The 56280-nt window shown below is 58.2% G+C and carries 53 protein-coding genes, 1 tRNA gene and 1 pseudogene (1 of these 55 only partly in view); 26 read left to right on the top strand and 29 right to left on the bottom strand.

Annotated elements, in window-relative coordinates:
• Window positions 1–90: transfer RNA gene (locus HMPREF3155_RS12160), tRNA-Sec, on the bottom strand (it extends 5 nt beyond the left edge of the window).
• Between the two features lie 118 nt (window positions 91–208).
• On the opposite strand from HMPREF3155_RS12160, the gene selD reads away from it, so the two are divergent.
• Window positions 209–1198, top strand: a complete 990-nt coding sequence (gene selD, locus HMPREF3155_RS12155; RefSeq protein WP_061921701.1) for a selenide, water dikinase SelD — start codon at window positions 209–211, stop codon at window positions 1196–1198.
• Here the strand turns inward: selD and nrfD are convergent.
• From nrfD to fdnG, 3 genes and pseudogenes are all read right to left on the bottom strand, one after another.
• A complete protein-coding gene (nrfD, locus tag HMPREF3155_RS12150) occupies window positions 1195–2313 on the bottom strand; it encodes an NrfD/PsrC family molybdoenzyme membrane anchor subunit (protein WP_061921698.1) in 1119 nt (372 codons plus the stop codon). The genes selD and nrfD overlap by 4 nt on opposite strands.
• Window positions 2310–3368: a 4Fe-4S dicluster domain-containing protein gene (locus tag HMPREF3155_RS12145; RefSeq protein ID WP_061921695.1), complete on the bottom strand. Its 1059-nt coding sequence runs from the start codon at window positions 3366–3368 to the stop codon at window positions 2310–2312. Before HMPREF3155_RS12145 ends, nrfD begins: the two co-directional genes overlap by 4 nt.
• A gap of 13 nt (window positions 3369–3381) precedes the next feature.
• Window positions 3382–6668, bottom strand: a pseudogene (gene fdnG / locus HMPREF3155_RS12140) (formate dehydrogenase-N subunit alpha).
• A gap of 104 nt (window positions 6669–6772) precedes the next feature.
• Between fdnG and HMPREF3155_RS12130 the strand changes: the two are divergent.
• Window positions 6773–7846, top strand: a complete 1074-nt coding sequence (locus HMPREF3155_RS12130; RefSeq protein WP_061921685.1) for a lipoate-protein ligase small subunit — start codon at window positions 6773–6775, stop codon at window positions 7844–7846.
• A gap of 73 nt (window positions 7847–7919) precedes the next feature.
• Here HMPREF3155_RS12130 and HMPREF3155_RS12125 read toward each other — a convergent pair whose 3' ends face one another.
• Window positions 7920–8135 (bottom strand): helix-turn-helix domain-containing protein, encoded by a 216-nt coding sequence (locus HMPREF3155_RS12125; RefSeq protein ID WP_070433443.1) that lies wholly within the window; start codon window positions 8133–8135, stop codon window positions 7920–7922.
• Between the two features lie 376 nt (window positions 8136–8511).
• On the opposite strand from HMPREF3155_RS12125, the gene HMPREF3155_RS12120 reads away from it, so the two are divergent.
• Window positions 8512–9879 (top strand): dicarboxylate/amino acid:cation symporter, encoded by a 1368-nt coding sequence (locus HMPREF3155_RS12120; protein ID WP_070433442.1) that lies wholly within the window; start codon window positions 8512–8514, stop codon window positions 9877–9879.
• 119 nt (window positions 9880–9998) lie between these two features.
• Here HMPREF3155_RS12120 and HMPREF3155_RS12115 read toward each other — a convergent pair whose 3' ends face one another.
• The 6 genes from HMPREF3155_RS12115 to HMPREF3155_RS12735 form a co-directional block, all read right to left on the bottom strand.
• Window positions 9999–10640 (bottom strand): pentapeptide repeat-containing protein, encoded by a 642-nt coding sequence (locus HMPREF3155_RS12115; RefSeq protein ID WP_062035495.1) that lies wholly within the window; start codon window positions 10638–10640, stop codon window positions 9999–10001.
• A 174-nt stretch (window positions 10641–10814) separates the two neighbouring features.
• Window positions 10815–11282: a hypothetical protein gene (locus HMPREF3155_RS12110; RefSeq protein ID WP_062035496.1), complete on the bottom strand. Its 468-nt coding sequence runs from the start codon at window positions 11280–11282 to the stop codon at window positions 10815–10817.
• A complete protein-coding gene (locus HMPREF3155_RS12105) occupies window positions 11282–11956 on the bottom strand; it encodes a hypothetical protein (RefSeq protein WP_070433441.1) in 675 nt (224 codons plus the stop codon). The genes HMPREF3155_RS12110 and HMPREF3155_RS12105 overlap by 1 nt, the downstream gene beginning before the upstream one ends.
• 158 nt (window positions 11957–12114) lie before the next feature.
• Window positions 12115–13311 (bottom strand): MFS transporter, encoded by a 1197-nt coding sequence (locus tag HMPREF3155_RS12100; protein ID WP_083281318.1) that lies wholly within the window; start codon window positions 13309–13311, stop codon window positions 12115–12117.
• A 67-nt stretch (window positions 13312–13378) separates the two neighbouring features.
• Window positions 13379–14452 (bottom strand): GTP-binding protein, encoded by a 1074-nt coding sequence (locus tag HMPREF3155_RS12095; protein WP_070433439.1) that lies wholly within the window; start codon window positions 14450–14452, stop codon window positions 13379–13381.
• Entirely contained in the window at window positions 14376–14792 is a 417-nt protein-coding gene (locus HMPREF3155_RS12735; RefSeq protein ID WP_256374635.1) for a D-arabinono-1,4-lactone oxidase, read from the bottom strand. The genes HMPREF3155_RS12095 and HMPREF3155_RS12735 overlap by 77 nt, the downstream gene beginning before the upstream one ends.
• 366 nt (window positions 14793–15158) lie before the next feature.
• Between HMPREF3155_RS12735 and HMPREF3155_RS12085 the strand changes: the two genes are divergently transcribed.
• Both HMPREF3155_RS12085 and HMPREF3155_RS12080 read left to right on the top strand, forming a co-directional pair.
• Complete coding sequence (locus HMPREF3155_RS12085) at window positions 15159–16706, top strand: succinic semialdehyde dehydrogenase (RefSeq protein ID WP_070433437.1); 1548 nt, start codon at window positions 15159–15161, stop codon at window positions 16704–16706.
• Between the two features lie 10 nt (window positions 16707–16716).
• The gene (locus HMPREF3155_RS12080; protein ID WP_070433436.1) at window positions 16717–17673 is read left to right on the top strand and encodes a DNA glycosylase AlkZ-like family protein; all 957 of its coding nucleotides are present in this window, start codon (window positions 16717–16719) and stop codon (window positions 17671–17673) included.
• 9 nt (window positions 17674–17682) lie between these two features.
• Here the strand turns inward: HMPREF3155_RS12080 and HMPREF3155_RS12075 are convergent, their stop codons facing one another.
• Window positions 17683–18591: a cation diffusion facilitator family transporter gene (locus HMPREF3155_RS12075; RefSeq protein ID WP_070433435.1), complete on the bottom strand. Its 909-nt coding sequence runs from the start codon at window positions 18589–18591 to the stop codon at window positions 17683–17685.
• A 129-nt stretch (window positions 18592–18720) separates the two neighbouring features.
• Between HMPREF3155_RS12075 and HMPREF3155_RS12070 the strand changes: the two genes are divergently transcribed.
• Genes HMPREF3155_RS12070 through HMPREF3155_RS12045 form a run of 6 tightly spaced genes read left to right on the top strand, consistent with a single transcriptional unit; the run spans window position 18721 to window position 23708 of the window.
• A complete protein-coding gene (locus tag HMPREF3155_RS12070; RefSeq protein ID WP_070433434.1) occupies window positions 18721–19377 on the top strand; it encodes an HAD family hydrolase in 657 nt (218 codons plus the stop codon).
• Between the two features lie 26 nt (window positions 19378–19403).
• Window positions 19404–20396, top strand: a complete 993-nt coding sequence (locus HMPREF3155_RS12065; RefSeq protein ID WP_070433433.1) for a phosphate/phosphite/phosphonate ABC transporter substrate-binding protein — start codon at window positions 19404–19406, stop codon at window positions 20394–20396.
• Window positions 20397–20441: 45 nt separating this feature from the next.
• Window positions 20442–21242, top strand: coding sequence for a phosphonate ABC transporter ATP-binding protein (gene phnC / locus HMPREF3155_RS12060; protein WP_070433432.1), 801 nt, complete (start codon window positions 20442–20444; stop codon window positions 21240–21242).
• Window positions 21239–22033, top strand: coding sequence for a phosphonate ABC transporter, permease protein PhnE (gene phnE / locus HMPREF3155_RS12055; protein ID WP_070433431.1), 795 nt, complete (start codon window positions 21239–21241; stop codon window positions 22031–22033). The genes phnC and phnE (HMPREF3155_RS12055) overlap by 4 nt, the downstream gene beginning before the upstream one ends.
• The gene (phnE, locus tag HMPREF3155_RS12050; protein WP_070433430.1) at window positions 22030–22848 is read left to right on the top strand and encodes a phosphonate ABC transporter, permease protein PhnE; all 819 of its coding nucleotides are present in this window, start codon (window positions 22030–22032) and stop codon (window positions 22846–22848) included. Before phnE (HMPREF3155_RS12055) ends, phnE (HMPREF3155_RS12050) begins: the two co-directional genes overlap by 4 nt.
• A gap of 17 nt (window positions 22849–22865) precedes the next feature.
• Window positions 22866–23708, top strand: coding sequence for a MurR/RpiR family transcriptional regulator (locus tag HMPREF3155_RS12045; RefSeq protein WP_070433429.1), 843 nt, complete (start codon window positions 22866–22868; stop codon window positions 23706–23708).
• Here HMPREF3155_RS12045 and ychF read toward each other — a convergent pair whose 3' ends face one another.
• Window positions 23709–24794 carry a redox-regulated ATPase YchF gene (gene ychF, locus HMPREF3155_RS12040; RefSeq protein ID WP_070433428.1) on the bottom strand — a complete coding sequence of 362 codons (1086 nt, stop codon included), beginning with the start codon at window positions 24792–24794 and terminating at the stop codon, window positions 23709–23711.
• A gap of 47 nt (window positions 24795–24841) precedes the next feature.
• Here ychF and HMPREF3155_RS12035 point away from each other — a divergent pair, with 47 nt between their 5' ends.
• The 3 genes from HMPREF3155_RS12035 (at window position 24842) to HMPREF3155_RS12025 (ending at window position 28544) form a co-directional block, all read left to right on the top strand.
• Entirely contained in the window at window positions 24842–26371 is a 1530-nt protein-coding gene (locus tag HMPREF3155_RS12035; protein ID WP_070433427.1) for an AI-2E family transporter, read from the top strand.
• A gap of 46 nt (window positions 26372–26417) precedes the next feature.
• Window positions 26418–27491 carry a DNA recombination protein RmuC gene (locus HMPREF3155_RS12030; protein ID WP_070433426.1) on the top strand — a complete coding sequence of 358 codons (1074 nt, stop codon included), beginning with the start codon at window positions 26418–26420 and terminating at the stop codon, window positions 27489–27491.
• Window positions 27492–27581: 90 nt separating this feature from the next.
• On the top strand, window positions 27582–28544 hold the full coding sequence (locus tag HMPREF3155_RS12025) for a DUF6542 domain-containing protein (protein ID WP_070433425.1): 963 nt from the start codon (window positions 27582–27584) through the stop codon (window positions 28542–28544).
• Window positions 28545–28648: 104 nt separating this feature from the next.
• On the opposite strand, the gene HMPREF3155_RS12020 is transcribed toward HMPREF3155_RS12025, so the two are convergent.
• Complete coding sequence (locus HMPREF3155_RS12020) at window positions 28649–29620, bottom strand: 4-hydroxy-3-methylbut-2-enyl diphosphate reductase (protein ID WP_070433424.1); 972 nt, start codon at window positions 29618–29620, stop codon at window positions 28649–28651.
• Window positions 29621–29842: 222 nt separating this feature from the next.
• On the opposite strand from HMPREF3155_RS12020, the gene xseA reads away from it, so the two are divergent.
• The 3 genes from xseA (at window position 29843) to HMPREF3155_RS12005 (ending at window position 31821) form a co-directional block, all read left to right on the top strand.
• Window positions 29843–31084, top strand: coding sequence for an exodeoxyribonuclease VII large subunit (xseA, locus tag HMPREF3155_RS12015; protein ID WP_070433423.1), 1242 nt, complete (start codon window positions 29843–29845; stop codon window positions 31082–31084).
• A 78-nt stretch (window positions 31085–31162) separates the two neighbouring features.
• Window positions 31163–31459 (top strand): exodeoxyribonuclease VII small subunit, encoded by a 297-nt coding sequence (locus tag HMPREF3155_RS12010; RefSeq protein ID WP_061921633.1) that lies wholly within the window; start codon window positions 31163–31165, stop codon window positions 31457–31459.
• Window positions 31459–31821: a hypothetical protein gene (locus HMPREF3155_RS12005; RefSeq protein ID WP_070433422.1), complete on the top strand. Its 363-nt coding sequence runs from the start codon at window positions 31459–31461 to the stop codon at window positions 31819–31821. The genes HMPREF3155_RS12010 and HMPREF3155_RS12005 overlap by 1 nt, the downstream gene beginning before the upstream one ends.
• Here HMPREF3155_RS12005 and HMPREF3155_RS12000 read toward each other — a convergent pair.
• Window positions 31818–32453 carry a DUF4245 domain-containing protein gene (locus HMPREF3155_RS12000; RefSeq protein WP_070433421.1) on the bottom strand — a complete coding sequence of 212 codons (636 nt, stop codon included), beginning with the start codon at window positions 32451–32453 and terminating at the stop codon, window positions 31818–31820. The two genes, HMPREF3155_RS12005 and HMPREF3155_RS12000, sit on opposite strands and share 4 nt — an antisense overlap.
• Before the next feature lie 222 nt (window positions 32454–32675).
• Here HMPREF3155_RS12000 and glpX point away from each other — a divergent pair, with 222 nt between their 5' ends.
• The 4 genes from glpX to HMPREF3155_RS11980 all read left to right on the top strand — a co-directional run bounded on the left by glpX (window position 32676) and on the right by HMPREF3155_RS11980 (window position 37766).
• Window positions 32676–33689 (top strand): class II fructose-bisphosphatase, encoded by a 1014-nt coding sequence (gene glpX / locus HMPREF3155_RS11995; protein ID WP_070433420.1) that lies wholly within the window; start codon window positions 32676–32678, stop codon window positions 33687–33689.
• A 250-nt stretch (window positions 33690–33939) separates the two neighbouring features.
• Window positions 33940–35340, top strand: coding sequence for a class II fumarate hydratase (locus tag HMPREF3155_RS11990; RefSeq protein ID WP_070433419.1), 1401 nt, complete (start codon window positions 33940–33942; stop codon window positions 35338–35340).
• Window positions 35341–35547: 207 nt separating this feature from the next.
• The gene (locus HMPREF3155_RS11985) at window positions 35548–36171 is read left to right on the top strand and encodes a TetR family transcriptional regulator (protein ID WP_070433467.1); all 624 of its coding nucleotides are present in this window, start codon (window positions 35548–35550) and stop codon (window positions 36169–36171) included.
• Window positions 36165–37766, top strand: a complete 1602-nt coding sequence (locus tag HMPREF3155_RS11980; RefSeq protein WP_070433418.1) for an MDR family MFS transporter — start codon at window positions 36165–36167, stop codon at window positions 37764–37766. Before HMPREF3155_RS11985 ends, HMPREF3155_RS11980 begins: the two co-directional genes overlap by 7 nt.
• Window positions 37767–38224: 458 nt before the next feature.
• Here the strand turns inward: HMPREF3155_RS11980 and HMPREF3155_RS11975 are convergent, their stop codons facing one another.
• From HMPREF3155_RS11975 to HMPREF3155_RS11960, 4 genes are all read right to left on the bottom strand, one after another.
• Complete coding sequence (locus HMPREF3155_RS11975) at window positions 38225–38785, bottom strand: GNAT family N-acetyltransferase (protein ID WP_201057400.1); 561 nt, start codon at window positions 38783–38785, stop codon at window positions 38225–38227.
• An 87-nt stretch (window positions 38786–38872) separates the two neighbouring features.
• Window positions 38873–40231 carry a PhoH family protein gene (locus tag HMPREF3155_RS11970; protein ID WP_062041396.1) on the bottom strand — a complete coding sequence of 453 codons (1359 nt, stop codon included), beginning with the start codon at window positions 40229–40231 and terminating at the stop codon, window positions 38873–38875.
• Between the two features lie 215 nt (window positions 40232–40446).
• On the bottom strand, window positions 40447–41109 hold the full coding sequence (locus HMPREF3155_RS11965) for an LGFP repeat-containing protein (protein ID WP_070433417.1): 663 nt from the start codon (window positions 41107–41109) through the stop codon (window positions 40447–40449).
• Between the two features lie 120 nt (window positions 41110–41229).
• Window positions 41230–42024, bottom strand: coding sequence for a LysR family transcriptional regulator substrate-binding protein (locus HMPREF3155_RS11960; protein WP_070433416.1), 795 nt, complete (start codon window positions 42022–42024; stop codon window positions 41230–41232).
• A 101-nt stretch (window positions 42025–42125) separates the two neighbouring features.
• On the opposite strand from HMPREF3155_RS11960, the gene HMPREF3155_RS11955 reads away from it, so the two are divergent.
• The gene (locus HMPREF3155_RS11955; protein WP_210385673.1) at window positions 42126–42512 is read left to right on the top strand and encodes a DUF5997 family protein; all 387 of its coding nucleotides are present in this window, start codon (window positions 42126–42128) and stop codon (window positions 42510–42512) included.
• Between the two features lie 45 nt (window positions 42513–42557).
• Here the strand turns inward: HMPREF3155_RS11955 and HMPREF3155_RS11950 are convergent, their stop codons facing one another.
• The 3 genes from HMPREF3155_RS11950 to glyA are packed head-to-tail and all read right to left on the bottom strand — an operon-like array spanning window position 42558 to window position 46530.
• A complete protein-coding gene (locus HMPREF3155_RS11950; protein WP_070433414.1) occupies window positions 42558–43241 on the bottom strand; it encodes an aminotransferase class IV in 684 nt (227 codons plus the stop codon).
• Window positions 43228–45180 (bottom strand): chorismate-binding protein, encoded by a 1953-nt coding sequence (locus HMPREF3155_RS11945; RefSeq protein ID WP_070433413.1) that lies wholly within the window; start codon window positions 45178–45180, stop codon window positions 43228–43230. The genes HMPREF3155_RS11950 and HMPREF3155_RS11945 overlap by 14 nt, the downstream gene beginning before the upstream one ends.
• 48 nt (window positions 45181–45228) lie before the next feature.
• On the bottom strand, window positions 45229–46530 hold the full coding sequence (glyA, locus tag HMPREF3155_RS11940) for a serine hydroxymethyltransferase (protein WP_061921596.1): 1302 nt from the start codon (window positions 46528–46530) through the stop codon (window positions 45229–45231).
• A gap of 148 nt (window positions 46531–46678) precedes the next feature.
• Between glyA and coaA the strand changes: the two genes are divergently transcribed.
• Window positions 46679–47605 carry a type I pantothenate kinase gene (gene coaA, locus HMPREF3155_RS11935; RefSeq protein ID WP_062035522.1) on the top strand — a complete coding sequence of 309 codons (927 nt, stop codon included), beginning with the start codon at window positions 46679–46681 and terminating at the stop codon, window positions 47603–47605.
• A gap of 31 nt (window positions 47606–47636) precedes the next feature.
• On the opposite strand, the gene HMPREF3155_RS11930 is transcribed toward coaA, so the two are convergent.
• Genes HMPREF3155_RS11930 through mca form a run of 3 tightly spaced genes read right to left on the bottom strand, consistent with a single transcriptional unit; the run spans window position 47637 to window position 49669 of the window.
• The gene (locus HMPREF3155_RS11930; RefSeq protein WP_070433412.1) at window positions 47637–48407 is read right to left on the bottom strand and encodes an isoprenyl transferase; all 771 of its coding nucleotides are present in this window, start codon (window positions 48405–48407) and stop codon (window positions 47637–47639) included.
• A 49-nt stretch (window positions 48408–48456) separates the two neighbouring features.
• Window positions 48457–48771: a hypothetical protein gene (locus HMPREF3155_RS11925; protein WP_061921590.1), complete on the bottom strand. Its 315-nt coding sequence runs from the start codon at window positions 48769–48771 to the stop codon at window positions 48457–48459.
• 4 nt (window positions 48772–48775) lie between these two features.
• Window positions 48776–49669 carry a mycothiol conjugate amidase Mca gene (mca, locus tag HMPREF3155_RS11920; RefSeq protein WP_062041415.1) on the bottom strand — a complete coding sequence of 298 codons (894 nt, stop codon included), beginning with the start codon at window positions 49667–49669 and terminating at the stop codon, window positions 48776–48778.
• A 94-nt stretch (window positions 49670–49763) separates the two neighbouring features.
• Between mca and HMPREF3155_RS11915 the strand changes: the two genes are divergently transcribed.
• From HMPREF3155_RS11915 to HMPREF3155_RS11905, 3 genes are all read left to right on the top strand, one after another.
• Entirely contained in the window at window positions 49764–50249 is a 486-nt protein-coding gene (locus HMPREF3155_RS11915) for a DUF4307 domain-containing protein (protein ID WP_061921584.1), read from the top strand.
• A gap of 267 nt (window positions 50250–50516) precedes the next feature.
• Window positions 50517–51038, top strand: coding sequence for a transcription elongation factor GreA (gene greA / locus HMPREF3155_RS11910; protein WP_061921580.1), 522 nt, complete (start codon window positions 50517–50519; stop codon window positions 51036–51038).
• Between the two features lie 44 nt (window positions 51039–51082).
• Complete coding sequence (locus tag HMPREF3155_RS11905) at window positions 51083–51388, top strand: hypothetical protein (protein ID WP_070433411.1); 306 nt, start codon at window positions 51083–51085, stop codon at window positions 51386–51388.
• 103 nt (window positions 51389–51491) lie between these two features.
• Here HMPREF3155_RS11905 and HMPREF3155_RS11900 read toward each other — a convergent pair whose 3' ends face one another.
• From HMPREF3155_RS11900 to HMPREF3155_RS11885, 4 genes are all read right to left on the bottom strand, one after another.
• Window positions 51492–53087 (bottom strand): hypothetical protein, encoded by a 1596-nt coding sequence (locus HMPREF3155_RS11900; RefSeq protein ID WP_246817737.1) that lies wholly within the window; start codon window positions 53085–53087, stop codon window positions 51492–51494.
• A gap of 291 nt (window positions 53088–53378) precedes the next feature.
• Window positions 53379–54107, bottom strand: a complete 729-nt coding sequence (locus tag HMPREF3155_RS11895) for a DUF3558 family protein (protein WP_070433410.1) — start codon at window positions 54105–54107, stop codon at window positions 53379–53381.
• A 399-nt stretch (window positions 54108–54506) separates the two neighbouring features.
• Window positions 54507–55334: a Bax inhibitor-1/YccA family protein gene (locus HMPREF3155_RS11890; RefSeq protein WP_070433409.1), complete on the bottom strand. Its 828-nt coding sequence runs from the start codon at window positions 55332–55334 to the stop codon at window positions 54507–54509.
• 227 nt (window positions 55335–55561) lie between these two features.
• Window positions 55562–55936, bottom strand: a complete 375-nt coding sequence (locus HMPREF3155_RS11885; RefSeq protein ID WP_061921563.1) for a PH domain-containing protein — start codon at window positions 55934–55936, stop codon at window positions 55562–55564.
• Window positions 55937–56280 lie beyond the last annotated feature (344 nt).

Raw genomic sequence — 56280 nt, 5'->3', positions numbered from 1 at the left:
GAGACGGACAGGAATCGAACCTGCCAGACCGAGCTACTCGGCCTCACCGGTTTTGAAGACCGGGGCGCCCACCAGGACACGTACGCCTCCATCGCAAGAGTTTACACTTAGGCCAATTCAGCCAGCACCCTGCCCAGCACCGCGCCCGCGCTCATCCGCAAAAGCACTATTGTCCCAGCGTGTTGCCAGCGGTTGTACACTCGGGATAATGAACGACATTTTGTTGACATCTTTTGCAGCAGGCGGCGGATGCGCCTGCAAAATCCCGCCGGGCGAGTTGGAATCGGCCGTCGAAGGCCTCGTGGGCAAGGCCGATCCGAACGTCTTGGTGGGCCTCGATGACGGCGACGATGCCGCGGCTGTCAAGATTCAAGATGGCCTAGCGGTAATTTCCACCGCGGACTTTTTCACCCCGATGCTCAACGACCCTTATGACTGGGGCCGAGTGGCGGCAGCGAACGCGCTTTCTGACGTCTACGCCATGGGTGGCACCCCAGTCACCGCCATCAACCTGGTGGGTTGGCCGCGTGAGGTACTCCCCCTCGACGTTCTGCGCGAGGTCTTGCACGGCGGAATGGATGTCGCGACGCAAGCTGGCATCTCCGTGACCGGTGGCCACTCAATTACCTCGCCAGAGCCAATCTACGGCATGGCGGCCACGGGCATCGTGGCGCCGGAGAAGCTGATGCGCAACGACACTGCGGAGGCGGGCCTTCCCATCACACTGACCAAACCCATCGGCGTAGGCATCTTGAACAACAAGCACAAGGCCACTGGTGAGGTTTCCAAAGCAGCCGTGGACTCAATGACCACGCTCAACCGCGAGGCCTCCCGTGCAGCAGTTGAGGCTGGCATTTCTGCAGCTACCGACGTCACCGGCTTCGGCTTGTTGGGCCACCTCTACAAGATGATGCGCGCCTCCGGCATCGCCGCTGAGCTCGACGCCAGCTCGGTTCCGGCCGTAGAAGGCGCCAAAGAAGCTCTTGCTGAGGGCTTTATTCCAGGCGGCTCCCGCCGCAACCTGGATTGGGTACTCCCGCACATCGACAATGCCGCGGAGCTTAGCGAAGAAGAGCTCGTCTTCCTCGCCGACGCCCAGACCTCCGGCGGCCTACTGCTCATCGGCGAGGTACCGGGCTACCCAGTTATCGGCCGCACCGTCGCGCACGACGGCGGGCCTTTTATTCGGCTTACTTAAGCTACTGAAGTAATCACCGAATGACGCAGCCCTTCCTGCGCGCGGGCACGTTCAGCCCGGCGTTTTTGAGGTGCGATGGTCGTGGCTGGGTCCTTGACCGCTTCGATGCCGCCGTTGAGCACACCGAAGCGGGTGCAGGCGGAACCAGCCATGAGCGAGAGGCCGGAGACCACCGAAAGCGCACGTGACTTGGTGGCCGCGGCCAGTGCGGTGCCCATGCCACCCGCGGCGATGAGGTACTCGCTGGCCTTCATCAACTTGCCTGGGGTGCCGTTGTGCAAAGGCGCGACGGTCTCAGGCTCCATGTTTTCCTCCATGACCTTGGTCATGACGAGGTCGCTGGCAGCGGCAGCCATACCCAGAGCGCGGGCCGGGCCGGCGCTTTCGACCGGAGTAAAGACCATGGCGCAGCCGGAGGCAGCGGCAGAGGCCGAGGAAACGAACACATAAGGCAGATGCTGCTTGGCGTCATTCCACGTCGGGTTCGAGGTATTGCCCAAAAGCACCGCGGTATATCCCGCCAGCGGCCCACCCAAGATACCTGCCGCCACGCCGGCCGGACCGGCAGCGGCACCAAGAGCCTTGCGCACGAACTTTGGCACAGGCAGCTTCTGCTTGGTCAGCTTGTCCGCCTCATGCAAAGCCGGCAAGGAGGAGGCCGTGGCAAAGGTGCCCAGAATCCACGAACCCACGCTCATCGGCGAGGTCACCTTGAACACACGAAACATGTTCAGCAGGCGCTCAGGGCGGCCAAGGTCAAGGACCAAGAAGACTGAGCCACCAGCGGCGGCAGTAAATGCAGCAATGCGGGTGCTGCGCGCCAAGGGCTCATTCTTCGTGGCAGATGCGCCGGCGGCCAGCAAAGCGGAGCCGCCGGACAGGCCGCCTAGGAACAGGTAAGCGCCAATCGGCCACTCCCATGGCGGAGCCTTGACCACGGGCTTGCCGTAGTAGGAGGAGAACTCGAAGTCCTCCGCCATGCGCTCTTCCTTGGAACCGTCCTGCGCACCGGCGCCAGGACGCTTACGCTTCTTCTTTGGCTTGATGCCGTCGAACTTGCGGTAGCGGTTAGCGCGCGCTGGTTGCGGCGGGCGGTACTCGTCGAATTCACTCACTTGCGGCCTCCCATCACGAATGCGCCAGCGACGGCCAAGGCCATGCCGCCGATAGCTTTAGCTGCGGTCTTGTACATCTGCGGCAGGTCCGCAGTGGGCACGCGTGGGTCTGGCGGCAGGCCATAGACCTCCGGGGAATCCAGCAACAGGAAGATGGACCCAGTTCCGCCGACGCCGTCCTCGCGGTTGGCGCCGTACAGGCGTGCCTCGGTCAGGCCCTGCTCGTGCAGAGCTTTGACGCGCGCCTCGGCTGCGGCCAGCATCTCCTCATACGGGCCGAACTGAATGGAGTCAGTCGGACATGTCTTGGCGCAGGCTGGCTGCTCGCCGATCTTAAGGCGGTCGTAACACATGGTGCACTTCTGAGCGACGCCGAGATTCTTAATCGGCATTTTCTCACCCGGCGTGTGGTCCTCGCCCTGTGGTTTCAGCTGCGCCAGCTTCTTGAACACATTAATGCCAGCGTGGTCATCGGGCTGAAAATCGACGGTAGCCGTCTTATCAGTCTTCAGCGTCACACCGCCGTCATCGCGGCGCTCAATGACGCCGAACGGACAGCCGGCAACGCAAGTACCGCAACCGTTACACACGTCATCCTGCACAACCACCGTGCCGAACTCGGAGCGGAAGAGCGCGCCCGTTGGGCACACGTCCAAGCAGCCCGCGTTGGTGCAGTGCTTGCACACGTCAGAGGACATGAGCCAACGGAAGTCACCGGTGTCCGGCGGCGTGGTATCGACCTTTTCTAGCTGCGACCCGAAACCGGGCATGCCGAGGGAGACCAACTGACGGCCTTCCTCACGTGCCTGCTCGATGCGCTCTTGACCTTGTTCGATGAAGGCCACGTGGCGCCAGGTATTAGCGCCCAATGAGCCGGTGTTGTCGTAAGAGTCACCGGTTACCGCATATCCCTCAACCGGGTTGCGGTTCCATTCCTTACAGGCCACCTCGCAGGCTTTGCAGCCAATACAGATCGAGGTGTCCGTAAAGAAGGCCATGCGGTTATAGGACTCGTAGCCGTGCTGATCGGCTTTTTCAGTAAGCAAATTAGCCATGAGCTCTACTCACCTACCCTTCTTTGCCTTCGTAGTCGGCTACGTTGCCGGCGGTGTCATCAGCGCCGGTGTTTTCGTCCTTGGAATTAGCACCCTTGTCTTCGGGATTCAGCGTGAAAGCATCGTCGACGTCGACAAGCTGGTTACCGGACTCCAGGTCAAGGTGAGCCTTGTCCTGGTACTCCTTGAGCAACTCGATGCGGGCATGTCCGCGTGGACGACGGCCCGGGCGGATATCGCAGGCACCAATCTTGGAGTTCTGAATCCACACGTTCGGCTCAAGCGTGAGACCGAGCAGGTCATTCGCGCCGTCGCCAGCCACGTCCGTGGTTTCAGACTCGCCGTAGTGATACGGCAAACCGATCTGGTGGAAATCCTCGCCGTTAATCGTCAGCTTCTGCACGCGGCCGGTGACCAAGACCTGCGCCTCGATCACGCCACGCGGTGAAACGATGGTTGCCCATTCGCCATTTTCCAGCCCGCGCAGTTCTGCAAGCTCCTTCGAGACCTCACAGAACAGGCCCGGCTGCAGCTCCGCCAGGTAAGGCAGGCGGCGCGACATCGCACCCGAGGTATACATCTCGGTCAGGCGGTAGGTGGAGAACACGAACGGAAAGACCTCGGCTCCTGGCTCGCCCGGTTCTGGGCGCGACAGGTTATCTGGACGCTTAATGGTAAGACGCGTCGGCGATTGCTGCTGCTTGTAGAGCAGGTTGTGCGCTGGGGACTCATGCGGCTCATAGTGCGTTGGCAGCGGGCCATCCGATAGTCCCTTCGGCGCGAAGAGCCAGCCGCGCCGTCCGCCTGCATGATGAATGGATCGTCACCGTCGAGCGCGGCAGGGCCGACGGCGTCGATAGGCGCACGGTAATCCGGCGCCTTGTTGACTGGGAAGTCTGGGACGTCGTCGCCAACCCATGCCTCCTTGGCAGCATCCCACCAGATGTACTTCTTGCGCTCAGACCATGGTTTTCCGTCTGGGCGTGCGGAAGCACGGTTATAGAGGATGCGGCGGTTTGCAGGCCAGACCCAGCCCCACTCGAGGGCGACCTCGTTTTGTTCAGATCCCGGTACCTTCTTGGCGGCATGGTTGATGCCGTCCTTGAACACGCCTGTGTAAATCCAGCAGCCGCCGGAGGTGGAGCCGTCGTTCTTCATCTCCACGAAGGTCGGCAGTAGCTCGCCCTTCTTAGGACCATCGAGGTAGTAACCGTTGATCTCCTTGAGGATCTCCTCGGAGTCTGGCTCACCTTCCTCGTTTTCGGTGTAATCCCAGGTGATCTTCTGAACCGGAAGATCGCGCGGATCGGTGGAGTCGGCCAAGCGCTCCTTGATCTTCTTACCCAGCTGGTAGAAGAACCACAGGTCACTGGTGGCCTCACCCGGCGGGGTGACCGCCTGGAAACGCCACTGCAGCATGCGCTGGGTCTGGGTGAAGGTGCCGGCCTTTTCCACGTGGGTAGCTGCCGGCATGAGGAAGACCTCGGTACCGATTTCCTCGGTCTTCAATTCACCGTTTTTAATCTCCGGCGAGTCCTTCCAGAAGCTGGCGGTCTCAATTTCTTGGAAGTCACGAACGACCAGCCACTTCAGCGCAGCCAGACCACGGCGCTGCATACCGCCGTTGGACTGTGCCACCGCTGGGTTTTGACCGAAGACGATGTAGCCCTCAACCTCATGCTCGAGCATGGCCATCAAGGTCTCATACGTCGAGTGCGCACCAGAAATGCGCGGCATGAGGTTATAACCCCACTCGTTTTCCGCCGTAGCGGCATCGCCCCAATAAGACTTCATGAGCGATACGGCATAGTTTTCGCCGATCTGCCAGAAGCCCTTCTGATCTTCCTTGCGGAAGGTATTGACGTAATCCTTCCAGCTCTGCAGGTTAACGTGGGGCATCGGCAGGTAGCCCGGCAGCGAGTTAAACAGCGTCGGGATATCCGTGGAGCCCTGGATGGAAGCGTGGCCACGCAGCGCCATGATGCCGGAGCCTGGGCGGCCGACGTTGCCCATCAGCAGCTGCAAGATAGCAGCGGTACGGATGAACTGAGCGCCCAGCGTGTGCTGGGTAAAGCCCAAGGCATAGGCAAAGCAGGTGGTGCGATCCGGCTTGGAGTTATCCGCGATGGAATTAGCCAGATAGAAGAAGTCCTCCTGCGAGATACCGCAGGTCTCCTCCACCATCTCCGGGGTGTAACGGGAGTAGTGACGCTTTAAAATCTGGAACACCGAATTCGGGTGCTGCAGAGTCTCGTCCTTCTCCACGTTCCACGAGGAGCCTTCCGGCTTGCGCACGTACTGCCACGAGTCGGTAACGTACTTGCCCGTTTCTGGGTCATAGCCAGAGAAAAGACCATCCAAGTCCTCGGTGTCCTGGTAATCAGGCGAAATGATCGAGGAAGCGTTGGTGTACGAGACCACGTAGTCGTGAAAATAAAGCTCGTTGTCGAGCATGTACTTGATGATGGCGCCAAGCAGCACCACGTCAGTACCACCGCGAATGCCGATGTGGCGGTTCGCGAAAGCCGAAGTACGGGTATAGCGCGGATCCACGTGGATGATGCGCGCGCCGCGCTTCTTGGCCTCAACTACCCACTGGAAGCCCACTGGGTGGCATTCAGCCATGTTAGAACCCTCAATGACAATGCAGTCCGCATTTGCCATATCCTGCAGCGGTTGGGTTGCGCCGCCGCGGCCAAACGAAGTTCCCAAACTGGGAACGGTGGCAGAGTGTCAAATACGAGCCTGATTTTCGACCTGAATCGCGCCGGTGGCGGTAAACAGCTTCTTAATCAGGTAGTTCTCTTCGTTGTCCAAGGTTGCACCGCCCAGACCGGCGATACCCATGGTGCGGTTGAGAGTGCGGCCTTCATCGTCAACGTCTTGCCAATGGGCCTTGCGGGATGCGATATAGCGATCCGCAATCATGTCCATGGCGGTTTCGGTATCCAGGTACTCCCACTCGGTGGAGTAAGGCGCACGGTACTTGATCTTGGTCAGACGCGAAGCAGAGTTAATAAGCTGCTCAGAGGCAGAGCCCTTCGGGCAAAGGCGACCGCGCGAGATCGGAGAATCTGGATCGCCTTCAACCTGAATGACTCTGTTGTCCTTGACATAAACGCGCTGCGCACAGCCCACCGCACAATAAGGACAGACAGACTGCACGACGCGGTCCGCTTCAACGGTCCGTCCGTGGAGCTCTTTGCTCTTCTTCGACTGGGTGCTGAGATCCCTGCCGAAGGCGTCTTTAGAACGCACCTGGCGCACAACGGGCCAGTTGAGAGGACTAAATTTCGACATACAGTCAAAAGTAGTGTGACCCATTGCCTAAATCTAGAAAGGCGTGCCTAACTTAGGGCCTTCAGTTCTGGAACAATCGGCCGCCCTACAGCGTTGACCAAGGTATGGCTAACCCAACGCATTTCGAACTCAAAGTCCCAGGCGGCAAGCTCCTTGTCGTAGACATCGAGGTCACCGACGGAACTATCTCCTCCGCGCAGGTCTCGGGCGATTTCTTCCTTGAGCCGGAAGAGGCCTTCGAGGCTCTCGGCCCTACGCTGGAGGGCTCCAAGGTTTCTGATTCCACGCAAGAGATCACCGCGCGGCTCGATGCCGCACTCGCCAAGATTGAGGCGGAGCACCCTGTGGCCCTCCACGGCTTTTCCACGCACGACTTGGCCGTAGCTGTTAAGCGTGCGCTCTCAGGCGGCACCGACTTCACGGACCACCAATGGGAGATCCTCCAGCCGGGAGTGCTGCCTACCCCAGTGAACGTGGCGCTCGACGAGGTCATCCTCAACGAGGTGGCTGAGGGCAAACGTGGTCCGACGCTGCGTTTCTGGGAGTGGGACGACAAAGCGGTCGTGTTCGGCTCCTACCAGTCCTATGCCAACGAGTTGGACCAAGCAGGCGTCGACAAGCACGGCATCACTCCGGTGCGTCGCATGTCGGGCGGCGGCGCAATGTTCATGGAAGGCGGCAACTGCATTACCTATTCCATCTATGCGCCTGAGTCCCTGGTTGCCGGGTACTCCTACGAGGCTTCCTATGCCTATTTGGACCAGTGGGTGTTGGCCGCGCTAGCTAAGCACGGCGTCAATGCCTGGTACGTTCCCATCAACGACATCACCTCCGACGGCGGAAAGATCGGCGGTGCCGCACAGAAACGCCGCGCGGGCGCCGTTCTTCACCACACCACGATGAGCTACGACATCGATGCAGACAAGATGATGGAAGTCCTGCGCATCGGCAAGGTGAAGGTCTCCTCGAAGGGACTTTCCTCCGCCAAAAAGCGCGTGGACCCGCTGCGCCGCCAGACTGGCGTAAAGCGCGAAGAGATCATCGAAACGATGGCCCGTGAGTTCGCCACTCGCTACGGCGCCAAGGACGCCGTGCTTTCCGACGCGACCCTTGCCGAGGCCGAGCGCCTCGTTTCCGAGAAGTACTCCACCGAGGAGTGGACGAAGCGAATTCCGTAATTCTTTCGCGGCTCTTCTCAGAGTTCAAAAGCAGCCCGGCGAAATCGCAGTTCCCGCTCAGCGGCATTAGCCGTCATGCGGTCACAACCTCAACACGCAGCCCCACTGCGCTGAGCAGTTCTAACACGGTGGAAAAGCTCGCTTTTCCGGTCCCCAGCTCGACATCTCGGACCGTTCTGTCGCTCACTCCCACCAACTCGCCCAATTCTTCCTGAGTCAATTGATACGACTTTCGGTTTTCCCGCAGTGCGGTCCCGAGCTCAGTCAACCAGCCATCGATGCGATTCATGCCGGAAATATCCTTCCCTTTTACGCTTTTCAAACTCTAGAATAGCCTCGAAATCACAAAACAGGAAGCATTTTTCCGATTTATCCATTTCCCCCGACATTCTCTTCATCCCGGCAAGTTTTCGGAAGGATATTTCCCTTTCAAATAACCCACACCGCCACGCGGCCCGAAGGTCGACGGAATGCCCTTGCGTACCCCGGGCGCCCCAACCATGAGTCCGAGGCCACAACAGTTGCACGGGAATTTATAAACGTCGTACAGTGTTGATGTCATTAGTGAACCGATCAGTCCATAATCGATGGACTAGACAGTTCAAATACATACAAAGTTGTCTACAACGCCAAACTCGCACAAGTTCGTAGTAAAAGGAATTTTCGTGTCTCAACCACAAACGCAATCACGGAAACTGCCCAGCTGGGTAACCGGCTTCGGCGCCCAGGTCATTGCGGGCCTCATCATCGGCCTGATCCTGGGATTTATCGCTTCCAAAATGGACGCTGGTCTGCCGGCCGACGATGAGAAGGGCTCCTGGCTCACCCAGACCCTCACCGGCGTGGGCAGCGCTTATGTCCAGCTGCTCAAGGTGATGGTCCCGCCGCTGATCTTCGCGGCCGTTGTTACCTCCGTGGCTAACCTGCGCAAGGTGGCCAACGCCGCATCGCTCGCGATTTCCACCTTGGTGTGGTTCGCAATTACCGCCTTCTTCTCCGTCATCAGCGGCATCGTCGTTGCCCTCGTGCTGCGCCCTGGCGTTGGCACCACTGTCGATGCAGCGAGCGCAGCGGAGCCGTCCCACGTCGGTTCGTGGACGGCCTTCCTGCAGCAGCTCATCCCCTCGAACTTCATTGGTATGAAGGCTTCCTTCGACGAGGGCGAGGTTTCCCTGGGCTTCGGAGCCCTTCAGCTGCTGGTTATCTCCCTGGCGCTGGGCATTGCCGCCGTGAAGGCCGGCAAAGCAGCCGACCCATTCCTGCGCTTTACCGAGTCCTTCCTCAAGGTCATCCAGGTTGTCCTGTGGTGGATCATCCGCTTGGCGCCGGTTGGCACCGCAGCCCTCATCGGTAAGGCAGTGGCCACCTACGGCTGGGACGCACTGGGTTCCCTGGGCAAGTTCGTGCTCGCGATGTACGTAGGCCTGGCAATCGTCATCGGCGTGGTTTACCCGGCAGTTCTTGCCTTCAACAAGATTCCGGTCATGGGCTTTTACAAGCGCGTCTGGCCAGTGTTCTCCTTGGGTTTTGTCACTCGTTCCTCCATGGGCGTGATGCCGGTGACCGAGCGCTACACTGAGCAGGCAATGGGCGTTCCGCGCGAATACGCTTCCTTCGCCATCCCGCTGGGCGCTACCACCAAGATGGACGGCTGCGCTTCGGTCTACCCTGCTATCGCCGCCATCTTCATCGCTCAGTTCTACAACATTGACTTGACGTTGACGCAGTACCTACTCATCATCTTCGTGTCCGTCATCGGCTCTGCTGCTACCGCGGGCACCACGGGCGCAACCGTCATGTTGACCCTGACCCTATCCACCCTGGGCCTGCCTTTGGCCGGCGTTGGTCTGCTGCTGGCAATCGAGCCAATCATCGATATGGGTCGCACCGCCGTGAACGTTACCGGCCAGGCACTGTGCGCCACCATCGTCGCCAAGCGCGCCGACATCCAGAACCAAGAGGTGTGGGACGCAGCCGAGCACGGCGTATCCGGCTTGATGGAGTCCGAAGAGCGCGAATCCGTCAACGCCTAAGAAACTTAAGTATTAACGCAGGAAGGCACCTCACTGAGTGGGGTGCCTTCTTCGTTTTGCTTCGGTTACTCTCGATGCCGGTCGGACTCGGTCGGTGCCAGTCGGCGGTGGGCTGCGTGCTAGTCGACGATCGCCCCAAGAAAGGCCGCCATGGCAGGTGCCAGGTGGATAGCCTGTTCGTTAGTGAGTACCGCGCCTTTGAGGGACCCCACACCAGAGATAGCGTCGAAGTCGAGGCCGCGGAAGTCCACGTCTTTCATCCGCGCTGCATCCACCCGCAGGGTCCGCGCGCGGCAGCCCCGGAAGGCCACGCGTTGGGCCTGCACCTGGGACAAATCGACTTCGTCGAATACGCAGTCTTCAAAGAGGACATCCCGCAATGTTCCACCAGAATGGTTAGTCCAGGCGAACTTGCACCCGCAGAACTTCACCGAAAAGAGGTCCGCTTCGGCGAAGTCTGCAGCGCCAAAGCGGGAATCAGCCACCTCGACGTCGCGAAGCACGGTGCGCGCCATCCTCCATCCCGGCGCATCGAGGCCGGTCAGCTCGCACTCGGTGAAAGTGGACGAGGAAAGGTCGATTCCGTCGAGTGAGGAATCAGCAACCATGCACCCAGTCAGTGACATCCCTTGAAGGTTGCGCTCAAACTCGCCGGAGAACCACTCGTTTTCAAACACTCCCCTCGCGTCCAGTCCCAGGCCTTCCCGCACTTCCAGGTGCAACGAAGATAGTTGGGGCGCTTGGACGATCCGGCGAGTCACTGCTTACTTCCTTGTTGGTCGTGTTTTATTCATTTACGCGTTGCGTTCTATAGGTGCAAGCTTACGCAGCACCAACTCCGGCATCCACGAACGTGCCCCGATTGTGCGGGCAAGCATCCAGACAAGAACGAGAAGGGCTGCAACTGCCGCGAAGACAGCAGCGACGCTGCAGGCTCACAAAGTCGCGGGATCGACTGGAACGCTGATCGATTGTGCAGGAAGATAAGGGCGCAACAAGGCGAGGAGGCCAAAGTGGCGCTTGTTGAGCAGTGGATTGAACAGGCTTCGTGCGCTGATCTGAAGGTCCGGCTCAGCAGTCAGCAACGCTTGGTACACCGGCCACTGCTCCTCATCCGACGCTAAAGAGTGAACCAAATGCACCCAGACGGTTTCGCCAAAGCGATTGACAGCGTTGGGATCGGCGCCCGCAGCGATGAGCTTTTCGATGACTAGGGCGTCCTGCGCGCAGAGCTCTGGGTTGTCCGCCAGCTCCGGCAGCAGCTTGGTTGGCGGTGCCCAACCGAACTCAAGCATCGCCGTGAGAGCCTCAACTCTTTCGGCAGTATCACGGACACGCGATGCATCGAAAAATACGGCTTCCGGGTCATGGCTCGCCCAGTCGATAGTGTCAACGAAAGTCATTACTGTGCCTCCTGGAGTTGAATCACGAGCCAATCGGGAATCCATTCCGCGGTGCGCGGGAAAGTCTCTATGTCGGCCGCCCACTGCTGCGGGCTAGGTTGTACCGACCATGCCGGGCGGTAAGCAAAGTTAGGTCTGAGGACAAAACCGTTAGGTCCTGGCTTACCGTGCAGCGAGAGCCACGCTCCACGGGGATCGTCTTTGCAATAGCGGGCATCCAAGAATTCGGCACGCTTGCCTGCTGGCAGTTCCCCACTGACCTCGTAGATTTCGCCGCATGCACGAAGTACGAACTCTGGCAGGTCGGCGTCGATGGTGCCGTAGTAAGGCTCCTCTTGGCTGTTAACAGGCGTGGCAGGAGCAACGCCGTATTTTTCTTCGGCCCACTGACGCGCGGATTCGAGTTGAGTGCGGGCCTGGAGACGCAGCTCATCCACCTCTTGCGCGGAAAGGCTCTTGCCATCGATGATGATGCCATGTTCGGCAGGAGCGAAGTCGATGAGCTCTCTCATCGTCATCTGCAACTGTGCTCCCCTGAAAGGCGCGATGTCTAGGGTATGCGCCTCCAGATGCGGTAGCTTTTTGCGGCTGCGAATCTTGAGCTGGAGCGGACGCGGCTTTGCTAGCGCCACTCCGACCAACGGGGCAAAATTGAAAGTATCGGGCTTTTTCATGGCAGTCTCCTGTCGCGTATAACTACAAAGCCGTTGACCATGTGCCGCCTAGTGTAAATAACTACTGTGACGTTTGCCTCAGGAGTTTCCGCACTGAAGTTTCACGCTGCGCAAAGCGCTAAGAAATGGCTGTGCTGCACCAGCCGCAGACCGAGGAGCTAAGCAGTGGCAGCCGTAACGTGCACTGTTTCGCCGTATGCGCGCCGACCATGCACGAAGTAGTACAGCACCGTCGCCACGGCCACGGTTGCGGCAAGCACCCAATACATAGCGGAGTAGCCCAGCGCAGAAATCAGCATGCCCAAGACCACGGGGCCAAAGCCGATTCCGATGTCGAGGAGTAAGAAGAGCGTCGAAATACCCGCGCCCATCTCGTGCGGAGCCACGAGGCGCACGGCCACCGCTTGCGCCGCCGGCATGATGGAGCCATAGCCCAAGCCAACCAAAGCACCCGCGATGACGACCTCCCAGTCAGCTACTGCGATAGCAAGCACCACGAGACCAATCATGAACGAAGCGAGTGCACCGTAGAAGATGACGTTATCGCCGTGGCGATCCTGGACACGGCCCAAGACAAAGCGCATCGCGAGGCTGACAATCGCATAGGCAATGAAGAAGAAGCTGGCGCCCGTCGCCAGGTCGGACGCGTCAGCATAAGCGTTGAGGTACGTGATGATGCCTGCATAAGCAACGCCGATGAGAAGCATGAAGAAGCCAAAGGGCGCGACCGCCGGGTGGACGATGTTGGCCAGGCTAAAGGTCACGCTGGGGCGCTCGTGCGTAGGAATCTTGAGTGCCAGTGTCAAAGCCAAGGCACATACCGTGAGGCTGAGCACCACAACGAAGATGGTGTTGTAGCCACTCGCACCGACGATAGCCAGTCCTGCCGCCGGGCCAAAAGCGGTGGCAAGGGTAGTTCCCAAGGCAAAGTAGCCCGTGCCCTCAGCACGGCGATGGTCAGGAATGACGGACTGTGCCACGGCCATGACAGCAGTCGACGCCACCGCATAACCCAGGCCATGAATGATGCGCACGACGATAAGCAGTGCCAACGAGTGCGCAACAAAATACGCGGCACATGCCACGGTCACGAGAACCAACGAGACCAAGAGGGACTTTTTACGTCCTGCCGCATCAACCAGATATCCCGAGAACAGTCGCGCAATGGTCGCACCGACCACGAAGGAGCTGGAGGCAAAGCCGCCTGCTGTGTCTGATGCACCAAACTGTTGCACCGCATACAAAGCCATGATCGTCACCAACAGGTAAAAGACCATGAATTGGGCAAAATTAACCAGCCATGCAAAGACGAATGTTGGGGTGATGAGTTTCTGCTCAGCGGACGTAGGAAACACCTTCTTGACGCATATGGAGTTAAAATCAACCCTAAAACGGTATCAGACCCTTAATCGGCGCATGGCACTAGCTGGGCAGCAGAGCGGCTACCTCGGCGTCGGAAAGCACTGCGTCCTCGAAGTTGCGCAGCGTCTCCTCCGCGTTGAACTCCACACCGATGAGCACGACCTCAGAGCCCGGCGTCACTCCGTTGGAGGCCCACAGTGAGGCCGGCTGAATCTGCAGGTTTGGCCCTGCCTGCTGCCAGGCGTGGGCAACGCGCAGATCCGTGTCGATCCAGCAATACCCCTTGGAGCGAACCAGCCCGGTACTCGCGCGCAGCGCCTTGAGCAGTCGCTCACGATTGAACGGCCTATCGGAGCGAAAGACGACGGAAGAAATCCCGTACTCCTCAGTCTCCGGTGTGTGTGGATTGGCCAGTTCCTCAGCATAGCCGTGATAGGTCGCGGCGGTAGCGGGGTTATAAAGGGCGGCATCGAGGATGAGCTCGGTGGCGATGACGCCGTTGGTCACCGGCACCACCTTGGCGCGGCGGTTCATAGCCTTGACGGTAGCGATGACCCGCTCGGTCTCCTCCGCGTCGACGAGATCGGTCTTGGTAATCAAGATAAGGTCGGCGAACTCAACCTGGTCCACTAAAAGGTCCGCGATGGTCCGGTCATCTTCCGGAGTCGCTTCGATTCCCTGTGAGACAAGGCTGCGGCCGCGACGTAGCTGGTCTAAGAAGGTCGAAGCGTCGACGAGGGAGACCATCGTGTCGATGTTCGCGTAGTCCTGCAGCTTGAAGCCGTCTTCGAATTCCCACTCAAAAGTGGCGGCAACCGGCATCGGCTCGGAGATGCCGGTCGACTCAATGATGATCTGGTCATATTTGCCTGACCTTGCAAGGCGCGCAACCGAGTCGATGAGGTCCTCACGCAGGGTGCAACAGATGCAGCCGTTGGACAGCTCCACGAAACGATCTTCGCCGCGTTCGAGGTGGCCCTCCCCTGCAACGAGCGCCGCGTCGATATTGACCTCGGAGAAGTCGTTGACGATGACGGCTAGCTTGCGGCCTTGTCGGTTAGCCAGCAGGTGATTGAGCACGGTGGTTTTGCCGCTGCCCAGGAATCCAGAAAGAACAGTCACGGGTGTAGTCATTCCGCAAATGATAATCATTTTCATTTACGGAGACAACTACGCTCCAACCGAAAACCCTCCGCATGTAATCAGAACCAAAGCGCCACTGCGGGTCCAGTTCCTCACACAGGGCACAGAACTCGTCGAAGCGCGGATACAGCGCGGAGAAGTCTGCCCGTGTCAAGGTGTTCATCTTGCCCCAGTGTGGGCGGCCGCCGGCGGCCTTCAGAATGGACTCCACCTTTGGCAAGTATTCGTATGGGTTTTTGAAACGCGGGACATGGAACGCGATGTACATCGACTCGCGGCCGTTGGCGGTAGACAGCGCGACGTCGTCAGGTGCCGTGGTGCGTAGCTCCAGCGGGAAAGCAATCTGTCAGCCCTGTGCATCAATTAAACGTCGGATTTCTCGCACCGCTTCAGGTCCATCCGCCAGTGGTCGACTTCGCGGGAGTGCGGATGAGTGAGCGCCGCGGTCCGACTTTGACGCCACGCAGATGGGAAGCCCACCCGCACGCGTCACCATTTGTTCCGCGTTGAAGTCGAAAGCGGCAATGTCAATGACACCAAGAGGGGCAGCCGCCTCGCCGGCCCTGACGAGTGGCGCGATAGTTTCCCGGAGCTGCGGGCTCGGAATTTTTGAAAGCGTTGCCATGAAGTCATGCCGCTCACACCAGCACTATTATTGCGATACATATCACAATCAGTTTCTGGCACTATAGACTCCATGAAAACCTTCACTAGTGCTCATCTCCCGCCGCGCGTCTCTGATTTCCTGGCCACCAACCCGGTAGGCGACGTGCGCGGTTCCGGCGCTCAACACACAGCACTCATGCCGTTTACTGGTGAAGAGCTTTTCTCCTTCCCCACGGCCACGCCTGAGGACGTCGCCGCTGCCGTCACCACCGCACGGGCCGGGGTGGGCCACGGCAATCGCAGGCGCATACTGCTCAAGCTTCACGACCTAATCCGGAAACATGAAGAGCTCATCCTCGACCTCATTCAGGCTGAGAACGGCAAGTCCCGCTCGCACGCCTACGACGAGGTGATGGACCTCTATAGCTGCGCGCGCTTTTATGGCGTGAACATACGCAAGGCCTTTGGTCCGGAGCGTCATCCCGGCGCGTTGCCGGTGCTCACCAAGACGCGCACCCAGCACTACCCACTGGGCGTCGTGGGGCTCATCTCCCCGTGGAACTATCCGCTTTCCTTGGGCGTGGGCGACGTTCTGGCGGCGCTTTCTGCTGGCAACTCTGTGGTTCACAAGCCTGATTCCCAGACCACGCTGACGGCAATCTTGGTCCGCCGGCTGGCGATTGAAGCCGGCCTTCCGGAGGCTGCTTGGCAGCTAGTACCGGGCAACGGCGCGGAGGTGGGCGACGCCTTGGTCCCCCTCGTCGACGGTCTTTCCTTTACCGGTTCCACCAAGGTGGGCAAGTCCATTGCTGCCCAGGCGGCCGGACGTCTCATCCCCACAATGTTGGAGCTCGGCGGTAAGAATCCAATGCTGGTGCTTGACGACGCTCCCCTTGAGCCCACCGCTCGCGGCGCCGTACGCACGGCCTTCTCGTCCTCGGGCCAACTGTGCATGTCCGCCGAACGGGCCTATGTACACGAGAGCATCTTCGAGGAGTTCCTCGCCGAACTCAAGAACGCGCTGGAGGAGCACGTTCTGGGCGCGGCCTTCTCCGATGCCGCAACTATCGGCTCACTCACCTCGCAGCGCCAGCTTGATACAGTCGTCGCCCACGTGGAGGACGCCGTGTCTAAAGGGGCCACCGTACTTTATGGCGGACAAGCCCGCCCAGATCTTGGGCCCTTCTTCTATGAACCTACCGTGCTCACCGGTGTGAACCCAGAGATGGACCTCTATGCCACCGAGACGTTCGGCCCCGTGCTCGCTGTCTATCCGATCAGCTCTGATGCCGAAGCCATCCAGCTCGCCAACGACACCACCTACGGCCTATCGGCATCGGTGTGGTCCGGAAACTCCCGTCGCGCATGGAAGGTCGCTTCCCAGCTGGAAGCCGGCATGGTCAATATCAACGAGGGCTTCGCCGCCGCTTACGGCTCCATCGCGGCCCCTGGCGGCGGCGTCAAGGAGTCCGGACTGAACCACCGACACGGCATTACCGGCATGCGCCTATGGGCCAACGAGCGCACCGTGGCTGAACAGCGACTGCATCCCTTGGCACCGTCGGAGTACATCTCACCGGAGCGCTTCCGTGCCCTCGTTTCCACGGGCATGCAGCTGATGAAGACCTTCCGGCTTTAAAGGAGAAACCATGCACGAGCTATCCCGTGATGAACTCCTAGCGCGCCGGCTCATTGCCCAAGGGCTAGCGCCATCGGCCGCGCGGCCATCGCTCGCCTCGGCGCTGGACGTCGCTGAGCATCTCCTTGCTCTACAGGGACAGACCTACGACGCTGGTGTTCGTGCACTTTCCCTGCGCGCCGGGTGTGACGATGACAAGGTTCTGAAAGAGATAGAAAGCTACTGCGTGGTGCGCTGCTGGCCCCAGCGAGGGACGTTGCACTTCATGCCGGCTGCCGACGTCCGCTGGATGTCCTGTCTCCTCTATCCACGCATCGCCGCAAGCCAGAAGTCTCGGCGCCCCAGTCTAGGGCTCAGCGAAGAGATGTTTGAAGCGTGCTCAGAGGCCCTCCACAGCGCAGCCACCACACCATTAACCCGCGCGCAGGTCTATGAGCTTTTCGCCGAGACGGGCGTGGATCCCACAGAAGGTCGCGGCTCCCACTTACTGCGTGCCTTCGGCGGTGCAGGTGACCTCGTCCAAGGCCCCAAGGACGGCAACCAGGAAACCTTTCTTCACGTTGATGCACTTCCCGTTGCCCAACACGAGCCCGCGCATCCCCTTCACGAACTTGGTCAACGGTATATCTCAGGTCATGGTCCGGTCTCGGTAGAAGACCTCCAAGCGTGGTCAAAGCTCAGCAAGACTCAAGCCACCACAGCTTTGAAGTCGGCAGACACTCGACGCACTCGCCACGATGGCCAAGACTTTTGGATGGCCAATTGGCAGGAAGATGTTTCTGCGGAGGACATCCGTACTGCCCTAGAACTACGACTCGAGCTGCCTGCGTTCGACGAATACTTGCTAGGCTACGCCAACAAGGACTGGATTGTCCCCGATGAGATCCGCGTCAATGTCCTCACCAAGAACGGTCTGAGTTGGCCGTGGGTAATGGAAGGCGGACGCGGCGTGGCCAGCCTGCGCTAGCTGCAAACATTACGGCATGCGCAGAATCCGGCGATGAACCGTTCCTGCAGGCTCGACGTGGATAAAGACCTCAGCACCGGGGAAAAGCTCGTCGATGGCGTCTTCGATGTGGTCGGCAATAGTGTGCGAGTGCAGTACCGTCCACTGGCCGGGGACATCCATCGTGAGATACACCAAGCGGTTGCGGCCCGAAGCAACGGTGCGCCGCGAAGTAAACTCCACGTCATGGTGCTCCTCCAGCTCGTTGAGGAGGGCGTCGAGCTGCGCGTATTCTTTCTTGGGCAAGGACTCCGACAACAGGGAGCTCAACGATTCTTTGAGCAACTTGTAGCCAGTCCACAAAATATTGAGGCCTACGGCAAACGCGATGATCGGATCCAGCCACAGCCAGCCTGTCAACGCCACTGCTCCAATACCGACGATAACGCCGACGGACGTCCAGACGTCGGTAAGCAAGTGCTTTCCATCTGCTTGCAAGGTGGCCGAACGGTGTTGTTTTCCCGCGCGCACAAGTAGAAGGCCCACGCCCAGGTTCAGTAGGGAGGCCACGAGCGATAGTAAAAGTCCGAGCCCAGGCTGCTCCAGCGGCTGCGGCTCTAGAAGTCGGCGAATCGCCGTGTAAATAATCATCGCCGCAGCGACGAAGATCATTGCACCCTCCACCAGCGCGGAAACATATTCGGCTTTGCCGTGGCCGAACTGGTGGTTTGCGTCTGCCGGCTTTGCCGCAATCCTAATAGCCACAAAACCTACAACGGCGGCGACGAGGTTCACACCAGATTCGAGGGCGTCGGAAAGAAAGCCCACCGATCCCGTCACCGCAGCAGCGACAATCTTGAGCGCGATCGTGGCCGCTGCTGTAGCGATGGAGAGCTTCATAAAGCGTTCAAGCAGCAACTGCTCGGTGGGAAGAGACATAGTGTCGACCTTCAAAGAGAGATTTTCTACAGCCCCTTAGAGTACCAAAGCCGGATGCGCACGCACTGTTCACTAAATGTTTACCGCGTGCGGTCGCGAAGTACATAAACCGCTATTAGTTTGTACTTTATGTCCACAAACATAACTCGCCCAGTCCTTCTCTTCGATTTTGACGGAACCGTCAGCCTTGGCCACGGCCCCGTTCTGGCCTATGCGCACCTCATTGCGGAGAAAGCCGGGCACCCATCCATTGCTCAAGACGCCGAAGCGCTGCTGAACTCCCTTAACGTCGGCTCAGCACGCGACGGTTACCACCTCGTCCGCACTCTCGCCGCCGAACTCGACGTGCCGGAAGAGACCTGCCAGGAGGCATATCTGGCTTCCCGGGAGAACCTCGCCGACACCGGTATCACCGCCCCTGAGGGGCTTGCCGAATTCCTTGCCTCCTACCCCGGCCGCGCCATTCTGGCGACTAACTCTCCAGAGATTGGCCTCAGCGCTGCCCTTCACGCACTGGGCCTCGACAGGTCCTTCGACACCGTCTACACCAGGGTGGGCAAACCTGAAGGCCTTACCCACATCCTGGACACCGATCTCGCCGACACGGATCCGACTCGCCTCATCTCCTTCGGCGATATTTGGGAGTTCGACCTCGCACCCGTGGCCGCCGTAGGCGGACACACCGTGCTCGTTGACTCCCCCTTCGCAACCTCCCCTGAGGCTGACCCGACTTGGCGCGTCACCCGCGTCACCGACATCTTTCCCGAACTGACCTCCGCTCTTTAACCCACACGCACAGAAAGACATTCATTATGCGCCGTTTCACCGCTCTTGCCGCCACCGCCCTTACCTTGTCCCTCTCCCTCACCGCCTGCTCTTCCGACTCCGATAACGGTTCCGATTCTGCCAAGGGCTCCGATGAGAAGCTCACCCTCGCGCTCATACCGAACGAGAAGGTCAATGACCTGGTAACCACTGCGAAGCCGCTGACCGATTACCTCTCCGAGGAACTCGGCGTGGAGGTTGAGGGTGTCGTGACCAAGGATTACCAGGCCGCCGTCGAGGCCATCGGCTCGGGCCAGGCGGACATCGCCATCGCCTCCGCGGCACAGCTGGCCTCCGCTGAAGACATGTACGACGCCCACGCTGTGCTGCAGGACGAGCGCTTCGGTGCAGATTCCTACGCCGGCCAGTTCGTCACCAACAACCCGGACAAGTACTGCGAGGATGAGCCAGTCAAGTCCACCTATGCTGCCAGCGGCGCCGAGTACCTCTACTGCAACGGCACCGCCACCGCAGACAAGAACAAGGGCCAGGGGCCGAAGGGCCTCGAGGCGCTCAAGAAGATCGATGGTAAGACCACTGTCGCTTTGCTCGGCGCTACCTCCCCGGCCGGCTACCAGCTGCCGGTCATGGCCATGGAATCCCAGGGTATTGACGTTGACAGCCTCAAGAAGGTCCCGGTGACCTCCAACGATGCTTCCATAATGGCCGTCTACAACGGCGACGCTGAGGTGGGCTTTAGCTTCTGGGACGCCCGCTCCACTATCGACCCTTCCGAGGCCCCTGATTTGGCTGAGAAGCTCGTCGTCTTCGGATACACCGACATGTACCCCAACGGCGGCGTCGTCATTTCGGACGATGTCCCAGAAGAGCGCCGCAAGGAAATCACCGAACTCATGGATGGTTTCTCTGAGGTCGACCCAGACACGATGTCCGCCATCTTCGATATCACCGACTGGGTTCCGGCTAAGAAGGAATCCATTGACATGGCGCGCAAGGTCAACGAGCGCTTCGCGCAGTAGGTTCGCGCTCCTCCACTGCCCATTTCCCACTCAGAAAGGTTCCCCATGACGGAGGAGAAGGCGTGGGGCATTCGGTTCGAGAATGTCTCGGTGCGCTACCCCAACGGAACGCTGGCGCTTGACGACGTCTCCGTGGACATCGCCCCCGGTGAATTCGTCGCCATCGTCGGTCTCTCTGGTTCCGGTAAGTCCACGTTCATCCGCAGCATTAATGGGCTCGTTAAGCCGACGTCGGGAAAAATCTTCGTTGGCCCCCACGAGATATCCGCCGCGAAAGGCTCCCAGCTGCGTAAGCTCCGTGGCCGCATCGGCATGATTTTCCAGGAGTTCAACCTGGCGGATCGCGCGAGTGTGTTCGCCAACGTGCTCGTTGGCCGCTTCTCCCACAACCCTGGTTGGCGCACGTTGCTGGGCATCTCCACGTCGGAGGACAAAGCGGTTATCGCCGAGGCGTTGGAATCCGTGGGCATCCTCGACAAAGCGTGGAACAAGGCCGGCGCCTTGTCTGGTGGCCAAAAGCAGCGCGTGGCCATTGCCCGCGCCCTCTCCCAGAAGCCGGCCATCATGCTAGCCGATGAACCGGTAGCCTCCCTCGACCCACCCACCGCGCATTCCGTTATGAAGGACTTGCGCCGCATCAACGCCGAGCGCGACCTCACCACTCTTGTGAACTTGCACCTCGTCGATTTGGCGCAAGACTATGCCACCCGCATCATCGGCATTCGCCACGGCAAGATCGTCTTCGATGGCCCCGCCCAGGGGTCCACCGTGGAGGATTTCGAGGCCATTTATGGCCGCCGGATCCGCGAGGAGGACCAGCTTGGGGGCCAAGGGAGCGCAGTATGACAGCCGTACTTCCTCCTCGTCAGCGCAACTGGCCCGGCATTCTTGGTGGGCTCGCCGCGTTCATCGCGCTGACCATCGCCACGTGCATCCCCGCCTGGGGCGGAATCGACATCAACCTGGGTCACATCGCACGCAACTGGCGCAACGGTGCCGACAGGCTCGCGCAGATGTTCACCCCGGATTGGTCGATCCTTCCGCGCACGTGGGAGCCTCTGCTCGAGACCCTAGCCATGGCCGTGGTGGGTGCCGCCATTTCCGCAGTGATTGCCCTTCCGCTGTCGTTGTGGGCCGCGCGCCCGACAAATCCGTCGACGCCGTGGCGCACACTCGTGCGCGGTATCGTCAACGTTATCCGCGCGGTGCCCGATCTCGTGTACGCCACCATTCTCGTCGCCATGCTCGGTGTGGGTGCCCTCCCGGGCATTACTACGCTGGTGCTTTTCGACGTCGGCATCGTAGTCAAGCTCGTCTCCGAAGCGATCGACTCCGCTGATGACTCCTACATGGAAGCCGGCCGCGCCGCTGGTGGTGCGCAGAATCAGATCAATCGCGTGACTGCTCTCCCACAAACCTGGCCTGCCTTTGCCAGCCAGGTCATTTACTCTCTCGAACTCAACGTCCGTATCTCCGCGGTATTGGGACTCGTGGGCGCGGGTGGCATTGGCTTGCTCATCGATGAGGTCCGCGGCTTCTACCGCTACGATGCGCTTTCCGCCATCGTGCTAGAGCTGCTCGTCGTCGTCATCGCCCTTGAAGTCGTATCCGTCAACCTGCGAAAGAGGTTGCGATGAACACTGCACTTCCAGCAACTGCACCATCCGCGCTACCTTCACGTTCCCGCAGCTGGGGTGTTTGGGCTGCGTGGGCCGGAATTTTGGTCATCCTTGCGCTGTCATTCGGCTACATCGATGTCAATTTGTCCGCGCTCAAAGAGCTCCCCGCCAACATCTGGCACTACCTCGTACTCATGTTTTCGAACCCGGACTGGTCCAAGCTTGGTGAAGCGCTCCTCCAGACGTGGCGCTCCGTGGCCATGGCGTGGATCGGCGCGCTGCTTGGCGTCGTGCTTTCTACAATCCTCGGCGTCCTCGCCGCGAACACTGTCTTCCCTGGCTGGGTATGCCTGCCGCTGCGCGCGCTCTTCGCCATCATCCGCGCGGTCCCGGAGATCATCATCGCCATCATTATTCTGACAGTCACTGGACTCACTCCTTTTACAGGTGCGCTCGCCTTGGCGATCGGCGGTATCGGTACACATGCCAAGTGGACCTATGAGGCCATCGAAACCGCGCCGACCGGCCCGGCTGAGGCCGTCAAAGCCTCTGGCGGCACCCTCGCAGAAATGGTGCGTTGGGGAACGTGGCCAATCGTCCAGCCTGAATTAGCATCCCTGGCGCTCTATCGCTTTGAGATCAACGTGCGTACGTCCGCCGTCCTCGGCCTCATTGGAGTGGGTGGTATCGGCGACATGCTCACCGGCTATACGCAGTACCGACAGTGGGACGTCGTAGGCGTACTGCTTATAGTCGTCATTGTCATCACCATGTCCATCGACGCCATCTCCGGTGCCATTCGCCGCCGGATCGTGGCAGCCAAATACACCTAAACAAATCCCCAGACCCTATGACTGATACTGCCCCACCTTCCGCACACATCACTACGCGCATGCCTAGCTTACAGCCCATCGAGCAGCGCGTGGCCCAAGCCATCTTGGAGGACATGGACTTTGTCCTCCACGCCACGGCGGATCAGCTCGCGGCTAAGGTCGGCACCTCCCGCACTTCAGTCATCCGCACAGCGAAAGCACTGGGCTACGACGGCTATCAGCACCTGCGTGTGGCTCTCACCCAGGAGATCGCTCAGCGGCCACAGCCGCTTCCCGACGCCGACTCCACCCACGTCGGCCGCATGTCCGCCGAAATTGCCTCCTTCAGCAATTATCTCCATGGGCTCACTGCGCTCCTCGATGAACAAGAGCTTTCGTCCACGGTGGCAGCACTATCGAGCGCCAAGCGCGTCCTCGTCGTGGGTAACGGACTGTCGGCGACTCTCGCGCAGACCACAGCGCTGCGGCTCACCAGCATTGGACGTCCAGCCGAGTTTGTGGGCGAAGCCATGGGCCAGCACATCGCAGCTACACAGCTCGATTCCGAGTGCGTGTGCCTCGTTGTCTCTGGCTCTGGGGCCACCACACTCACGCTCAACGCCGCCACCGCGGCTGAAAAGACGGGAGCGACCATCATCGCGCTAACCTCGTTTACCTCTTCGCCGCTGGCGGAGCTTTCTGCCTACACGCTGGTTATTCCCTCCCCCGACGGCACCTTTCGTGCCGAACTCGCGGATGCCTCACGTGTCGCCTTTCTTCTTATCCTCGAGGCGCTCGTCACGCTCGTGGATTCACACCTCGAGAATGTCGAAGCTCGGCGCACCGTTCTCTCGGTACTGCAATCCGCGATGGAAGGTTAGCTAACCACCAATCTTGAAGTCGCAGACGTCGCCGTCCTGCATGATGTATTCCTTGCCCTCTTGGCGGACCTTGCCGGCATTGCGGGCTTCGGCCATGGAACCGGCGGCATCCAGATCATCGAAGGAGACGATCTCAGCCTTAATGAACTTCTTTTCGAAGTCGGTGTGGATGACGCCTGCTGCGGCAGGAGCCGCCGCGCCCTGCTTGATGGTCCAAGCACGCGCTTCCTTCGGGCCTGCGGTCAGGTAGGTCTGCAGGCCGAGGGTGGCAAAACCTGCTTTAGCCAGAGTTGCCAGGCCAGGCTCGGTCTGGCCGACGGACTCGAGCAGTTCCATTGCCTCTTCCTCGTCGAGCTCAAGCAGCTCGGTCTCAGTCTGTGCATCGAGGAAGACGCACTCTGCCGGGGCGACGAGCTCGGCGAGCTCGGCCTTCTTCGCGTCGTCGGTAAGCACTGCTTCGTCGGAGTTGAACACGTACAGGAACGGCTTCGCCGTCATCAAGTGCAGCTCGCGAACCAGTGCGAGGTCGATCTCGCCATTCTTGGAAGCGGCGAAGAGCGTGCGGTCATCCTCCAGGATTTCCTGTGCCTTCTTGGTGGCCTCGACGGTCTCAGCCAGCTCCTTGTTCTTGCGCGCTTCCTTCTCCAGTCGCGGCAGGGCTTTTTCAATGGTCTGCAGATCCGCCAGGATGAGCTCGGTGTTAATTACGGAAATATCGTGGGCAGGATCGACCTTGCCATCGACGTGGATGACGTTGTCATCGGCAAAGGCGCGCACGACCTGGCAGATAGCATCTGCCTCACGGATGTTGGCAAGGAAGGCGTTACCCATGCCCTCACCTTTGGATGCGCCTTCGACGATTCCGGCGATGTCCACGAAGGACACGGTCGCCGGCAAGATACGCTCGGAGCTAAAGATCTCCGCCAAGCGGTTAAGACGGTGATCTGGTAACTCAACGAGGCCGACGTTCGGCTCGATGGTGGCGAACGGGTAGTTCGCTGCCAGAATGTCAGAACGGGTCAGGGCATTAAACAGCGTGGACTTGCCAACGTTAGGCAGGCCGACGATTCCAAGTGTAAGACTCACAGGGGCAATCCTAACGCACCCAAGGTTTTTTAAGGCAAGATGGTGGGGTGAGTTCTCATTCGCCTTCCTCATCATCCACGCCGCCATCCGGTCACCACTCGGATCCGGACCACGCTGGGCTCGGCGATCGTTTTGACGAGTCTGTTGATGCCGCAGCGCTTGACGACGTCTCCCCTCACCCACCCGGAGACCAAGTCGACCGTTCCGTTGTAGTCGGCGAGGTAATTAAGTCTGCTTCCCTATGGGCACTGCGCCTGTTCGTCATGTGCCTTTTCCTTTATGCACTCTTCCGCATCGCAGGCAACCTCTGGCGCGGCATCCTGCCTATCCTGTTGGCTCTCATCATCTGCACAGTTTTGGCTCCGATCACGCGATGGCTGCGCCGCCACCATGTGCCAAGTTCGCTAGCAGCGGCGTTGACGATCTTGGTTTCCTTCAGCGCACTGGGCGCGCTGTTTCTTTTCATCGCGCCGAATTTCGTGCGGCAATCCCAAACGCTTTATTTGCAAACAGCCAACGGCATTCAGGCACTGCGCCTATGGGTCCAGCAGCCGCCGCTGAATCTCAATGAGGATCAGATCGGCACCTACATCGATGAGATCGCCGCCTGGGCACAAAAGCAGGCCGGCACCATTGCGGGATCCGTGTTCAACGGTATTGGGCAGGCAACCAACATCATCGTGACCTTGATGGTGGTTTTGGTCTTGACCTTCTTCTTCCTGAAAGACGGTCACCGCTTCCTGCCATGGCTGCGTGAAGCCACGGGCCGGCGCACCGGTTGGCATTTGACGGAACTGCTCACCCGAGGCTGGAACACACTGGGCGGTTTCGTGCGTGCCCAGGCGCTCGTATCGCTAGTCGACGCCATCTTCATCGGCATTGGCTTGGCCATCATCGGGGTCCCGCTGGCACTAACGCTGGCCATCATCACCTTCGTTGCGGGCTTTATTCCTTTCGTTGGCGCTATCGTCGCGGGCGCGCTTTCGGTGACCATCGCCTTAGTCTCCTTGGGAATCACCAAAGCACTGTTGGTCTTGGCGCTCGTGCTCTTGGTCCAGCAGCTTGAGGGCAACGTGCTCTCCCCCTGGTTGCAATCCAAGGCGATGAACCTGCACCCCGTCGTTGTACTGACTTCCGTTACTGTGGGCTCTGCTCTCTTTAACCTCGTAGGTGCGTTCTTGGCTGTGCCAGCGGCCGCAGTGTTCGCTGTGGCGTATCGCTACTTCCAGGACATGATGATGCTGCAGTCTGGCGAGAAAACCGCAGAGGATATGCATTTTGCCACGGTGGCAGGCTTCCTCATTGGCCGCTATACCCAAGAGCAGGGCGATCATAAGCGGGAGGCCTGGTTGGAGATGCCGGACCACGCCGCCCCGGAGGCCGCTCCTACCGATGTTGCTAATCACGGCAATAGTCCGCACCTCGACGCTGCGGTCGATATGGATGCCAGCCCTACTGGTGCGGGCGAGGGAGAAGCGCCTGCTTCCCGCGGCACGCAGATGCGCGTTGTTCGAGGTGGCGTACAAAAAGCTATGTCGCGCGTCGAACATCTGTTGCATCCACGACGCGAAGATTAGGCCAAGACAAACAGCAATGTCCGGAGCACGTGCTTAGGTGGTGGCTATGTCTACCACCTTGCCCGTGCTTTTGTTATTTCTAGGTCTTTTCATCGGCGCCATTTTGGGCTGGCTGCTGCGCGAATACCGCAGCAATTCCGCGCGCCCCAGCGATGAGCATCGCGCGCTACAGGAATCGCAACGCCGGCAAGCGGAGCTTGCGCCTTTAGAGAAAGCTATGGACCGCTTGGGATTCAAACTGCAGGAATTAGAGGAAGACCGCGCCACTGCCCTAGCAGCATTATCGAGCCAAGTCCAGGCTGTTACCCGGACTTCATCCAGGCTGACAGATCGCACTGACAAGCTCGTGGGCGCTCTGTGTTCCCCCAACGTCCGCGGCCGCTGGGGCGAGATGCAACTAGAACGCGTCGTGGAAATCGGCGGCATGACCAAACACGTGGATTTCGATTCCCAGGTAACAGCAACACTCAACGGAAAATCCGTACGCCCCGACCTCGTAGTGCATCTAGCAGGTGGGCGCAACATCGCTGTCGATGCCAAGGTGCCGTTTTCTTCTTATTTGGACGCAATGGACACCGAAGATCCAGAGGAGCACGCAGGTTACCTCCGCCGGCACGCACACCTGTTACGCAACCATGTTCAAGCGCTCTCCCATCGCGATTACATTGAGGCCTTCTCTCCCACTCCTGAGTTCGTAGTGCTCTTCGTCCCGGCGGATCCGTTCCTAGACGCCGCATTGAGCATCGATCCTGAGCTGCTCGAGTTCGCCTTCGGGCGCAACATCGTCATCGCCACGCCAAGCACACTTTTTGCGCTCCTGCGCACTGTGGCGCTGGGATGGCGGCACGAAGACATTTCAGAGAAGGCACGCGAGGTGCAACGTCTTGGCCGCGAGCTCTATGCGCGGCTAGGCACTCTCAACGAGCACTATGAGAAAGTCGGCCGCAGCCTTGAAAAAGCAGTCGAAGCATTCAACTCCAGTCTCGGCTCCTTGGATTTACGAGTGGGGGTTACTGCACGCAGGCTCTACGAGCTGGAGATCCCAGCACGCACCGATAAAAAACCGGTCTCCCCGCACCCCATCGAGGCAGAACCGCGGCACCTACGCTTTGGGGAATAGCTGCATTTACCTCCTTCACGGAAATAAATTTCGCCACATTCGGGCGAAGATAAAACGATAACCCCAGCCAACGCTGTAGAATCTTCCGGCGTGTCACTTGCCAAGAATCGAAACCACCGAGCCGCGCGTGAAACCTCCGCCGCTGCGCATGAGCTGCCGCTAGCCAAGGGTCTCCTTGGCCTAGTAGCCACGTTCGTCGTAGCCGCACTGATCACGATTGCCGTGGGTTCGATTGGTTGGCCATTCTTCATCATCTCCGCGGCCGGTGCGCTGGCAGTCACCTACTTCGCCCGCCTGCGCAGCTTGTACCTCCTGGTTGTCAGCATTCCAGTTGTGTTTACGGTCGCTATTGTGTTGACCTCCTGGGCGCTGACTATTCAAGCCGCGCCAAAAGGCGCATCGCCGTTTTCGACCACGTCCCTGCTATCCGCAGCGTTCCCTTTCATCGAGCGTTTCCCCTGGTTGCTCATCATATTTTTATTGTGCGCTACCCTTGCCGTGGTCCGTCTATGGCGACACAAGAACGTGGCTCGAACCCGCGACGCCAAGGCACAGGTTGCCCGTCGCGCGGAGCAAGAAACCAATGAGCGCACTACCAACGAGCGTCTTTCCGTTGCCGAGCTTATAGCTCGTGACCGCCGTGATACAGAAGGCTCGGGTGAAGCACTTCCCCAGAGTTCGCAGCGCCGCCGTACCCGTGCCCGCGAGTTGGACCGTGAAGTTCGTCGCCGCCGCCAGGCAGAAGAACGCGAGCAGCAAGCCCGAGAGCGCGTGGAAAAGAGCCGCTCAAGCAGTGAGGAGCTCAAGCGCGCACACGAAGAGCGCGTGGCTCAAGCACGCTCCTACCGCGAGGCACGTGAGGCCCGCGAGCGGGGTACCACAGCTAGCTCCGCGGAGTACGACGATTCCGACTTCGCACCGCGCCGCCCCGACCCCGCACGCCGTGCTGGCGATGCAGGTGAATCCCGCGAAGCCGAAACCACCAAGCCTTATGCGTCCAAGGCAAAGCCAAAGTCCTCGTTCTTGGAAGACAATCTCTACGACGAAGACTAATTCACCGCGCAAACCAGCTCGAATATTAGCTATCAATAAAACACCCAGGGCAGCCATTTACTGCTCTGAGTGCTTTTCTTTTGCTGTGGCTTAGGAGGGCACCCTTAAGCCTTTGGGGCCTGCGACGTGCGCGCCGGACGCAGCTCTCGTGGCAGGGAGAACTGGATAGTCTCGGTGGAAGTGGTAACTTGCTCAACGTTGCTGTAACCACGCTCGTCGAGGAATTCGAGCACCTCGCGCACGAGCAGCTCAGGTACAGAAGCGCCACAGGTAACGCCGACGGTCTCGACGCCTTCGAGCCACGCCTCATCGATCTCACGGGCGAAGTCGACGAGGTGGGAAGCCTTGGCCCCTGCCTCTAGCGCCACCTCAACTAGGCGCACGGAGTTCGAGGAATTCTTCGAGCCCACCACAATCATCAAATCGCATTTCGGAGCAATATTCTTCACCGACTCCTGGCGGTTCTGGGTGGCGTAGCAGATGTCGTCTGAAGGCGGATTCTCGAGGTGCGGGAAGCGCTCGCGCAGCTTATTCACAATAGTGATGGTCTCATCCACCGAGAGGGTGGTCTGGGATAGCCAGATGAGCTTTTCATCTTGCAGGGACTCAGGCAGCTTGTCGACGCCCTCGATGCCATCCACCAAGTGCGTGACCTCAGGAGCCTCGCCGGCGGTGCCTTCGACCTCTTCGTGACCTTCGTGGCCCACCAACAAGATGTGGTAGCTATCTCGCTGGAAACGGCGCGCCTCGTTATGCACCTTGGTCACCAGCGGGCAAGTTGCATCAAGGGTCAGCTGCTTGCGGCCTTCAGCCTCCTCACGCACCGCCGGGGCGATACCGTGTGCGGAAAAGACGAGGTGCGCGCCCTCGGGCGCTTCGGATGCTTCCTCGACGAAGATGACGCCGCGCTCAGCTAGCGATTCCACGACGTAGCGGTTGTGGACAATCTGCTTGCGCACGTAAATCGGTGCGCCGTACTTCTCAAGTGCCTTCTCCACGGTCTCAACTGCGCGATCGACACCGGCACAATAACCGCGCGGTGCTGCCAGGAGAACATTCTTGCCAGTCTCAGTCATGCGTTCCAGCGTATCTAAAACTGCTTTGAAACAGTAGATTGGGTCGCTTTGCAAAGGCAATGCATGGCCTATTTCTGACGTGGACAGCAATGTGACTTCGCTCGAACTTTCCCTGGCCCGCTGACCTTTAAATTTGCCCAAGCTGACTGCCCCCGAAGTCCACATGTCCGGGCTGGGCAATAGACTAAGTGGCAATCCACTGCTGCATAGAAAGGCTGCTTTGTGAATCAACCAGCAAACTCTGCGGAGACGCCCTGGCCCGTAGGCCGGGTCAATGACCAGGTCAAGGGTTGGATCGAGCGTCTCGGGTTCTTGTGGGTCGAAGGCCAATTAACCCAGATCAACGTCAAGCGCTCATGGAAGCTTTCCTACCTCACTTTGCGCGACGTCGAGCAGGAAAAGTCCGTGCAGCTAACGTGCCCAACTGACATGGTCTTGAAAATGCCCACGCCATTAAAAGACGGCGATCGCGTGGTGGTCTACGGCAAGCCCGCCTTTTATGCCGGCCGCGGTTCCTTTTCATTGTGGACCACTGAGATTCGCCACGTCGGCGTCGGTGATTTGCTAGCACGCATTGAGATGCTGCGCCAACAGCTTGCTGCTGAAGGGCTCTTCGATCCTTCGCGCAAGTTGGCGCTGCCCTACCTACCTAACAAGGTAGGGCTTATCACCGGCCGCGGCTCTGCTGCTGAACGTGACGTGTTAGCCGTGGCAAAGGACCGCTGGCCGGCAGTGCAATTCCGCGTCATTAATACCGCGGTGCAGGGAGCGAACACCGTTCCAGAGGTTATCAACGCGTTGGAAACCCTCGATGAGGATCCAGAAGTAGACGTCATCATCATCGCCCGTGGCGGCGGTTCTGTCGAAGACCTTCTTCCTTTCTCCGAAGAGGCTCTACAGCGCGCAGTTGCCAGCGCACGCACTCCGGTGGTCTCTGCTATTGGCCATGAGCCAGACAATCCAGTGCTCGACAATATTGCAGACCTCCGCGCCGCCACTCCTACTGACGCCGCCAAACGAGTAGTGCCATCGGTTGCTGAGGAATACGCATTGGTGGATGAAGCGCGTTCCCGCATGGCAGCAGCACTGCGTGGTTGGGTCGAAAGGGAAAGGCGCGGGCTGGAAAATATTCGTTCACGCCCCGTGCTTGCGGATCCAATGACGCCGATCAACGCACGCCGTGATGAGCTTGAGCGCTCCCGTGCGTTGATGAAGCGCGAGGTCACTTACTTGCTCGAGCGAGAAAAGAACAAGGTCACTGCCCTGCGCGCACAGGTCTCGGCTCTCGGCCCGTCGGCCACCTTGGAACGCGGCTATGCCATCGTCCAAGTCGTGCCGCGTGATGGTTCGGGCCCAGAGGTTGTGACTTCCTACAAGCAATCACCACCCGGCTCGCAGTTGCGTATCCGCGTCGGTGATGGCTCGATTACCGCAGCGGCAATGGCGGCCAAACCAGCCGACTAACAAACTTCAGTAATCATTCAGCGCTAAAGCACTGAAAAATATAGACCCGAAGCCAAAGACTTAACTAAAGGAGCAGACATGAACGAGACAATCGGTACCGGTACTCCCGGCCAAGACGCATTCCCGCCAGTAGAGGAACTTACCTACGAGCAGGCTCGCGATGAGCTCATTGAAACCGTCAAGATTCTTGAGCTCGGCCAGATGGGCCTCGACGAGTCGCTGAAGTACTGGGAGCGCGGTGAAGCGCTGGCAAAGGCCTGTGAGGCCCACCTTGACGGCGCTGCGCGTCGTGTCGAGAAGGCACTAGATAGTGCCGATAACTCCGAAGATGCCACAGACGCAGAAAACGCATCATCCAACGAAGGAGAGTACTAATGCAGATTTACGGCTACCCAGGTGAGCGCGTGGACTTCGTATCAAAGTCCGGCTCTGCCGGTTCCCTGCTCTTTGGCGATCCACGCCATCTTGCAGAGGAGTTTTTCGGCACGCCGCATACGGCAAGCACTGATGAGATCTCCTATTACTCTGGCTCCATCGTGCTGTGCTTTAAAGAAGGCCGTCTCCGCGAGGTAAGAATCTACCCGCAGAACTCCAAGCGCGAACGAGTCGACGTCTACGTTGCTAAGCAGCGCCTGAGCGGCCTAGACGAAGAAACCCTCGCCCAAACGGTAGAAACCGCGGGCGAGGGTGTCCAGGTCGAGTTTGCAGACGGCCTTTACTCAGCCACCTTCAGCTAAGGCTGCTGAGAGGTCGGTGCTGTTGCACCGTCCTCCTGCGCACCAGCCTCGGCTGCCCCGTCGTCATTCACGTGCAGAACCGGCGCCTTGGCGAATGCCTCGATGGTGGTCTCGTAATCCGCTTCAGAGGCGGAGCCGGACAATACCAGGCGGGAGTCGCCTAAATCTGTGATCCATAGTGGACGAACATTAGCGTCGTCGCTTTCTAGGATCTTGACCTTCTTGCCAGCAACCTCACGCTCGGATTCGTTGGCACGGTAGTTGGAGTCATAGCCTTTCTCCGCCTCTTCAATAGAGACTTGGGTCTGCGTAGACTCCACATAGCCTTCATCAGCAGTCAGCCAGCTCACCACGGAGGCGTTCTCCCCCGCCACAGCGGAGCGACGCGCGGCAGTAGGCGCCCAGCCTTCGGGCATCTGTGGGTTACGGATTACTGCCTCCGTAGCGCGTGCTTCCATCTCTAGGAACGTCGTGGCATCGACATCCTGGACAGGCCCCTTCTTTGTCTCCGGGTTCACGCTACACAAGCCGGTAGCTCCTACAACAAGGAGCATGGCGATGACGGTCACGCCGAGAGACAAAATAATGTCCCGGGCGCCCTCAAAAATCTTGGGTTTCTCTTCTGCTGCCACGCGACCAGTATTCCACGTACCCAAGCGCACAACGAAAAGCCGGGGCGAACTCAAATTCTTGTGCTGCGAATTTTCTACTTCACTGCCCCCGGGATCGGGCAAAGCCCTCAATCGGGGGCACCAACCTGCCTAAAAATCCATTCAAAAGTGCAAGAATAGGAAACAGTGCCCTGGAAGGTTCCAGCGGCGAGACAGAAAGAGAATGGAAGGCAGCCTAAACACATGTCCGAAAACACTTCTTACATGCCAGATCGCAACCTCGCTATGGAGCTGGTTCGCGTCACTGAGGCCGCAGCTTTGGCCTCCGGCCGCTGGGTAGGCCGTGGCAAGAAGAATGAGGGCGATGGCGCAGCTGTGGATGCAATGCGCAAGCTCATCAACTCCGTCGCAATGAACGGCGTTGTGGTCATCGGCGAGGGCGAAAAGGACGAAGCCCCGATGCTGTTCAACGGCGAAGAAGTGGGCACCGGCGAGGGCGCTGCAATGGACATCGCAGTTGACCCGGTCGACGGCACCCGCCTGATGGCAGAGGGCCGTCCGAACGCTATTTCCGTCATCGCTGCCGCAGAGCGTGGCACCATGTATGACCCGTCCGCCGTCTTCTACATGAACAAGATTGCTGTCGGCCCAGCTGGCGTCGGCGCAATCGACATCAACCAGTCCGTTGAGTGGAACATCAACTCCGTTGCTAAGAAGCTCGGCATCAAGGCTGCCGACCTCACCGTCGTTGTACTGGACCGCCCGCGCCACCAGGACCTTATCGATCAGATCCGCGCTGCCGGCGCAAAGGTTCGTCTCATCATGGACGGCGACGTCGCAGGCGCAATCGCTACTTGCCAAGATTCCAACTCCATCGACATGATGATGGGCGTCGGCGGCACCCCTGAGGGCATCATCACCGCTTGCGCTATGAAGTGCATGGGCGGCGAAATCCAGGGCAAGCTATGGCCGAAGGACGAGGAAGAAGCTGAAAAGGCTCGCCAGGCTGGCCACGACTTGGACCGCGTTCTGAGCACCGACGATCTAGTTTCCTCCGATAACTGCTACTTCGCTGCTACCGGCGTTACCAACGGTGACATGCTGCGCGGTGTTTCCTACCGTGCAAACGGCGCCACTACCCGTTCCCTGGTTATGCGCTCCAAGTCCGGCACCATCCGCTACATCGATTCCGTACACAAGCTGGCCAAGCTGCAGGAGTACTCCGTTATTGATTACTCCAACGCAGCGGATGCCTAAAGGTTTTTAAAGCCCCGCTTTTGCATTTGGTGCACGCCCTTTTCAGCATGGACGTGCACCTTGCACATTCGCACGCCATTTAGTCCATACTGGTTTTAGTGAGGCGTGACTTCCAGCACCATTATGGTGCCGGTTGATACAAATCTTATTATTGCGTTTACTGCCGGAAGGGACACGTTAGTCCGACTCCCTCCCGACACAATCGCTAAATGAACATCTTTATTCAACACATAATTTTGAGGTGGATTTCATGACTGAGTACCGCATTGAACACGACACCATGGGTGAAGTGAAGGTTCCTGTTGATGCTCTGTGGCGCGCACAGACCCAGCGTGCTGTAGAAAACTTCCCGATTTCCGGCCGCGGGCTTGAGGCCACTCAGATTCGCGCTTTGGGCCTGCTGAAGGCAGCTTGCGCACAGGTCAACAAGGATTCCGGCACGCTCGATGCGGACAAGGCTGACGCAATCATCGCTGCAGCGAAGGAAATCGCTGAAGGCAAACACGACGCTGCTTTCCCAATCGACGTCTTCCAGACCGGCTCTGGCACCTCCTCCAACATGAACACCAACGAGGTCATCGCCTCGATCGCCCACAACAACGGCGTAGAGATTCACCCCAATGACCACGTGAACATGGGTCAGTCCTCCAACGACACCTTCCCTACCGCAACCCACGTTGCGGCCACCGAGGCAGCTGTCAACGACCTCATCCCAGGCCTGAAGGTGCTGCACGAGTCCCTGAGCGCCAAGGCCAAGGAATTCGCGGACGTCGTTAAGTCCGGCCGCACCCACCTGATGGACGCAACCCCGATCACCCTAGGCCAAGAGTTCGGTGGCTACGCACGCCAGATCGAGCTCGGTATCGAGCGCATCGAGGCCACCCTGCCACGCCTGGGCGAGCTGGCTATCGGCGGCACCGCAACCGGCACCGGCCTGAACACCTCGGCTGACTTCGGTGCAAAGGTCACCGAAGAGCTCAAGAAGCTCACTGGCGTTGAGCAGCTCAAGGAAGCAGAGAACCACTTCGAGGCTCAGGCGGCGCGCGACGGACTCGTTGAGTTCTCCGGAGCAATGCGCACCGTTGCGGTATCCCTGAACAAGATTGCCAATGATATCCGCATGATGGGCTCCGGCCCACTGACCGGCCTGGCAGAAATCCACCTGAAGGATCTGCAGCCAGGTTCCTCCATCATGCCGGGCAAGGTTAACCCGGTTCTGTGCGAGGCAGCCACCATGGTTTCCGCACAGGTCATCGGCAACGACGCTGCCGTTGCATTCGGCGGCGCCAACGGCCACTTCGAGCTGAACGTGTTCATCCCGGTCATGGCACGCAACGTCCTTGAGTCCGCTCGCCTGCTGGCTAACGTCTCCCGCATCTTCGCTGAGAAGTGCGTCGACGGCATCGAGGCTAACGAGGAGCGCATGAAGAAGTTTGCTGAGTCCTCTACCTCCATCGTTACCCCGCTGAATTCCAAGATCGGCTACGAGAATGCAGCAAAGGCTGCTAAGCACGCACTGCACGAGAAGATCACCGTCCGCGAGGCCGTCATTGACCTGGGCTTCGTCGACGGCGAGAACCTCACCGAGGAAGAGCTGGATGAGCGCCTCAACGTCTTGTCCATGACCAACCGCGAGCGTGATAGCTTCTAAGCTTTCTACCTAGCGGTACTTTCAAGCAGCACTTTTCAGCCTCCCACTGCCTTGCCGCTCGGGTACCCACCCGAGTGCATGACAGTGGGAGGCTTTTTGCTACCCCAAAAGCATTTGTGGCCGAGCGCACCGAAGGTACGTCAGGGACTCAAAAATCACTAAGTTTGCACTTGGTGCAAACTTGCACCGGGTGTAATGTTGCACAGCGTGCAAGAAGAAATGTCACTACGCGAGCAGAAGCGACTCAAGACGCGACTGCGTATCGAAGACGCCGCCACTTCCCTGGTGGACGAGCGAGGCTTCGCCGCAGTCACCATTGAGGAGATCTGCGAAAAAGCGGGGATTTCAAGGCGCACATTCTTTAACTACTTCGATTCCAAAGACTCCGCAGTCTTGGGCGCCCCTAGCGCACTATTTTCCCAAGACCAACGAGCATATTTCCTTGACACTCCAACGGAAAACCTGCTGCGTTTGACCGTGGAACTCGTCATTTCCCATTTGGACGGGCACCACGCCGACAAGGCAATTGCAGCAAGGCGGCGCCGCATAGCAAGCGACCCAGATGCTGCCGCGGCGTCGTTTAGCCGCAAACGCGCAAAGTCAACCGAGATTGCAGAACTCATTACGCTTCGCCTCAAGCAAGAACCGCAGCTCCAGCTCATGCCAGAAGTTGCGCCAGAGACAGAAGCATTACTCATCGGAGCCACCGTTAGAGAAGCGCTTTGGATTGCCACCGCTTCCCCCGAAATCAGCTGCGAACAACCATTTGAGCAAAAGTTCAATGATGCACTCGCACTCGTTATCACTTTCACGAAAGGACTAAAATGGTAGATACCGCCAAGTCGCCGACGAACAACGTCGGCGAGGCGCAGCCAGCGCAAGCTGGCGGAAACGAAAAGAAAGAAAACAACGTAGCTCTCGTTTTCTCCGCTCTCGTTCTCACCATGTTGATGAGCTCCTTGGGCCAAATGATTTTCTCTTCGGCCCTGCCTACTATCGTGGGCGAGCTCGGCGGCGTCGACCACATGAGCTGGGTTATCTCCGCTTTCTTGGTCACCATGACCATCGCTATGCCAATCTCTGGCAAGCTGGGCGACATGATGGGCCGCAAGTGGCTCTACATCGGCGGCATCGCAGTCTTCGTCGTCGGCTCTGCCATCGGTGGCTTCGCAAATGACATGAACTGGCTCATTTTGGGCCGCGCTGTCCAGGGTTTCGGCGCTGGCTTCATGATGATTTCCTCCCAGGCCATCATCGCGGAGGTCACCACTGCTCGTGAGCGCGGCAAGTTCATGGGCATCATGGGCGGCGTCTTCGGCCTTTCTTCCGTTCTGGGCCCAGTCCTCGGCGGCTGGTTCACCGATGGCCCGGGCTGGCGCTGGGGTCTGTGGATTAATATTCCACTTGGTCTGCTCGCCATTACCGTGTGCACCATCGTGCTGCACCTGCGTGTTGGCGATACTGACCTGCGTAAGTTCGACGCTCTTGGCGCTACTTTCATCGCTATCACCACCGCTTCCCTCATCCTCATGACTACTTGGGGCGGCACGCAGTACGAGTGGTCTGACCCAATCATCATTGGCTTGGGCATCACCGTTGTCGTCGGCGCTATTATCACCGTGCTCGTCGAGGCAAAGGCCAAGGAGCCGCTGATTCCGGTTCACCTGTTTAAGAACCGCAACATGGTTCTGACCACCGCAGCCGGTACTGTCCTCGGTCTGGCAATGTTCGGTGTGCTTGGATACATGCCAACCTACCTGCAGATGGTTCATACGTTGACCCCAACCAAGGCGGGCCTCATGATGATTCCGATGATGGTAGGCCTCATCGGCACCTCGACTGCCGTTGGCTTCATCATCGCCCGCACGGGCCACTACAAGATTTACCCAATCATCGGCCTTATCATCACCGCCGGTGCTTTGTTCTGGATGTCCAAGCTGACCGTGGATACGCCCCTGGTTCAGCTCGGTGCTGAGTTCTTCGTCTTCGGCGTGGGCCTGGGTTTTGTGCAGCAGGTTCTGGTTCTCATCGTGCAAAACTCCTTCCCTATCGCGCTGGTCGGTACCGCAACGGCTGCCAACAACTTCTTCCGCCAGATTGGTTCCGCAGTTGGTGCTTCCCTCGTTGGATCCCTGTTCATCCACAACATGAAGGATGAGATGGCAGCCAACATGCCAGCTGCAATCAAGGCCATGGGCCCTGAGGGCGCGCAGTACGCTGAGCAGTTCGCTTCCGCAACGGGCGGTTCTTCCCGCCTGACCCCGAACATGGTTGCGCACCTTCCGGATGCAATTCAGTCCGTCATCCTCAACGCCTACAACGATGGCCTCACCCCAGTCATCCTGCTGATGGTTCCTATGGCCATCGTTGCCCTTCTTTTGGTTCTTCCCGTCACGGAAGAGCACCTTAAGGAAGAGATCTCTTAAATATCACTCACCAGACAAAGAATCGAAGGCTACTAGCGAGGAGCGCTGTGAGCTCCAGTCCCGCATTGCGCTAGACGACGCCACCATAGAGAACAACCTTGTCTATCCCCCCGGGCTTGCTCAAGGAAGTCTTGGCTCTAAATGTTAACTCGGTCGACGTGTGGCGCACTCGCGACTATCTGGTCGCACTCGCTGAGAAAGAAGGAATTGAAATTCCAGCTTTTATCCGCCTTTTGCTCTATCTCTCAGGGTTCCATCATCAATGATACCGGCGGCAATTGTCAGCATAGAAAATTCCCGGTCTGAAATAGGAAGCGATTTCAGACCGGGAGTTCTCTTATATCTTCAGCAATTGCGCCAACCTCAACGCCGCGACATTGACGAGGTCATGAGGACAATAATGCGCGGTACATTCCCCGCCGCCGAGTTTTTCTAGCTCTATTGCCTAGCTAAAAGTCCTAATTATTGTTGCCTCGCTCCCGCTCATCTGGCTTCGGAAGCAGCAGCTCGTAGACGTCGGTGTCGCGCCACTGACCGGCCATCTCGCCGTAGGTCATCTTCGCCATGTGGGAGTAGGTACCGACCTTGACGAAGCCGCGAGACTTATGTAGGCCTGCGGAACCCTGGTTTTCTGGGAAGATCCACGCGTGGATTGCCCACTTGTGGAGGTCCTTGCAGGTTTCGATGAGCTTATCGAGCAGGGCACCGGCGATGCCACGGCCTTGAGCCTCCGCGCTGATGTAGATGGAATCTTCCACCACACCATGGAAGACTGAGCGGGAGGAAATCTGCGCTGCAGAAACCCAGCCCAATACCTTGGAATCATCGTCTTCCTCAACCGCAACGAAGACCGAGGACATGATCTTTGCACGGGTAAACTGCTCCAGTGTCAAAGAACGCGTTTCATACGTAGCGTGACCGGTGTTTAGGCCCTCTTCATAAATTGCCCGCATCTGGGGATAGTCGGCCGTAACAAAAGGTCGAATCTTAAAGTTCTTCGCGGGTTTGTTTTCTGCCATGTGATTCATTATTACAAGACAACTACCTGTACGGCTATATAAACCGGAAAAAGTTAGCTAGCCGCGATCAAGGAAGACGGTTTAACCTTAAGCCTCGCTTTCGAGTAAGTCCGTGACAAGCTCGGCGATTGCAGAACGCTCTGAGCGCTGGAGGGTCACGTGTGCAAATAGCTCATGCCCTTTGAGCTTTTCAATGACAGCCTGCACACCGTCATGGCGGCCCACGCGCAGATTGTCACGCTGGGCGACGTCGTGCGTCAACACCACGCGCGAGCCCTTGCCCAAGCGAGACAGGACGGTGAGCAAGACGTTGCGCTCAAGCGACTGCGCTTCATCGACGATGACGAAGGAATCATGCAAGCTCCGACCACGGATGTGGGTCAGCGGCAGAACCTCAAGGAGGCCGCGGTCATGGACTTCCTCCATGACGTTGTCAGAGACAAGGCCTTCGAGGGTATCGAAGACGGCCTGGGCCCAGGGATTCATCTTCTCGGACTCGCTACCTGGAAGGTATCCCAGCGACTGCCCGCCCACTGCATACATGGGGCGGAAAACCACGATGCGGCGGTGCTCACCGCGCTCCAGGACTGCTTCAAGGCCCGCGCACAGCGCCAGCGCAGACTTACCAGTGCCGGCACGGCCGCCCAGGGACATGATGCCCACGGAGGGATCTGACAAAAGGTCAAGTGCCACGCGCTGCTCCGCGGAACGGCCCTGCAGTCCAAACGCATTGACATCACCGCGTACGAGCTGGATGGTGCCCTCTGCCGTCATGCGGCCAAGCGCGGACTGCCCTGCCGCGTCCAGCTTGATGCCGCAGTGAACTGGAAGCTCTTCGATAGCAGTGCCATCTTCAGTCAGTACGCCGTCTACCATGACTTCCCCATCACGGTAGAGAGCATCGATGACTTCAGCAGAAGTATGAACCACAGCCATGCCGGTATAGCCGGTAAGAACTACGTCCTGCGCGTGGTACTCGTCGGCTTGCAAGCCAACTGCACCAGCCTTGACACGCAGTGGGACATCCTTAGTCACAAGCACGGTGTCTTTGCCCTCATGCGCCAGGTTGAGTGCGCAAGCGAGAATGCGGTGGTCACCTTCGGGACCCCGGAAGGAGGATGGCAGCAAAGACTGATCCTGATGATTTAGCTCAACGCGTAAGGTTCCGCCCTCAACGTTGACCGGAACCGCTTGGTCTAGGCCGTCGTATGCACCACGCAGGTCCTCCAAAAAGCGAAGAGCTTGGCGGGCGAACCAGCCAAGCTCAGGGTGATGACGTTTTCCTTCCAATTCGGAGATGACGACGATGGGAAGGATGACCTCGTGCTCTGCGAACTTGCGCAGGGCCCATGGGTCAGAAAGGAGGACTGAGGTATCAATAACGTAGGTCTTAGTGGCCACTGCACTGGGGCTCATAGGCTCGGTCAGAACAGAAGGATTGGTCATGATTGCGGGGTTCTCCCTTTAGATCGTGTTGCTTGATCTCTTCCCAAGCTAAGCGCCAAAGGTTGAAATTACATGGGTGAAAGATGAACATTGCGAAAACGCAAGGTTCATACCAGCCAAAAGCTCGTGAATTGGTACTGCGACCATGAGGACCACCAGTGATCACAAAAGCGGGCTAGGTAGAAACCTAGCCCGCTTTATTAAATTAGCGAGATTTACTCAACGGTAGCCTCGTACTGGCCGGACTCACCCTTCATCCACTTGATGGTGCCGTTGGTGAACTCCTGAACCCAGCCGTTACCTTCAGCCTGCTCTGGAGCGGAAGGCAGGCCAACCTTATTTGCCAGGCCGCCCTCGCCCTTCCAGGTCTCAGCGATCTTGCCAATGATTGGCTGTGCGCCAGACTCTTCGTTGAAGGCAAGCAGCTTGTCCTCAGCGAAGGTAGCCAGGAAGCCATTCTCGGAGTTTTCTACATCCTGAACGTCGCCCCACTCAGCGGACTTCTCGTCGATTGCGGAAGCCAGAGCGGCCGGAACCTCAACCTCGCCAGCTGCGGTATTAATCTTCTTCATCTCACCGGAAGCTGCGCCGTCCTTGGAATTATCGGAGCTCATCTTATCGGAAGCATCAGCGGCAGTATCGCCGGCCTTGTCCTTGGCATCGTTGGCAGCGTCGCCAGCTTTGTCGGTAGCCTCGCCGGCCTTATCCTTGGCGTCCTTAGCAGCGTCACCGGCCTTGTCGGTTGCCTGGCTTGCTGCGTCCTTTGCGGCATCGCCAGCGTTGTTTGCTGCATCCTCAGCGTCGGAGCAAGCAACAACTGCCAGGGACAGGGAAGCTGCGGTCAGGCCAGCGGCGAAACGACGGGAAATCTTGTTCATGATTAATAATCCTTTTCTAAATATGTGAATTTCTTCTGCCTTGCGGCAACTCAATTAACGCTATAGACGGATCACTCACAGCAGCCACCCAGTTTTCAACAATTTAGGCGAAAAATATCGTTATTTGCGTCGTTTTCCCCGCTGAGAGGATTTCTTACTTTTTGGTAACGGATTGGTTTTTCGGCCTTGAACAGCCCGCTTGTTACCGGACCGTGACCTAGAACTTGTCGTTTTCTGGCCACTTTGCTGACCTTTTCCTTGGCCACCTTGGCCCTTGGCCGCGGCTTCCCGGCGCGCTTGCTTAGCCTTAGATTTCTCGCGGGCGCTAAGCTTCACCGCAGTACCGCGGGAGGAGTTTTTGGTTCGTCCTTTAGCTACCCCGACAAATGCTTGGATGTCCTCGCCATCGCGGTCCTTTCGCCAGACCAAAGCAATGGCAGTGCGCGCCACTGTCGGATCATTGAACGCCAAAGGCACTACTTGCTTTTTGCTGAGCACCTTCAGCAATGGGCGCGGGGCAATGACAATACCCACGTTGGCGCCCACCACCTGAAGACCTGTACGCACTGCTTCGACGTCGACCTGGGCGTCATCGCCAATGCGGTAGTTCAGATGCTCCTCAGAAACATCGGAGGGCTCAATCTCTTCGCCTACCTCTGCATAAACAGAATCCTTGGGAACGGCAATTCCCGGGGCTTCTTCATATAGACGCACTAGATGGAAGGAATCATCGATGCGCGGATCCGCGCCCTCTGCGGGGATTCGGGTCAAGGCAAGGTCGGCTTCGCCTTCGAGCAAAGTTGCAAGAGCATCATCAGCGTCTAAAGTGACTAGCTCCCCATAATCCGGGTTGGAGCGGTATCGTTCAAACCATTTTCCTGGTTCGGTGCCCGTGGCAAAGACTAGTCGCAGCATGCAGCCAATAGTACTGTCTTGCTTGCTCAGTACTAGTTCCTGCACTTTATGGGCAGTGACACCTCCCCCGCCGTGCTGCTACCGTAGGGAGAGTGAATGAGATGAATAAACAGCCTTCTGGCACCGCGATGCGTGCGCAAACCGCAGCGAAGAAGCTCGGCATCTACTTGCCCGCTACCCCGGAGGAATTCCAGAACTCCGCTGTCAGCCATGCAGAGCTACGCGAGCTGCAAGACAACCCACCACAGTGGTTGGTCGACCTGCGCCTGAACGGCCCACACCCACGCCCCATCGTGGCACAGAAGCTCGGTATCTCCGTTACTTCTCTAAAAAAGAACGAATTTGACCGCCCGATGACCACTCCAGAGATCAAGGAACTCTTGGCAGAAATGCCGGAGTGGCTGTCTGCTGCGCGCAAGGCACATGCCGAAAACCGTGACGGCAATGGGCAGCCTGCCTATGAAGACTCTCCTGCTAACGAGTCTTAAATCTTAAGGCCCTAGCGCCACCTCAGAACCAAGGGCTGAGAAAATCTAGGAATAGTCTTCTGCCAGTGGCACGGCGGACTGCCACAACTGTTCGTTGAGCTCCGCAGCGCTTTGACATTGTTTGCCCAATGCTGGGTGCTCTGCTCCGGCAAGCGTTTCACCGCCGATGAGCCACTTCGTTACCGGCGTCCAACCATGCAGTGCACTGGCACACCAGGCTGGCAGCTGAAGAGCTTCCTCCACTGAAAGTTCCACTCGGCGCGGTTGATCAATAAGCCCCGCCTCGACGGTGGCGCGCACGGTGGTCGAGAGCAGAACAGAACCATGTGGGCCCATCACGAGACCCTTCTCATCTTTGAACACGATTGCCGCATTTGCGGCCTCATGGACAACCCCACGGGCCGAATGCAAAACCGCATCATCCGCACCATGGTCGCGGGCCTTTTGTCTTAGCTCCGCGAGCTTAGGCAAATCCGGGCCTTTAAGCAATGGATGCTCCCGCGGATCCACAGTCTCTGGAACCCACAACGTCGAGTGGGTGCGCAGGGCTGGGGCTAGACGCCATTCCACAGCATTTTCTGTAATTCGCGGAAACCATTGCCCCTCCTGCGGGATTTCGCCGAGTACTGGATAACCATCGCCGAAACGTTTGCGGTGGAGGTCGGGGCGGATAGCGCGCCCTTCACGGACCAGAAAAGAATCCACCAGGCAGCAATCAACGTGATTCATCTAAGGTCTCCGAGCTTTCAGCATGTGGTTCCTTCCGCGCGTGAAGATCGCTTGGAGTCATGCCCAATTGATTAAACAGCGGGCGCGCTTTGACCATGGTTTCTTCCCACTCCGCGGAAGGCTCGCTTACAGCCAGCACTGCCCCGCCCACACCGTAATAAGCGCCGCGTTCGTTGCTGACCACTGAGCGAATCACCATGGAAAAATCCGCCGTACCGGTCAGCGAAAGGTAGCCAAAGGCGCCAGAGTAGACGCCGCGCCAGGTGTCCTCAAGCTCGTCAATTATCTGCATCGTGCGTTCTTTCGGCGCACCGGTCATGGAACCGCCGGGAAACGCGGCCTCAATCGCATCTATGGGGCTAGACTGCTGCTTCAGGCGCCCGGTTACCTCACACATGAGTTGATGCACCGTAGAATAAGAGTGCACCTGAAAACCATGGGGCACCCGCACATCGTCGCAGGCGCGAGCTACGTCGTGACGGACCATGTCCACCACCATGAGCAGTTCCGACGTGGTCTTTTCGCCCCGGAGACTACGCGCATTCGCCGCATCTATTTCTGGGTCCGTATCGCGCGGGCTCGTTCCTTTAATTGGCGTCGAGGAAACGTTTCGCCATGCGTCAATACTTAAGAATTGCTCCGGCGACGTCGATAGCAGCGCGTTGCCGGCAAACCCCAGGAAGCCGGTGCGCTTGCTCGGATTAGCCGCGCGCAGTTGGAGGAAGGTCTCCAAGGGATTTGGCACAGGTTCCAACTCAATGCGATTGGTCAGACACACCTCATAGGACTCGCCGCGCACCATATAGTCCTGAGCGGCAGCGATACGTTCTAGATATTCTTGTTCGCCGTGGACCAGCCGGCCAGGGCTTTGCCAGGGAGCTTGCGGTACCGAATCCGTGGCGAGCTTAAGCTGCCACTTGCTGTCGTCGGCGAAGCTTAAGAGGTGAGTTCTGCGCTGTTCATGGTCCACCACTATCGCCCGGTCGCAGAAAATAAACTCTGCGTCTGGCCCCGGTGACCTATGTCTTTGGGACTGGGCGAAGCGCTGCTTTTCGACGCCGACTTCATAGCCGAGGTAGCCCACCCACCCTAGGGCGAAGTCGCAACCGGGAATCGGAGCTCCAACGCGCGCGGGGAGAACGTGGCGTTCATACTCGCGTTTAGCCACTTCGAAGAAGTCTTTGCCCGGCTGACAGTTATAGCTGAGATGTCGGGCCCTGTGACCAGAGTCATCGCCAAGAATGCTAAAGCGGCCAAAGTCGAGCCAAAAGGCATTTCCGGTCAGCGCACGAGCTGCATCTTCAAGTGAGACTTCTTTATCCACAGTGCGTACGCAGAAATACTGGCGTGCATAATAGCGTCTGGCAAGGCCGAGGAAATTCTCGAAGAGCTGCGGGCCAGAATCAGTAAGCAGTGACTCCGGGTGGAATTGCACGCCCCACTGGGGTTTTGTGCGGTGTGCGATGGCCATTGTGAGCGTCGTGCCAAAAGTGTCGGCGCAGGTGGCGGTCACATCGAAGCATTCGGGAACACGGTGGGCTACCAGCGAGTGGTAACGCACCACGCGATGTGGGCTGGCAAGGCCTTCGAAGAGCCCAGAGCCATCGTGGTCTACTTCGGTAACAATACCGTGTGCCGGGGCGGAAGCTAGGCCCACTTCCCCACCTTCAAGGTGCACCATAGCTTGCATGCCAAGGCACACGCCGAGGATTGGGCCGGTGAATTCACGCAGCACATTGGCACTAATTCCCAAGTCGGCTGGATTGGCCGGGCTACCAGGCCCGGGCGAGATGATAGCGGCGTCGTAAAGCGCCAGATCAATGCGAGCCCACGGGATGTCATTCGGGACAACCGTGGGCTCACACCCGGTTACCCGCCGAACGTAGTCCACGAGATTGAAGGTAAAAGAATCGTGGTTATCTACGATCAGCAGGTTCATAACCGGAATTTTATAGGCGGCAGATGCGCGGGGTAGCGCTTGGCTGCCTTAGACCATCTTCCAATCCTCAAGACCGTCGTAGAGCGGGTACTGCTCAGCGATCTTGGAAACGCGACCGCGCAGAGACTCAACATCAGCGTTCTTGCCCTGTGCGAGTGCGGTACCGATGATGTCAGCGACCTCTTCGAAGGCTGCTGCATCGAGGCCACGGGTGGCCAGCGCAGGGGTTCCGATACGCAGGCCGGAGGTGACCATTGGTGGGCGTGGATCGTTCGGCACAGCGTTGCGGTTGACGGTGATGCCAACCTCGTGCAGCAGATCCTCAGCCTGCTGGCCATCGAGCTCAGAGTTGCGCAGGTCTGCCAGAACCAGGTGAACATCGGTGCCGCCGGTCAGCACGTCAACGCCGGCTGCCTTGGCATCGGATGCGGTCAGGCGCTCAGCAAGGATGCGTGCGCCCTCAAGGGTGCGCTCCTGACGGTTCTTGAACTCCTCCGAAGCTGCGATCTTCAAAGCGATTGCCTTTGCAGCGATGACGTGCATCAGAGGGCCACCCTGCTGACCTGGGAAGACGCTGGAGTTGAGCTTCTTAGCGTAGTCCTGCTTCGCCAGGATGAGGCCGGAGCGTGGGCCGCCCAGGGTCTTGTGAACCGTGGTGGAAACGACGTCAGCGTGCGGTACCGGAGAAGGATGCAGACCAGCAGCAACCAGACCTGCAAAGTGAGCCATATCGACCCACAGCTTTGCGCCGACCTCGTCCGCGATGGAGCGGAAAGCAGCGAAATCGAGAGTACGTGGGTACGCGGACCAACCGGCGATGATGACCTTCGGCTGCTCCTTGATAGCCTGCTCACGCAGCTTATCCATGTCGATACGCATGGTCTCTGGGTCGACCTCGTAAGCTGCGACGTCGTAAAGCTTGCCGGAGAAGTTCAGCTTCATGCCGTGGGTGAGGTGGCCGCCGTGCGCCAGGGACAGGCCCAGAATTTTGTCGCCCGGCTCGGCGAGGCTGGACAGTACCGCAGCGTTAGCCTGAGCGCCGGAGTGTGGCTGCACGTTGGCGAAGTCAGCGCCGAAGAGGCTCTTGGCACGCTCACGTGCCAGATCTTCGATGACATCAACGTGCTCGCAGCCACCGTAGTAACGGCGGCCTGGGTAGCCCTCTGCGTACTTGTTGGTCAGAACGGAGCCCTGTGCCTGCAGAACGGCACGCGGAACAAAGTTCTCAGAGGCGATCATCTCGAGAGTCTCGCGCTGACGGGCGATTTCGCCGTTGATGGCGTTGAATACGTCCGGATCCAGCTCGCGCATCTCCTGATAGCGCACGTCTGCGGAATTATTGGCAGTCATGGAAGCGTTGATTCCCTTCTCGGTTGCTTAACTGGTCGTTTCAAACCTGCCCTACATATTAACTGCCACGCCCCCACGCGGGGGACGAAAGTACCATTTCATCCCCCAAGGTTTTCCCCAGAAAGAAATAAGGTGCGACAATGTGGCCATGGCGCGTGCAACCGATTCCAGTCCATACCTTGACTTCGACCGTGAAACCTGGCGCCAAAGGCGCTTGTCGATGCCCCAGGTTCTCACCGCTGCAGAAGTCGAGGCGCTTCGTGGTATCGGTGATCGCATCGACCTAGACGAGGTCGCTGACGTTTACTTGCCATTATCGCGTCTTATCCATCTGCAGGTAGCAGCCCGCCAAGAGCTCACGGCTGCTACGGAGGAATTCCTGGGAAACAGCGCAAACCACGTGCCCTTCGTCATCGGTGTCGCAGGCTCCGTTGCGGTGGGTAAGTCCACCACTGCCCGCGTTCTGCAGCTGCTTCTGCAGCGCTGGGAGACCCACCCAAAAGTAGATCTAGTGACCACTGACGGATTCTTGTATCCGGCAAAGGTGCTCCATGAGCGCGGATTGATGCAGCGCAAAGGTTTTCCGGAATCCTACGACCGGCGCAAGCTCATGCGTTTTGTCACCGACGTGAAGTCAGGCAAAGCGGAAGTCAAAGCGCCGGTCTATTCGCATATTTCCTACGACATCCTGCCTGACGAACATCAGGTGGTGCAAAGGCCCGACATCCTTATCCTAGAGGGCCTCAACGTCCTCCAGACTGGGCCTACCCTAATGGTCTCTGACCTTTTCGACTTCTCGGTCTACGTCGATGCGCGCGTCGATGACATTGAGCATTGGTACATCGAGCGCTTCCTGCACCTGCGGCATACCGCCTTCCGTGAGCCGGGCGCGCACTTTGCTGCCTATGCAGAGATGAACGATACGGAGGCCCGCGCGCAGGCTCGCGAGATTTGGCAGTCCATCAACCTGCCCAACTTGGTGGAAAACATTTTGCCCACCAAGCCGCGCGCTTCCCTGGTTTTGCGCAAGGGTTCCCACCACTTGGTGGAAAAGGTACGCATGCGCAAGCTCTAGTAAACGGGGTTCTAGGCGCGCAGATGAGGCCCTATTTGCCGAAGCGACGCGAACGCTGGGAGTAATCCCGCAGCGCGCGCAGGAAATCCACGCGGCGGAAAGCCGGCCAATAGGTATCAGTGAACCAGATTTCGGAATACGCCGCCTGCCACAGCAAGAAGCCGGAAAGGCGCTGCTCACCGGAGGTACGGATGACAAGATCTGGGTCCGGAAGGCCCTTGGTATACAGGTGGCTCGTGATGGCCTCGGCGGTAACATTGCCCGCGATTTCCTCCGCGCTATGGCCTTTCCCGGCCTCGTCACGGATAAGGTTTTGCACGGCGTCGACGATTTCCTGACGCCCGCCATAGCCGACGGCGATGTTAACGATGACGCCCTTATTACCCTCAGTTGCCTGCGCTGCAAGGCGCATGCGCTCGGTGACCTTAGCCGGTAGGAGATCCAGATGGCCCACCAAGCGAATCTGACAGTCCAAGTCGCCCTTGGAAAGATGGGTGACAACGTCCGAGATGATATCGAAGAGAAGCTGCACCTCTTGGGGGCTGCGCTTCAAGTTCTCCGTGGACAAAAGATAAATGGTGACGACCTCAATATCGGTGTCTTTGCACCATGAGATCATCTCGCTGATCTTCTTCGCACCTTGGCGGTGACCGTGGCTGATATCAGTGAATCCAGCCTCCCGCGCCCAGCGGCGGTTTCCGTCCGCCATGATGGCGACGTGCCGGGGCTGCGGGGTTCCCTTGATAGCGCGCGTGAGGCGAGCCTCATACAGGGGATAAAGCAACTGGCTGAGGAAGTTCACGGTTAGTCCTTAAAACACAATCCAAGACGAGGGACAGGCCGCAATTGACCTACAAGAAGGAGCGCTTGCTCTGGTCGAAGATGCCCGCTTCCTTCATCGCGGCGTCGACAGCCTGGTCATCGAAAGGGTCGATGCCGTGGTCTTGGGCGAACATGGTGCGACGACGAAAGCGCGAGTAACGACGGTGGAAATTCCACCCCGCAAACAAGACGGCTGCACCCATCAACGCCAAGATGAGAAGGCCAATTGGCGAGGCCTTGCCAAACTCAGGCCCCATCGGGCCTTCCTGGGCACCCTGGGCTAGGTAGTTAACTTGTGCGTGGACGTCACCTGCTGCAAGAATCAGCGAATCAAATGCGCTCATGCTTCTAAGACTCCCCTACTTCGGCAATTCCTGCAAATAAATCCGACTCCGGCAGCTCAGTAGCAACGCGGGTCTGCGCGAGCTCGAACTCCTCAGTGGGCCATAGGCGCTGCTGTACATCGACGCTCGTCGCCAAGAATGCTCCTGCCGGATCAATCTGGGTGGCATGCGCGCGCAGGGCATCCTCGCGATTTTGGAAGTAGTCTGCGCACTCTACCTGAGTGGTAACGCGCGCCATGATGTCCCCAAAGGCCGTATCCCAGCGTGCCAGCATCGGGCCATAGGGGCTGGTCTTTCCCTCTTCTTCCAAAAGATCATGGAAGAGCTTCATGCGCTGGTAGACAAAGCCATGCGAGTAATAGAGCTTTTGCGGCGTATAAGGTTCGCCCAGTTCTGGGTGGTAGGAAGGATCTCCGGCCTTTTCCCAGGCGATGATGGAAGCTCGATGGACCATCAGGTGGTCTGGATGCGGATAGCCGCCGATCTCGTCATAAGTGACGATGACCTGGGGACGGAACTCACGAATGGTTTTCACGAACTCTTGCGCTACTTCATCATCTGGAATAAGTGCGAAGCAACCTTCCGGCAGCAGATTCTTTAGATCCGGATCGAATGGATCACCGCCTGGCAGGCCGGAATCGACATGCCCCAGCCAGCGGTGCTCTACGCCCAAGGCTGCGGCGGCCTTCGCCATCTCTTCGCGGCGAATCTCGCCCATGTTTTCTTTCACACCCGGCTTATCCATCGCTGGGTTGATGACGTCACCGCGCTCGCCGCCGGTACAGGTCAGCACCAGAACCTCGGCACCTTCAGCCGCGTATTTCGCAGTGGTTGCAGCACCCTTGGAAGATTCGTCATCTGGGTGCGCGTGAATGGCTAGTAGGCGCTTGTCGCTCATAGTAGGGTTCATCTCCTCTAGCGCTGAATTTCGGAACAGAGGTCCATCCTAGTGGATAGTTTGAAAATCTTGACTGTTGGTTAGACTAAGATTCATGACTTCCGCCGGTACCCCTCGTTCAGGTGCTCGCTACGGTGCCCGCCCCACGGCAGACAGCTCTGCGAATAGTACCTCGAGCATCACAAATAAAGCCATCGTTTTGGTCTTCGCCGCCATGTTTATTGCCGCGATTATCTATGGCGTGCAGTACTTCCAGAAGCAGGAGAAGGTCAACGCGGACATCTCCTACGTCACCCACGAAGTTCTTTCCGACGATTCCACCCGTGTGTGGGCGGATGTCACCCGCAACCACATCGATGAAGACGCATACTGCATCGTGCAGGCCTTCGATTACTCCAAGGCAGAGGTCGGACGCCGTGAGTTCGCGGTCCCGGCCGGCGGCCCGAAAACCCAGCGCATTGCTGTCGACGTCCCCACTAATCACCGCGCAGTAGCCGGTGGCGTTTATGGTTGCTCGGGAAATATTCCTTCCTACTTGGATATGGAGCACCCTGACTACGTTGAGCAGTCCAGCAACTAAATAGATTTATCAATCTATATTGCTCAAGGTGGGCACCGTCTTCTTCTTGCTCAGTAGCTTGGCGATAGCCGCCCGCCCCGCAAATCGCCTGCGAATTCACCCCTTAAGCGCGGAGCCTTACGCGCTAGTCGACGCCGTGGCAGACGCAGCGCATGTGCTAGGATTTGTAGCGCTTAGGACAGGTCGCGGCTGCAAATCGCAGTTTTGGAGCTGACCTTATCCATATAATTTTCATTTCTTCACCCCCGCTTTACGGAAGGTTGCACTATGGCTGAGCAGCAGAAGCAATACATCACCCCGGAGACCAAGGCCAAGCTTGAAGCTGAGCTGCAGGCTCTCATCGACCACCGCCCGGTCGTTGCTGCCGAGATTAACGAGCGCCGCGAAGAGGGTGACCTGAAGGAGAACGCAGGCTACGACGCAGCCCGCGAGATGCAGGACCAGGAAGAGGCCCGCATCAAGCAAATCTCTGAGGTTCTGGCTAACTCCACCACTGAGCGCACTGCCGTTCAGGAGGGCGTTGCAACCGTCGGCTCCGTTGTTCACGTTTACTACAACGGCGACAAGGAAGATAAGGAAACCTTCCTTATCGGTACCCGCGCTGCCGCTTCCGATAACAAGGACCTGGAGACCTACTCTGAGCAGTCCCCGCTGGGCGCTGCACTGATTGGCGCTCAGGAGGGTGAGACCCGCGAGTACACCGCACCAAATGGCAAGACCATTTCGGTCACGGTGGAATCCGCAGCGCCGTATGATTCAGCTAAGGCCGCAACTCCGCGCGAGTCCTAGTTTTCTTTTCTTTTATTTCAATTCATTCTGGAGAAAGAGCACCCATGAAGAAGTTCTCCCGCTTCGCAACTGCTGGTTTGGTTTTCGCTGCAGGCCTGTCCCTGGCAGCTTGCCACCCACCGAACCAGCAGGATTCCACCAGCGAGAAGATCGATAACGCCTCCACCTACACTGGCAAGGCTCCAAAGCCAGCTGAGTCCAGCTCCCAGTCCGAGGCTTCCGCTACCCAGGCTCCTGAGGCTGAGGCTACCGGTGCTGAGGCCACTGGTGCTGAGGCCGCCGGCTCCGAGGCTCCTGCCGCTGGCGATCCGAACGTAGTTGTTGAGACCCAGGTAGTTCCGGCTCAGTAAACGTCGCGGCTGATGCTGCGCACCAAGCAGCAGCTAGCAATCACTAGCAGTAAAGCGCCTAGGCATTCCACCTGGGCGCTTTACTCATTCTTCGACAATCGACTTAACTCTCTTCACGGGCCCACGCCCCAATGACACCCGGCAATGCTGCCGGCGGCTCGCCTAGGAGATCACGACGGTTGGGATCGCGTTCGACCTTGCTGGTCACCGATTTGATACGCCGATCTTGCCCGCCGCCCTGGCCGGTTCCTGCCATCAACGGCATCATTCGGCCCCCCATCGCACCGCGTGTATTACCCGCACCCCGGGCCGAATTAACGCCCGCTGCAGCGGTACCTGCAGTATTACCCGGACCGCCTACTCCACCAGCACCCAATGCGCCTGTGCGTGCACTCGGCGCCGCGGTTGACCCTGCCGAGCCTGCCAGCCCGGCGCCGCCAATGCCTCCCGTGCCGCCAACTCCACCGGCGCTAAAAGCTCCGCCTGGTCCAACAGCGCCAAGACGTCCCGCTCCATGGCCGCCGGCGTTAGATACTCCAAGGCCCAGCCCTTGTCCACGACCAAGGCTTTGCCCCTTCGCTGAAGCACTACCTGCAAGAGCCGGTGCGCCGCCAAGGGCTCCCATCATCGGACCAGTACCTGCACCAGAACCAAGACCACCGGTAGCTCCCGCACCTGCGGTCATAGTCGCTGGGTTTAAGGTCGCACCGCTACCCGAAGCCAGCGATGGCGCCCCGCCAAGAGCACCCGCTCCTACACCAGGGCCCATGCCCATACCGGCGCCCGCACCTCCTGGCGCAACAGGAGCAAGATTGACACTTGCTCCCCTAGTGCCGACATCACCGGCAGCGATCGGGTTGAAGCCTCCCGCGCCTAGTTCCGCAAGTGTATTCCGACCATTGGTGACCAAGTCATTATTGAACTTCTGAATGTCAGCATCGCTCATGCCTAAGCCCTCAAGGCCTTCGACCTTGCCATTTACAATCCCGAAAGAACCTGGGCCAAGCTCTCCGCGCGAGATTGCTTCAGCGATATGCTTCGGCCACGCTACGTTGGCAGTGCTATAACGCTGCCCGCTCCCGTTTACTCCGCCGAAGTCGGTGCTCACGTCTCCGCCGCCTGAAGGCGGCATCGTGGTCATCAGTGGATGCTGGAACGGCATCGCGGCGACCACTTGCGTTTGGAGTGCGCTTTGCATGAAGGCCAGGCCTGCCTGCTCGGCTGCCTTTCGTGCTGCTGGATCAGGAATCGCCATCGCGGACATGGCCAAGCCCATCGCCTTTGGCTGCGACGCCATCAGATTGGCTTGGAAGCCGAAAAGTTTCTGGCTCATCACCTCAGCATTAGCAATGAAGTGACTACCCGATTCCGCCACAGTCCGGATCTTTTGTGCTGCCCGCGCGGTTGCTTCACTATCATTTTCGGATTCCAGCGAAGAAGCCGCCTCATTCAATCCGTCCACAATCGCCGCAACTTCAGTAGACAACGTCCGCCACCGCGAGTTCGTCTCCGAAACACTCCAGATCTTGGTATTCAACAAGTCCATCGCCAGCCCGAACAAGTCAGAACCAACATTGACCACCGGCATCACGAAGCCAAAAGGGCTATAGCCCGGGTCAGGCTGATTCATCACCGGCATCGCCTCACCCGTTACCGAGCCACCTGCATCAGCGATGTCCAAACCACGACTATTAGCCAAGTCTTGTGATTCAAAACCGTGAGCTTCAGCCATAAGCGTCTTAGCCAACCACTGAATTTGTTCGTTGAAGCTACGAAGCGAGTTACTGGCTGAGCCAGGATCTGTAGCAATCACTCGCTGATGAATCGCCCCCACATCACCTACCCCATTGACGCTGGAGAAGCTTCCATCAATTGGCGAAGTCGCACGTGCCGCAATTTCCGCCGTCCTTCGAGCCATCCCTTTAACGCGGTCATAGACATCCAACAAATTGCTAATCCTAATTTGCATTATTCCCCCCTAAATTCAGCGCTATTCAATAATTCTGTTTAGAATCTGTTCTGCTTGCCAGCAATTCTGTCGACTATCTTCTAGCAAAGTAGTATCCCCGAAACCGACGCTAACCATTCCCCTAACTGTCTTCAGGTTGACGGTACAAACTAGATCCGAACCGAGCTCTTCCTCGTAGGCAACGACTGGCAAGACCTTTCCTCGATAGATTTCAGAACGCCCCAACGGCACTTCTACTTCCTCGTAAGAAGCATTGCTGGAAGACAAAGAGACCATTGCACCATCAGCCGCACTAGTCGAGCTGTGAAAACTACATCGATTCATGTCAGGAAAGTGCAGGTCACGCCCTATACGCTCTTGAAGTCCAGCCTCCTTTAACTTCTCCTCTGGAATTTCTGTGCAAGGATCAAATAGATCGAAATCTGGGTCGGTGCGATCGAAATTGCCGAATGGTGGCAGAACGCCGTTCCCCTCCCACTCTGCGGTGATGCTGGAATCCGCACCAGCATCACCGCTGTCGCTCGTGTCATTGGAATCCTTGAAGCCCCCATCCCCGGTAGCCTCCACAGCATCCCCCGGATTGTCGGCGTCTTCTGCCGCCTTTTCCATACTTGTGCCGACGGTATCCCCAGCCTCCTGAACGGAATCTGGCTGGTTTTCCTTCGCGCTCCATGGAGCAAGGTCAATAGCGCAGGCCGTCAGCACCCCCATGCTGACAATCAGCGCTACAACAATCCCCTGCTGCTTCATGACTACCCTTCATCAGACTTCAATGACGAGCCGGAGGCCGCTGTTATGGCTGCTAGCCGCTGGCTGCCTCCCGCAAATAGGATGCACGAATCTGCGCGACCTGTCGCGCCAAGATGTGAATTGGGTCAACTTCGGGGCGTCTTCTACGGCATAAAGATGCCTTGCCTAAACCTCACAATGGGAAAATATTTCCTGCTCAAATCATATAAAAAGGCTGTAAAAGAGTTGGAAGAACCATAAACTCTCAACCATTTATTGATTCCCCCATTTCTACACCCGAATTACAAAAGTGTGAGTTATCAAACTTAAGCCTCCAGTTGCGCATAAAAGAACCCCCAGCCGTCAAGGACTCACCTTGGAGGCTGGGGGCTAAGTAAAGCTGTTTAATCCAGAACGTCGTTAGCGGTTCTGGATGTAGGACAGCAGGCGCAGAATCTCGGTGTAGAGCCAGACCAAGGTCACGGTCAGGCCAAGGGCTACACCCCAAGCGGTCTTGCTCGGTGCACCCATGCGGATCAGACGATCTGCATGGTCAAAGTCCGTCAAGAAGGACATTGCAGCCAAGACAATGCAGACCAGGGAGAAGATAATGGAGATAACGCCACCATCGCGCAGCGGATTGAAGTCGAAGAAGATTGCGGTCAGGAAGTTGCCCAGTGCCAGAACAGCCACACCTGCAATCAGACCAAACATAATCTTGTTGAACTTCGGAGTGACCTTAACCGCGCCGGTCTTATAAACAACGAGCATGCCGATAAAGACGCCAACGGTACCCATGATTGCCTGACCGATCAGAGCCATGCCATCGGAGCCAGCAACATTGACACCAGCGAAAAGCAGCGAGAAACCGCCGACGAACAGTCCGTCGAGAACCGCGTAGGAGATGGTCAGAGGTGCAGAGCCAAACTTCTTACTGAAAGCTGCGATTAGGGTTACGACGAAGCTGCCGATGCCGCCCACGATGGTCAGAATCAGCGAAAGACCGTAGCTCACCTGAACACCGATGAAGAAGTTGACGACGGCCATGACGATCAGCACAGCAAGCGTGATGCCCGTCTTCGTAACGACGTCGTCAACAGTCATCGGACGCTCGGCAGACTGGCCACGGCCCTGCTGATCAAACGGGTTTACGTTTTGGTCGGCAGCATACGGATTGTTTCCGTCGTACTGCGAGGTCGAACCCTGACTCTTAGTCAAGGTGTTCATTACCGGATTGCTAGAACGCATTAAGTTCCCGATTCCTTTCACTGGATTAGTCGCTGGGGGTCAACGGGCCCAGCCTAACAGCATCAACTAACTGATGGGCTGGAGAATTATTTGAAGATTTCACTAAGTTCAACGCTTTTGATTCGAATTAAGTTCCCGAAGCAAAGCCTTTCGCTGAACTATTCAAAAATCAGCTGTCGGTACCCAGCGGTATCTCTCCAGATGCGGTGGAATTTGAGCTCCTCCGCTTAATGCGAGCTATTTAGAACGCAATGCGCAATTAGATTATCGATACGTCGGACATCAATCTTCTTGCCCAACTTAATCTTGAGATGCCCCGCTCGCGTCCACAGCTCGACTTCCGCATTGAAATCAATTCTTCCCGCATTTTCAGTGGACCACATGTTGATAGCGGAGTAAGGAATTGAGTAGATTTCTACCTTCTTGCCGGTCAACCCCTGCGCATCGCGGATAATAAGGCGCTTTGAGGTAAAAATCGCAGAGTCGCGGAAAGTCTTATACGCAGCATGCGGCTGTTCACCCGCAATCAGCAATTCCGTAACATCGTTTGGAATTGGGACTTCTTCAAAGAAAGTCCACTCAGTAATAGGAGCGGTCTCCATTTTCTTCCTTGCTTTTGAAAGGACCAATAATTTGTGAATCGGCGGAGCTATCCCCATAAAAGGTCACGTAACCGCCTCGTCTAACTCTAATAGCGGTTACATGACATTTTCCGAGAAAACTAGTTCACCCACCGCAATTTCGTTTCCATAGCGGCACACTTGTCCCGGTGGTGACAGTCAGACAGCAAAAAGCCTATAAACGAGTCCAGCAATGCCGCGGCTGACCATCGAAATTTCGAACCAGGCGATACGCGAAATCTTCTCAAAAGTAGATGATGCGCCATATATTTTTGGCCACTACTCCTCTTTCGTGCTGAGAGCGGCTTGTTGGTAGGGGTGTTGCG

The organism is Corynebacterium sp. HMSC06D04, assembly GCF_001807315.1.
GTDB classification, from domain to species: Bacteria; Actinomycetota; Actinomycetes; order Mycobacteriales; family Mycobacteriaceae; genus Corynebacterium; species Corynebacterium simulans.
Note: the sequence above shows the minus strand (reverse complement) of the source record. Positions and strands in the feature narration are given on the sequence as shown.

Excerpts from the sequence above, each read along its gene's own strand:
- mca (WP_062041415.1), bottom strand. The coding sequence starts at position 49,669 with ATGAGCGACAAGCGCCTACTAGCCATTCACGCGCACCCAGATGACGAA.
- HMPREF3155_RS11945 (WP_070433413.1), bottom strand. The coding sequence starts at position 45,180 with ATGAACCTGCTGATCGTAGATAACCACGATTCTTTTACCTTCAATCTC.
- HMPREF3155_RS12075 (WP_070433435.1), bottom strand. The coding sequence starts at position 18,591 with ATGTCTCTTCCCACCGAGCAGTTGCTGCTTGAACGCTTTATGAAGCTC.
- HMPREF3155_RS12145 (WP_061921695.1), bottom strand. The coding sequence starts at position 3,368 with ATGGCTAATTTGCTTACTGAAAAAGCCGATCAGCACGGCTACGAGTCC.
- HMPREF3155_RS11885 (WP_061921563.1), bottom strand. The coding sequence starts at position 55,936 with ATGGAGACCGCTCCTATTACTGAGTGGACTTTCTTTGAAGAAGTCCCA.
- HMPREF3155_RS12085 (WP_070433437.1), top strand. The coding sequence starts at position 15,159 with ATGAAAACCTTCACTAGTGCTCATCTCCCGCCGCGCGTCTCTGATTTC.
- HMPREF3155_RS11895 (WP_070433410.1), bottom strand. The coding sequence starts at position 54,107 with ATGAAGCAGCAGGGGATTGTTGTAGCGCTGATTGTCAGCATGGGGGTG.
- selD (WP_061921701.1), top strand. The coding sequence starts at position 209 with ATGAACGACATTTTGTTGACATCTTTTGCAGCAGGCGGCGGATGCGCC.
- HMPREF3155_RS12130 (WP_061921685.1), top strand. The coding sequence starts at position 6,773 with ATGGCTAACCCAACGCATTTCGAACTCAAAGTCCCAGGCGGCAAGCTC.
- HMPREF3155_RS12125 (WP_070433443.1), bottom strand. The coding sequence starts at position 8,135 with ATGAATCGCATCGATGGCTGGTTGACTGAGCTCGGGACCGCACTGCGG.
- HMPREF3155_RS11980 (WP_070433418.1), top strand. The coding sequence starts at position 36,165 with ATGGTAGATACCGCCAAGTCGCCGACGAACAACGTCGGCGAGGCGCAG.
- phnC (WP_070433432.1), top strand. The coding sequence starts at position 20,442 with ATGACGGAGGAGAAGGCGTGGGGCATTCGGTTCGAGAATGTCTCGGTG.
- coaA (WP_062035522.1), top strand. The coding sequence starts at position 46,679 with ATGGCGCGTGCAACCGATTCCAGTCCATACCTTGACTTCGACCGTGAA.
- HMPREF3155_RS11905 (WP_070433411.1), top strand. The coding sequence starts at position 51,083 with ATGAAGAAGTTCTCCCGCTTCGCAACTGCTGGTTTGGTTTTCGCTGCA.
- HMPREF3155_RS11925 (WP_061921590.1), bottom strand. The coding sequence starts at position 48,771 with ATGAGCGCATTTGATTCGCTGATTCTTGCAGCAGGTGACGTCCACGCA.
- HMPREF3155_RS12005 (WP_070433422.1), top strand. The coding sequence starts at position 31,459 with ATGCAGATTTACGGCTACCCAGGTGAGCGCGTGGACTTCGTATCAAAG.
- phnE (WP_070433431.1), top strand. The coding sequence starts at position 21,239 with ATGACAGCCGTACTTCCTCCTCGTCAGCGCAACTGGCCCGGCATTCTT.
- HMPREF3155_RS12065 (WP_070433433.1), top strand. The coding sequence starts at position 19,404 with ATGCGCCGTTTCACCGCTCTTGCCGCCACCGCCCTTACCTTGTCCCTC.
- HMPREF3155_RS12070 (WP_070433434.1), top strand. The coding sequence starts at position 18,721 with ATGTCCACAAACATAACTCGCCCAGTCCTTCTCTTCGATTTTGACGGA.
- HMPREF3155_RS12105 (WP_070433441.1), bottom strand. The coding sequence starts at position 11,956 with ATGAAAAAGCCCGATACTTTCAATTTTGCCCCGTTGGTCGGAGTGGCG.
- HMPREF3155_RS12010 (WP_061921633.1), top strand. The coding sequence starts at position 31,163 with ATGAACGAGACAATCGGTACCGGTACTCCCGGCCAAGACGCATTCCCG.
- HMPREF3155_RS11990 (WP_070433419.1), top strand. The coding sequence starts at position 33,940 with ATGACTGAGTACCGCATTGAACACGACACCATGGGTGAAGTGAAGGTT.
- glyA (WP_061921596.1), bottom strand. The coding sequence starts at position 46,530 with ATGACTGCCAATAATTCCGCAGACGTGCGCTATCAGGAGATGCGCGAG.
- HMPREF3155_RS11970 (WP_062041396.1), bottom strand. The coding sequence starts at position 40,231 with ATGACCAATCCTTCTGTTCTGACCGAGCCTATGAGCCCCAGTGCAGTG.
- glpX (WP_070433420.1), top strand. The coding sequence starts at position 32,676 with ATGTCCGAAAACACTTCTTACATGCCAGATCGCAACCTCGCTATGGAG.
- HMPREF3155_RS11950 (WP_070433414.1), bottom strand. The coding sequence starts at position 43,241 with ATGAATCACGTTGATTGCTGCCTGGTGGATTCTTTTCTGGTCCGTGAA.
- HMPREF3155_RS12020 (WP_070433424.1), bottom strand. The coding sequence starts at position 29,620 with ATGACTGAGACTGGCAAGAATGTTCTCCTGGCAGCACCGCGCGGTTAT.
- HMPREF3155_RS12110 (WP_062035496.1), bottom strand. The coding sequence starts at position 11,282 with ATGACTTTCGTTGACACTATCGACTGGGCGAGCCATGACCCGGAAGCC.
- phnE (WP_070433430.1), top strand. The coding sequence starts at position 22,030 with ATGAACACTGCACTTCCAGCAACTGCACCATCCGCGCTACCTTCACGT.
- HMPREF3155_RS12030 (WP_070433426.1), top strand. The coding sequence starts at position 26,418 with ATGTCTACCACCTTGCCCGTGCTTTTGTTATTTCTAGGTCTTTTCATC.
- HMPREF3155_RS12095 (WP_070433439.1), bottom strand. The coding sequence starts at position 14,452 with ATGACTACACCCGTGACTGTTCTTTCTGGATTCCTGGGCAGCGGCAAA.
- HMPREF3155_RS11960 (WP_070433416.1), bottom strand. The coding sequence starts at position 42,024 with ATGCTGCGACTAGTCTTTGCCACGGGCACCGAACCAGGAAAATGGTTT.
- HMPREF3155_RS11890 (WP_070433409.1), bottom strand. The coding sequence starts at position 55,334 with ATGCGTTCTAGCAATCCGGTAATGAACACCTTGACTAAGAGTCAGGGT.
- HMPREF3155_RS11955 (WP_210385673.1), top strand. The coding sequence starts at position 42,126 with ATGAATAAACAGCCTTCTGGCACCGCGATGCGTGCGCAAACCGCAGCG.
- HMPREF3155_RS11975 (WP_201057400.1), bottom strand. The coding sequence starts at position 38,785 with ATGGCAGAAAACAAACCCGCGAAGAACTTTAAGATTCGACCTTTTGTT.
- greA (WP_061921580.1), top strand. The coding sequence starts at position 50,517 with ATGGCTGAGCAGCAGAAGCAATACATCACCCCGGAGACCAAGGCCAAG.
- HMPREF3155_RS12080 (WP_070433436.1), top strand. The coding sequence starts at position 16,717 with ATGCACGAGCTATCCCGTGATGAACTCCTAGCGCGCCGGCTCATTGCC.
- HMPREF3155_RS11965 (WP_070433417.1), bottom strand. The coding sequence starts at position 41,109 with ATGAACAAGATTTCCCGTCGTTTCGCCGCTGGCCTGACCGCAGCTTCC.
- HMPREF3155_RS11915 (WP_061921584.1), top strand. The coding sequence starts at position 49,764 with ATGACTTCCGCCGGTACCCCTCGTTCAGGTGCTCGCTACGGTGCCCGC.
- HMPREF3155_RS12045 (WP_070433429.1), top strand. The coding sequence starts at position 22,866 with ATGACTGATACTGCCCCACCTTCCGCACACATCACTACGCGCATGCCT.